This window comes from Pseudoalteromonas sp. SR41-1, assembly GCF_014164015.1.
Taxonomy (GTDB): Bacteria; Pseudomonadota; Gammaproteobacteria; order Enterobacterales; family Alteromonadaceae; genus Pseudoalteromonas; species Pseudoalteromonas distincta.
The window spans coordinates 1-57,671 of record NZ_JACJEK010000023.1 but is presented as its reverse complement, the minus strand read 5'-3'; the positions used below and the strand labels follow the sequence as shown (position 1 = coordinate 57,671).

General features: G+C 39.4%; 46 protein-coding genes and 1 pseudogene (1 of these 47 running past the window's edge). 18 read left to right on the top strand and 29 right to left on the bottom strand.

The window, feature by feature from the left end; genetic code table 11:
* Together H5118_RS17800 and H5118_RS17795 are read right to left on the bottom strand one after the other, a co-directional pair.
* Positions 1-585, bottom strand: partial view of an NADP-dependent oxidoreductase gene (locus H5118_RS17800; protein WP_182693830.1) — the 5' portion only. The gene continues 444 nt to the left of window position 1, outside the view; only the first 585 of its 1,029 coding nucleotides appear in the window; the start codon lies at positions 583-585; its stop codon lies off the left edge, out of view.
* 179 nt (positions 586-764) lie between these two features.
* Positions 765-1,259 (bottom strand): GNAT family N-acetyltransferase, encoded by a 495-nt coding sequence (locus H5118_RS17795; protein ID WP_182749613.1) that lies wholly within the window; start codon positions 1,257-1,259, stop codon positions 765-767.
* A gap of 149 nt (positions 1,260-1,408) precedes the next feature.
* Here H5118_RS17795 and H5118_RS17790 point away from each other — a divergent pair, with 149 nt between their 5' ends.
* Positions 1,409-2,614, top strand: coding sequence for an anhydro-N-acetylmuramic acid kinase (locus H5118_RS17790; protein ID WP_182695254.1), 1,206 nt, complete (start codon positions 1,409-1,411; stop codon positions 2,612-2,614).
* Positions 2,615-2,650: 36 nt separating this feature from the next.
* Here the strand turns inward: H5118_RS17790 and H5118_RS17785 are convergent, their stop codons facing one another.
* A complete protein-coding gene (locus tag H5118_RS17785) occupies positions 2,651-3,136 on the bottom strand; it encodes a hypothetical protein (protein WP_010554987.1) in 486 nt (161 codons plus the stop codon).
* Positions 3,137-3,832: 696 nt separating this feature from the next.
* Here H5118_RS17785 and H5118_RS17780 point away from each other — a divergent pair.
* From H5118_RS17780 to H5118_RS17770, 3 genes are all read left to right on the top strand, one after another.
* Complete coding sequence (locus tag H5118_RS17780; RefSeq protein WP_182749612.1) at positions 3,833-4,330, top strand: GNAT family N-acetyltransferase; 498 nt, start codon at positions 3,833-3,835, stop codon at positions 4,328-4,330.
* A 163-nt stretch (positions 4,331-4,493) separates the two neighbouring features.
* Positions 4,494-5,027: a hypothetical protein gene (locus tag H5118_RS17775; RefSeq protein WP_182749611.1), complete on the top strand. Its 534-nt coding sequence runs from the start codon at positions 4,494-4,496 to the stop codon at positions 5,025-5,027.
* Positions 5,028-5,197: 170 nt separating this feature from the next.
* On the top strand, positions 5,198-5,644 hold the full coding sequence (locus H5118_RS17770) for a hypothetical protein (RefSeq protein WP_138685222.1): 447 nt from the start codon (positions 5,198-5,200) through the stop codon (positions 5,642-5,644).
* Positions 5,645-6,082: 438 nt separating this feature from the next.
* On the opposite strand, the gene H5118_RS17765 is transcribed toward H5118_RS17770, so the two are convergent.
* The 8 genes from H5118_RS17765 to H5118_RS17730 form a co-directional block, all read right to left on the bottom strand.
* Complete coding sequence (locus H5118_RS17765; RefSeq protein WP_182711907.1) at positions 6,083-6,940, bottom strand: nucleotidyl transferase AbiEii/AbiGii toxin family protein; 858 nt, start codon at positions 6,938-6,940, stop codon at positions 6,083-6,085.
* The gene (locus H5118_RS17760; RefSeq protein ID WP_182749610.1) at positions 6,921-7,955 is read right to left on the bottom strand and encodes a type IV toxin-antitoxin system AbiEi family antitoxin; all 1,035 of its coding nucleotides are present in this window, start codon (positions 7,953-7,955) and stop codon (positions 6,921-6,923) included. The genes H5118_RS17765 and H5118_RS17760 overlap by 20 nt, the downstream gene beginning before the upstream one ends.
* A gap of 298 nt (positions 7,956-8,253) precedes the next feature.
* Positions 8,254-9,336 carry an OprO/OprP family phosphate-selective porin gene (locus tag H5118_RS17755; RefSeq protein ID WP_182749609.1) on the bottom strand — a complete coding sequence of 361 codons (1,083 nt, stop codon included), beginning with the start codon at positions 9,334-9,336 and terminating at the stop codon, positions 8,254-8,256.
* A gap of 1 nt (position 9,337) precedes the next feature.
* Entirely contained in the window at positions 9,338-9,925 is a 588-nt protein-coding gene (locus H5118_RS17750) for a DUF4956 domain-containing protein (RefSeq protein ID WP_182749608.1), read from the bottom strand.
* A gap of 1 nt (position 9,926) precedes the next feature.
* Positions 9,927-10,841, bottom strand: a complete 915-nt coding sequence (locus H5118_RS17745; protein ID WP_182749607.1) for a polyphosphate polymerase domain-containing protein — start codon at positions 10,839-10,841, stop codon at positions 9,927-9,929.
* Between the two features lie 77 nt (positions 10,842-10,918).
* A complete protein-coding gene (locus H5118_RS17740; protein ID WP_182749606.1) occupies positions 10,919-13,477 on the bottom strand; it encodes a CotH kinase family protein in 2,559 nt (852 codons plus the stop codon).
* A 206-nt stretch (positions 13,478-13,683) separates the two neighbouring features.
* Positions 13,684-14,811 carry a zinc-binding dehydrogenase gene (locus H5118_RS17735; protein ID WP_182720700.1) on the bottom strand — a complete coding sequence of 376 codons (1,128 nt, stop codon included), beginning with the start codon at positions 14,809-14,811 and terminating at the stop codon, positions 13,684-13,686.
* Positions 14,812-14,916: 105 nt separating this feature from the next.
* A complete protein-coding gene (locus H5118_RS17730) occupies positions 14,917-15,594 on the bottom strand; it encodes a glutathione S-transferase family protein (RefSeq protein ID WP_182749605.1) in 678 nt (225 codons plus the stop codon).
* Positions 15,595-15,768: 174 nt separating this feature from the next.
* On the opposite strand from H5118_RS17730, the gene H5118_RS17725 reads away from it, so the two are divergent.
* The 4 genes from H5118_RS17725 to H5118_RS17710 all read left to right on the top strand — a co-directional run bounded on the left by H5118_RS17725 (position 15,769) and on the right by H5118_RS17710 (position 20,213).
* Positions 15,769-16,695 (top strand): LysR family transcriptional regulator, encoded by a 927-nt coding sequence (locus tag H5118_RS17725; protein ID WP_182749604.1) that lies wholly within the window; start codon positions 15,769-15,771, stop codon positions 16,693-16,695.
* A 120-nt stretch (positions 16,696-16,815) separates the two neighbouring features.
* Positions 16,816-18,783 (top strand): hypothetical protein, encoded by a 1,968-nt coding sequence (locus H5118_RS17720; RefSeq protein WP_182749603.1) that lies wholly within the window; start codon positions 16,816-16,818, stop codon positions 18,781-18,783.
* A 71-nt stretch (positions 18,784-18,854) separates the two neighbouring features.
* Entirely contained in the window at positions 18,855-19,313 is a 459-nt protein-coding gene (locus H5118_RS17715; RefSeq protein WP_182695242.1) for a thioredoxin family protein, read from the top strand.
* 453 nt (positions 19,314-19,766) lie between these two features.
* The gene (locus H5118_RS17710) at positions 19,767-20,213 is read left to right on the top strand and encodes a hypothetical protein (RefSeq protein WP_182692302.1); all 447 of its coding nucleotides are present in this window, start codon (positions 19,767-19,769) and stop codon (positions 20,211-20,213) included.
* A 123-nt stretch (positions 20,214-20,336) separates the two neighbouring features.
* Here the strand turns inward: H5118_RS17710 and H5118_RS17705 are convergent, their stop codons facing one another.
* Positions 20,337-21,215 (bottom strand): LysR family transcriptional regulator, encoded by an 879-nt coding sequence (locus H5118_RS17705; RefSeq protein ID WP_182749602.1) that lies wholly within the window; start codon positions 21,213-21,215, stop codon positions 20,337-20,339.
* 121 nt (positions 21,216-21,336) lie between these two features.
* Between H5118_RS17705 and H5118_RS17700 the strand changes: the two genes are divergently transcribed.
* Positions 21,337-22,407: a YeiH family protein gene (locus H5118_RS17700; RefSeq protein ID WP_182749601.1), complete on the top strand. Its 1,071-nt coding sequence runs from the start codon at positions 21,337-21,339 to the stop codon at positions 22,405-22,407.
* Between the two features lie 29 nt (positions 22,408-22,436).
* Here the strand turns inward: H5118_RS17700 and H5118_RS17695 are convergent, their stop codons facing one another.
* Positions 22,437-23,744: a DASH family cryptochrome gene (locus H5118_RS17695; RefSeq protein WP_182749600.1), complete on the bottom strand. Its 1,308-nt coding sequence runs from the start codon at positions 23,742-23,744 to the stop codon at positions 22,437-22,439.
* Positions 23,745-23,863: 119 nt separating this feature from the next.
* Positions 23,864-25,591: a DUF885 family protein gene (locus tag H5118_RS17690; RefSeq protein WP_182749599.1), complete on the bottom strand. Its 1,728-nt coding sequence runs from the start codon at positions 25,589-25,591 to the stop codon at positions 23,864-23,866.
* A 227-nt stretch (positions 25,592-25,818) separates the two neighbouring features.
* Here H5118_RS17690 and H5118_RS17685 point away from each other — a divergent pair, with 227 nt between their 5' ends.
* The 3 genes and pseudogenes from H5118_RS17685 to H5118_RS17675 all read left to right on the top strand — a co-directional run.
* The gene (locus H5118_RS17685; protein WP_182749598.1) at positions 25,819-26,406 is read left to right on the top strand and encodes a DUF4202 domain-containing protein; all 588 of its coding nucleotides are present in this window, start codon (positions 25,819-25,821) and stop codon (positions 26,404-26,406) included.
* Positions 26,407-26,433: 27 nt separating this feature from the next.
* On the top strand, positions 26,434-26,724 hold the full coding sequence (locus H5118_RS17680) for a hypothetical protein (protein ID WP_409074716.1): 291 nt from the start codon (positions 26,434-26,436) through the stop codon (positions 26,722-26,724).
* Between the two features lie 197 nt (positions 26,725-26,921).
* Positions 26,922-27,203: pseudogene (locus H5118_RS17675) on the top strand (zf-TFIIB domain-containing protein); the annotation flags it as partial.
* A gap of 60 nt (positions 27,204-27,263) precedes the next feature.
* Here H5118_RS17675 and der read toward each other — a convergent pair.
* From der to ndk, 9 genes are all read right to left on the bottom strand, one after another.
* On the bottom strand, positions 27,264-28,730 hold the full coding sequence (der, locus tag H5118_RS17670; protein WP_024597862.1) for a ribosome biogenesis GTPase Der: 1,467 nt from the start codon (positions 28,728-28,730) through the stop codon (positions 27,264-27,266).
* A 93-nt stretch (positions 28,731-28,823) separates the two neighbouring features.
* Entirely contained in the window at positions 28,824-30,002 is a 1,179-nt protein-coding gene (gene bamB / locus H5118_RS17665; RefSeq protein WP_002961301.1) for an outer membrane protein assembly factor BamB, read from the bottom strand.
* Positions 30,003-30,012: 10 nt separating this feature from the next.
* Entirely contained in the window at positions 30,013-30,633 is a 621-nt protein-coding gene (locus H5118_RS17660; RefSeq protein ID WP_002961300.1) for a tetratricopeptide repeat protein, read from the bottom strand.
* 19 nt (positions 30,634-30,652) lie between these two features.
* Positions 30,653-31,933, bottom strand: coding sequence for a histidine--tRNA ligase (hisS, locus tag H5118_RS17655; protein ID WP_008168943.1), 1,281 nt, complete (start codon positions 31,931-31,933; stop codon positions 30,653-30,655).
* A gap of 136 nt (positions 31,934-32,069) precedes the next feature.
* Positions 32,070-33,188, bottom strand: coding sequence for a flavodoxin-dependent (E)-4-hydroxy-3-methylbut-2-enyl-diphosphate synthase (gene ispG / locus H5118_RS17650; RefSeq protein ID WP_002961295.1), 1,119 nt, complete (start codon positions 33,186-33,188; stop codon positions 32,070-32,072).
* A gap of 5 nt (positions 33,189-33,193) precedes the next feature.
* A complete protein-coding gene (locus H5118_RS17645; protein WP_182749597.1) occupies positions 33,194-34,060 on the bottom strand; it encodes a RodZ domain-containing protein in 867 nt (288 codons plus the stop codon).
* On the bottom strand, positions 34,057-35,895 hold the full coding sequence (gene pilW, locus H5118_RS17640; RefSeq protein ID WP_182711895.1) for a type IV pilus biogenesis/stability protein PilW: 1,839 nt from the start codon (positions 35,893-35,895) through the stop codon (positions 34,057-34,059). The genes H5118_RS17645 and pilW overlap by 4 nt, the downstream gene beginning before the upstream one ends.
* Before the next feature lie 126 nt (positions 35,896-36,021).
* The gene (locus H5118_RS17635) at positions 36,022-37,152 is read right to left on the bottom strand and encodes a bifunctional tRNA (adenosine(37)-C2)-methyltransferase TrmG/ribosomal RNA large subunit methyltransferase RlmN (protein WP_002961289.1); all 1,131 of its coding nucleotides are present in this window, start codon (positions 37,150-37,152) and stop codon (positions 36,022-36,024) included.
* A gap of 170 nt (positions 37,153-37,322) precedes the next feature.
* The gene (gene ndk, locus H5118_RS17630; RefSeq protein WP_002961288.1) at positions 37,323-37,754 is read right to left on the bottom strand and encodes a nucleoside-diphosphate kinase; all 432 of its coding nucleotides are present in this window, start codon (positions 37,752-37,754) and stop codon (positions 37,323-37,325) included.
* 275 nt (positions 37,755-38,029) lie between these two features.
* On the opposite strand from ndk, the gene yegQ reads away from it, so the two are divergent.
* Entirely contained in the window at positions 38,030-39,415 is a 1,386-nt protein-coding gene (gene yegQ, locus H5118_RS17625; RefSeq protein WP_182749596.1) for a tRNA 5-hydroxyuridine modification protein YegQ, read from the top strand.
* A 224-nt stretch (positions 39,416-39,639) separates the two neighbouring features.
* On the top strand, positions 39,640-40,512 hold the full coding sequence (locus H5118_RS17620; RefSeq protein WP_182749595.1) for an EamA family transporter: 873 nt from the start codon (positions 39,640-39,642) through the stop codon (positions 40,510-40,512).
* Positions 40,513-40,546: 34 nt separating this feature from the next.
* Here the strand turns inward: H5118_RS17620 and H5118_RS17615 are convergent, their stop codons facing one another.
* From H5118_RS17615 to H5118_RS17605, 3 genes are all read right to left on the bottom strand, one after another.
* Complete coding sequence (locus H5118_RS17615) at positions 40,547-41,440, bottom strand: LysR family transcriptional regulator (protein WP_182749594.1); 894 nt, start codon at positions 41,438-41,440, stop codon at positions 40,547-40,549.
* A gap of 335 nt (positions 41,441-41,775) precedes the next feature.
* A complete protein-coding gene (locus H5118_RS17610) occupies positions 41,776-44,499 on the bottom strand; it encodes a TonB-dependent receptor (protein WP_182749593.1) in 2,724 nt (907 codons plus the stop codon).
* Between the two features lie 21 nt (positions 44,500-44,520).
* Positions 44,521-45,426 (bottom strand): phosphatidylinositol-specific phospholipase C1-like protein, encoded by a 906-nt coding sequence (locus tag H5118_RS17605; RefSeq protein ID WP_259397999.1) that lies wholly within the window; start codon positions 45,424-45,426, stop codon positions 44,521-44,523.
* Positions 45,427-45,763: 337 nt separating this feature from the next.
* Between H5118_RS17605 and H5118_RS17600 the strand changes: the two genes are divergently transcribed.
* Positions 45,764-47,551 carry a metallophosphoesterase gene (locus H5118_RS17600; protein WP_182749592.1) on the top strand — a complete coding sequence of 596 codons (1,788 nt, stop codon included), beginning with the start codon at positions 45,764-45,766 and terminating at the stop codon, positions 47,549-47,551.
* On the opposite strand, the gene H5118_RS17595 is transcribed toward H5118_RS17600, so the two are convergent.
* The 3 genes from H5118_RS17595 to H5118_RS17585 form a co-directional block, all read right to left on the bottom strand.
* Positions 47,548-50,403 carry a TonB-dependent receptor gene (locus H5118_RS17595; protein WP_182749591.1) on the bottom strand — a complete coding sequence of 952 codons (2,856 nt, stop codon included), beginning with the start codon at positions 50,401-50,403 and terminating at the stop codon, positions 47,548-47,550. The genes H5118_RS17600 and H5118_RS17595 overlap by 4 nt on opposite strands.
* A 24-nt stretch (positions 50,404-50,427) precedes the next feature.
* Positions 50,428-51,405: a FecR family protein gene (locus tag H5118_RS17590; protein WP_182692786.1), complete on the bottom strand. Its 978-nt coding sequence runs from the start codon at positions 51,403-51,405 to the stop codon at positions 50,428-50,430.
* Positions 51,406-51,468: 63 nt separating this feature from the next.
* Entirely contained in the window at positions 51,469-51,996 is a 528-nt protein-coding gene (locus tag H5118_RS17585) for an RNA polymerase sigma factor (protein ID WP_259397998.1), read from the bottom strand.
* Between the two features lie 583 nt (positions 51,997-52,579).
* On the opposite strand from H5118_RS17585, the gene H5118_RS17580 reads away from it, so the two are divergent.
* The 3 genes from H5118_RS17580 to H5118_RS17570 all read left to right on the top strand — a co-directional run bounded on the left by H5118_RS17580 (position 52,580) and on the right by H5118_RS17570 (position 57,079).
* Positions 52,580-52,828: a YfhL family 4Fe-4S dicluster ferredoxin gene (locus tag H5118_RS17580; RefSeq protein WP_182749590.1), complete on the top strand. Its 249-nt coding sequence runs from the start codon at positions 52,580-52,582 to the stop codon at positions 52,826-52,828.
* Between the two features lie 214 nt (positions 52,829-53,042).
* A complete protein-coding gene (locus tag H5118_RS17575; RefSeq protein WP_182749589.1) occupies positions 53,043-53,741 on the top strand; it encodes a metallophosphoesterase in 699 nt (232 codons plus the stop codon).
* Positions 53,742-54,157: 416 nt separating this feature from the next.
* On the top strand, positions 54,158-57,079 hold the full coding sequence (locus tag H5118_RS17570) for a TonB-dependent receptor (protein ID WP_182749588.1): 2,922 nt from the start codon (positions 54,158-54,160) through the stop codon (positions 57,077-57,079).
* Positions 57,080-57,671: the final 592 nt, after the last annotated feature.

Genomic DNA, 57,671 nt, shown 5'->3' with positions numbered 1-57,671 from the left:
GGCATCAAACCCTAGTTTTTCAACGGCGTGTGCACATTTTTCGCTACCACCAGCAACACCCACTACTTTACAGCCTTTAATTTTAGCTATTTGACCAACCGTTGCGCCTACAGGGCCTGTTGCTGCTGCAACAACTACGGTTTCGCCTTCTTTAGGCTGGCCAATATCAAGTAAACCCATGTAAGCAGTAAAGCCAGGCATACCCATAATACCTAATGCGTATGAAGGGTTTGCAGGCTCTTTACCTAACTGCATTAAGCCTTCGCCGTCGGTAATGGCGTAGTCTTGCCAACCTGTGTAGGCAAGTACCCATTCGCCTTCGTTAAACTTATCGTTTTTAGACTCTTCTACTTGGCACACTGTTGCGCCAACCATTACATCGCCAATATTAACAGGGTCAGCATACGACTTAGCATCGCTCATACGACCACGCATGTACGGGTCTAGCGATAGGTAAATAGTACGTAGTAAAACTTCGCCGTCTTTTAATGCAGGAAGCTCTACCGTTTTTAATTTAAAGTTTTCATCTTTTGGAGCGCCATTAGGGCGTGATTCAAGAGTAAGTTGGCGACTAGTCGTAGACATATAAGATCTCCTATTAATATAAATAAACTACTTACCGAATGTTTACGTTTTAAAAATCGTGTTCAGCTAAACAATAATGCGCGGCTAAGCAGTATGAATATGTACAATGCGTACCTTAATAAAGGAGTTTTGGGCGGGTGGTTGATAATTCAACCTTTGCGCAAATTTAATTAGAGTAATTAGTCTGCTTTGAGCTTACTAAATATATGATTGTTGTAAAATACCCCGTTTTTATAAATGGCCTGTTTAAGCACAGCCTCTTGCTCAAAGCCGCTCTTAGTAAGTGCTTTCATAGAGCCGGTATTACCAGCAAACACGGCACCAAAAATTCTGTTTAAGTGTGAGCTTGCAAACGCTTCATTGCATATAAGTTCAATAGCGCGAGTAATAATACCTTGCCCCCAATAGGCTTTATTAAGCCAATAACCAATTTCGCCACTGCGTTTGTATTCAAATTCGCCGGGAGTTATACCAATACAGCCCGCAAATTGCCCATTTACAACAATGGCCTTAATAATGCCGTTTTTTGAGCCTTGGTTTATCCACCAATCAGCATCGGCTTGCGTATACGGAAACGGAATTTTTGACGATAAATAACGCGTTACCTGTTCATCATTTAAGGTGTTAATAATAAAAGGCGCGTCTTGGGCTTTAAACTCTCTGAGGGTGATCATATTTTTTCATAAATTTTTAGTATGCACACTAACTTAACAATCATTTAAGAGTTAAACAATCAGAACCTAAATTAAACGCTTTACGGCTATTACTTTGTTTTAAAGTCCTCTAATATAAGCAAAATATTACACCTATTTTAGATGCCATTATGCACCCTCACATTAAAGCGCTTTATAACAGCGCCCTAAAACCAAGCCGTTTAATTATTGGTTTAATGAGCGGCACCTCGTTGGATGGGCTTGATGTTGCACTGTGTAAAATAACGGGCGCGGGCTTAAATACTCACATTGAGGTTTTAAATTTTACCACCGTTGACTACAACGACGATTATAAAACTAAAATAAAGCAGGTATTTGCCAAAAGAGAATGCGATTTAGAACTTGTAACTTTACTGCACCCGTGGGTAGGTAAACTCCATGGCGATATGGTTAACCAGTGCTTACATACTTGGCAAATAGACCCGGCAAGTATTGATGTTATAGCCAGTCATGGGCAAACAATTTACCACTGCCCACAGTCGCAACATAATCATAAAAGCTTTACTAATGGCACGTTACAAATTGGCGATAGCGACCAAATAGCCGTTACTACGGGTATTACTACCATTGGTGATTTTAGGCAAAAACACATAGCCGCAGGAGGCGAGGGCGCACCACTTGCTGTGTATGGCGATTATTTGTATTTTTCGAGCGCTGTGGAGAGTCGGATTTTGCTAAATATGGGCGGCATAGCTAACTTAACGTTTTTACCCAAAAATGGTGATGCAAACCGTGTGTTTAGCTCCGACATTGGCCCCGGTAATACCATTATGGATGCCTACGTACAGCAACATTTTAAAGATATGCATTATGACGATGGCGCAAAAATAGCTAAAGCAGGCAAGGTAAATACACCATTATTAAATGCATTGTGTAATAACGCATTTTTTAAACTCCCAATGCCTAAAACCACAGGGCCTGAGGTATTTAACTTAGCGTATTTAAACACCGCACAGCAGCTTACAAATACACAGCACTTAAGCCATGAAGATGTAATGGCCACCTTAAATACCTTTACAGCAACCGCTATAGCAAATGCATTAAACGAGTGTGCAGAGCGCGCACAAAATTGTGTGGTGTATGCAAGTGGTGGGGGTATTCATAACCCATTACTAATGGCGCAACTTACAGCGCTTTGCCCACGTATTAAGGCTTTTAAAAATACCGACGATTTAGGTATAAACCCCGACGCAAAAGAGGCCGTGTTATTTGCTATTTTAGCAAACGAATGCCTAGCCGGAGAGCAGCAACACCTAAGTAACACCGCACAAGGTATTGCGGGAGTTACTATGGGTAAAGTAAGTTTTGCTGATTAATAACGTCTAAGTAGCGTAATTTAAGTGCTGTCAGCATTAAAACAGCGATAAAAACGTAGAGCCCATACTTGCAAAGTAGCTACGAACGCCCTGTGACTTGGTATGTTCAGTTTTTATTTGCTCAGGAATATAGCCTTGCTCAAATGCTTTAATGTACACATCGAGTTGCTGGCTTTCTTTTAAGGTCGTGTTTTTTCCGTGCAGCATCATTTGCACTACAAAACACTGGCTTTGTGTAATGTTACTTAAAGTAAGATTTACAGTACCAGATTCAAGGTCTGCATTGCTCAGCGTTTTTTCAGTAAAATACTGCGCCCCACGCGCACTGGGCTGCGTTGCACTTAGTGAAATAACATCGCTCTCATTTGCGCCATCAGGCAACACACACTGCAGCGTAATGTTATGCGCAGCATTGGCTTTTAGCGATAGCTTTTCATATTCCATAGCGTGGCTCATTGCCGCAGACATAGAATCATCAAATGATTGCAGTGCAAATGTTAGTTGCACTAAGGGTGTACTCATCTTACTTAATCTTCTTGAGTCTATTCATTTATCGGATAGAGATTATCACGGATCAAAGTTACAGATTTATGACTAATTGCATTATTTAGTACAATTATTGAGTAGTTTGATCAAAGAGGATCTTTTTGTTCTTTCTCATCCAACTTTGGAATGTTTTATCACACATCTGGAATGAAGAGCCATATGTGGCAGTGCTTGTAGCGATGGTGCTTCCGTTCCTTATTTGGGTTCTTTTCATAGGGGACAAAATTTCGTTTTTAGGCTTAAACTAATTAAACAGAGATTCCCAACTAAAATTCTATACTTTATCTTTTTTGGTTTATTACTGTATGGATAGCGGTTTATTGTTGTACCTCATATTAATAGAGCGGTGTTAGCGGCCAAGATAAATGTCGCAATGCAAATGTTCTAAGGCGGTTATGAGCGAAAACCAGTTATTGAGATTGGCTAAATATAGTAGTTAATTGATTGGTCAAACTGCTTTTTGCGCATATATTCATGAAAATGCGCGCTGCGCGCAAATTGGATTATTAACTTCACCTAAAAACTTTAGAAAACTTAGTTATAGTAATACCTTAGGTAATTTGCTAAAACTATATAAAGTAGATAGATGAGCGTTATGTCGGCAGAAATATGCTTGATGAGCGTACTATTAAATTGCTAGGTGTTCGGCAGATCTTACAGTAGGGATATAACTTGAAAATTAGACACTTAGAAGAATTTGATCATAAAGATCTTCATAATATTTATAGCTTTACGGAAGTAATGGCAAATACATCACAACTTCCTTTTTTGAGCTCTTCGCAAGTTTCAAATCTCTTTTCAGCATCAAATCAATACACGTTAGTCGCAGAAGTTGATGGTAAGGTGGTTGGACACGTGACGCTATTCCTAACGGATAAAGTTCGGGATAAGCATACTGCTTCTATTGCCATCGCTGTTCACCCTGAAAGTCACGGACAAGGTGTCGGAAAAGCCTTGATGCATGAAGCAATCAATCAAGCTGATAATTGGCTTAATTTAGTTCGTGTTGAATTAGAGGTTCATGCTGATAATCTTTCAGCCAAAGCTCTGTATGAAAAGGTAGGCTTTGAAACTGAGGGCATTAAGCGTTTGAGTACATTCAAAAGTGGACGGTATATAGATATGGTTATCATGTCCAGAATCAGCCCTGCACATGGAATGAACACATAACAAAGCGTTTAAGGCAGATTCGCAACGCATGGCATTCTTGGTTCAAATGAGTTTTGTGTTTACGGTGTAATGGTTTAGGTTAGACGTAGGCGTCACTCACTACTTAACGCGGCGTTATGTTGTTTTGCAAGTTAGTAGGAATTTTTAAAGGGATTTGAATTGAATGAAATTTTTCAAACTTACAGTGATAATATTATTTGCTTTAATTATTGGTGCAGCACTGTCATACCAGAAAATCATCTCAGACATATTGATACCGCAGTATGTTGACTGGGCTTATGAAACTGAAAAAAAAGGCTCGGAGTCAGGAGGTCCGCTAAATTCACGAGAATTAGCTTTGGCAGCTGATATAGGAATTCAAAAACCAGAGAAAGTTAGGATTGTATATGTTGAAGAAGTACTGTTTCCATACGAAAACTTCGCTCTAAAAGCACTAGGTGAAGCATTAGGTTTTATTGGTGAAGGTATTACCAATAATGCTCAGGCTTTCGGGTATTCCATTTATGTTCGTAATGGATATGAGCTCAATAGGCCAAAATTGGCTCATGAATTGGTTCATGTGCTACAAATCGAAAGATCTAGTCTTGATCAAGTGATAACTCAGCACTTCTCTGACATAGCTGAATTTGGTTATGACAAAGCACCTTTAGAAGTCGAGGCTTTTAAAGCAAATAAACAGTATGCAGCTGATTGGTAATTAAACGTTGAAAAATCACATTAAGTCGGTCGCAAGCTCCCTGGGACAGTAATACGTGGACTCAGTCGCTTCGCTCCAAATTTTAGCCCACGTGTTATTGCCCCTAAGCGGGATGTTAGTTGGCTTCAACCTAGTCAGCAGCACGGAACAAGTTTTCGGAGTATTTAAAAGTGGACTTTGTTATAGGCTTAATTCCATTTTTATTGTTCTATGTTTTAGTGAATTATATCCAAAGCACTATTGGGTATTACCCTAAACTAGCTAGAGAATATAAAACGGATTTAAGCATTTCGGATTCATCTATTTTTAAATCACGCAGTATGTACCTGACAAATATTGCAGATATTTCTCGTGAGAAAAATAGTGAATATAGGACTTGGCTAAATATCAAATCATTTGAGCAAGGGGTATTTATAAGCCAAAAACGGATGCTGATTCTACTATTTCCCAAGAGTTTTTTTATACCATGGGAGCAAATTAGCTTAATAAAAGAGAAAACTAATTTTCTTAAAAATCAATATCTTTATAAAGTCGAATATAAAAAAGAACCTATTTATATCATTACGAAATTCGATTTGTTAAAAAGCTCAACTAACAAGAAAATCAATAAGGACTAAAAACAGTGGGCTTTTGCTCCTGCGTCGCCTATTTTAGCCAACAATTTTTGGGTCAAAAGAGTCAAATTTTGACTTCATACATCAAGGTTTGCCAGTGCCTGCTGATGTCGCACTAGCGAAGTTTGCCAGAGTACGCCTATCAAATTAACTATATCCTTAAACCTTTAATGTACTTGAGTGGCTAGCAACGTACGGGTGATCCCTTCCAGCGTTAATTGAGAAATAAGCTCAATTCCAGCATTGAATGGGAAATATTCCAACTTCCTATTGGAAATTCACTTATCAAAGCCTCGCCTTATATAAAGCCCTGTTCCAAGCTTGAATGAGAAAGAAAATATAAGCAAAGCTGTTTTAGTAACTTATGGGAATAAGAAAATTGCATCCGGCGGTTTCAATAGCGATTACTTTATATATAAAACAAAGGAGCTATTGAAACAGTTAAGCAGTATTTAGCTGCTCAGAAATAATACTTAAAAGCTCTTCAGCATCACTATATTCAATTTGAACTGCTCTGCTTATATCTAGTACTAAATTGTCTACTTTGGACTCAATATTGAACAATTTTTCATTAATGAATGAAAGAACTTCTTCGTTAGCGATGCTGCAAGCATCAGTGGCTAGTTTCATTGTGCTCGCTTTATGTTCATCATAGTTTTGAGCGTCCATAAAGTCATCCTCATAAAGTGAATCTGCGATATCAGGTATTTTTGAGTAGTGCCTAGTGAGATAAAAAATATCCATTGCGTCTTTACGTCTAACGCTATGCTCCCTTTCTAGCCATGAAATTAACTTCAACAATAGCATCCCAGCAGGCGATGCAACTTTAATATTAAGATTGGGGTTATTGGCAATTTCTACGTCTAGGGCATGTTTAAATGCTTCGTTAAAGCCTGTTACTGACATTCCAATATCGTGCTGTGGCGGCCAAGTAATAGAGTTACCATCACCAGCAATATTTCCAAATGGAATAATATCAATCTCCCAGCGCTCACCGTTAGGAACGGTAGTTACTAGCTGGTGTACTTTTGTTTGATCAGGGGTAAAACCATTTTTTAGCAGATGCTCCTTTAACTGTTCAAACTGGTCCCAGTTTTGGACTTGTATACCAAAATCAATATCTCTTGTACCTCGCTCAATTGCAGCACCGTAGCCATGGTGGAGTATAATGTCTCTGGCGGTAGCACCTATGACTAGGTAAGGGATCCCTAATGCTTCAGTATGGGCGTTTATTTTTTGATAAAGGCCAACTAACCCTCGTGGTAATTTACCAACAACATTAAGCGATGTGCTTTTCATAAAACCTCGTTGCAGCATCTATGTTTCTTGTGTCTCTACTAGCTAATAAATTAGCATAAATTAAATACGGGTGTGCTAAATGAGTCTTTGACCCAACAAGTTTTTCTATAGCTAAAAATGGCTCCACTAAAACTACTTTTGTTACTGCATCGTTTATATTATCTTCTGCTTTTACTTTTCGTAATCGTGCAGTTTTTAAAATGACTTTTTTATGTTCAGGGCTTACGTAAATTAGATAATTTTTTGTATTTAAATAATCATCATATTGTTGAACAGCATATTCGCCTCCCCATATGGCATTTACATTATTTAGTTCAAGTTTTTGTAGTAGCTCCGTGTTATCAGTAGTGAAGATTTCTTGTTTTAATTTAGCTTCAACAGTTACAGGATAAGCGTTTAACCACTTCTCTAGTAAAGCTTTTGAATTGTTGATTGTTTTAGTGTGTTGGTCTTTTTGAACTATAAACTCTTGATATATTAAATCGTCAATTACTTGTTTAACCGTTCCCAGTGCAACCTCGGCCATCTTTGCAATTGTGCGCATGGGTTTATTTACCAGCTCCGGTTGCACTAAAAACATAAATACTACTTTCATACCCTTGGGTTGAAATGCCTTACCTAATTGTTTGGCTAAGGCTATTTCATTGTGGGCTTTTTCGGGCTTATTTCCCTGAATATCAATATAAATTGGGGAGCAATTAATATACGTGTTACCAACTCGGTCTATAAAGGATGTATTTTGCTCCTTTAATAGAGCTGCTTGATTAGGGTTGATGTACTCAGTAATTAATAGGGCATTGGTTATCTGATTTTTTATTTTTAATTCAGCAATATACTTTTGTAAGGTGGTTATATTTAGGTGCTTTTTACATTTAATAATTAAATTGCTTTTAACATAAGGCAAAGCGAGTTCGCCTTCAGTACACTCTTTTTTAAAAGCTTTATACTCTGCGCCTAAACTCGTCTGCAAGTTTAATTTCTCAATAGCTGCCTGTATTATCTCGTGGCCCATCATTTGTTCACTAAATTTAACTGTTCATTGTTTATGAACATAAATATAAATTGAACGCCAGTCAAGTTTTGTTCACTAATTTAAGTTGTTCATTTTTATTGAACGGTCACCATTAATGAACGAGGGGAGTGGCAAGCTCACAAGCTTAAATTGCCTTACTGTAATTAGTGGGATAAGTACCAGCCTGATAAGTTACCTTTAGAGAGTTTATAACAGCTCTATTAAAATAGCCCTGTGTTAAACGTAACGTTTAGCATAGGGCTTTATAGTTTTAGATTAACTGGCTTAACACGCAAGCGCATTAAAACGAATATTGCAGCCTTAATGAGATTGCATTGCCCGATGTGATAGTACCGCCCGCCTCAAAGTAGTCGGCTTTGATGTAGTCGGCCATAAACTTTATGTTTTTGTTTACGGTGTAGTTAACACCAAGTGCGTAGGTTTTTGCGTCTTGGTTTTCTTGCTTGAGCTTAAGTAAGCTATAGCGGCCAGTGAGCTCCCAGCCTGGCTCTGAGCTTGCGCCTAGTTTTGCGTTTTTATACTTGCGGTATCCGCCCGTTAGTTGATAACCAAATTGCAAATAGCCGCCTTCGTAATCATTGGTTGACTCTTCAATACTGGTTACTTGTGCTTGTTGCCACTCGGCCATCATGGTCAATCTGTCTTTAATCCATAACAGCTCTATACCTTGCTGCGAGAGGTTATCGGCATTAATTTTATCGCCTTCTATTAATGAGTCGGCGGTATAAACTTCAAGTGGCTCATTTACTCTAAATTCGTTACCGTCGTACTGCCTCTCACTAAATGCGACGCCTAAGTGTAATAGGTTGGTATCTTGCTGCCATGGCACCCAGGCTACCCGCCCTGTAATAGCTGATGTTGCTTCGTCTTCGTCGGGCTGATAATAACCAAGTTGCCAATTTACTGAGGCTATCTCTCCTGAAAGGCTAATACCTAAACTTCGCCCTGGCGAAAACGCTTCGCTTATCATGCTGCGTTCAAGCATTAATAAATTACGAGAGCTGGTTAGTTTTTCTAGGCCAAAACCTTCTTTTTGCTGGCCTATGGTTAAATCAGCATATTTACAGCCTGAGTATTCTAGGTAGGCGTCTTTTATTTCGGTTTCGCCATCGGCAAAGCCAAGCTGAAATTTACTTTTCCAGTCTTTGCTTATGTCTGATTTAAAACTTAGGCGAGCGCGGCGTATTTCTGAGCTGCTGCTGTCGTATTGCTCCTCTAATAATGAGGTATCAAACTTGTTGTAGTCGAGCATGATATAGCCGCTTAAATCTATATCGTCGTTAATTTTGGCAAAGCTTGCGTTACTAACAAAACAACAAAGTGTTGAAAGCGCCACGGTAGAAATAGTTAGTTTAGAGGTCATGTTAGGCTACCTTTGTTTGTTTTTCGGCTAAGTAGCTCACTTTTAGTTGGGCTACATCTTTTAAAAAGTCGATGTGCTCTATGTCTACAGCAACTACGTTTAGGCCTGTGCGCAGTTTTAAATCGTTGATGAGTGTGGCTTGGTTTTGCGGGGTTATGTTTTCTATGCGCTCGTAGCAAACGTTTTGTACTTCGTAGCGTTTTACAAATATGCTTGAGTCAATTACAAAGGCAATTAAGCAAATTATGCCGTTAAGAATACTTAGCTCAATTAAGCTCATTTGCCCTACAGAGGTAAGTAAAGCAATAGCAGTAACAAGGAATAAGTAAGTCATTTCTTTAATCGAAATAGACTCAGTGCGGTACCTTAGCATGGTAAATACGGCAAATAGACCAAATGCAAATTCCATTGACATATCAACGCCATGCAGCAAAAAGGTAATAATAAAAACGCCTACGCCAAATAAAATAAACGAGCCTGCCACCACTGCATTTTTACTTATGCGAAAGTAACAGCCATAGCAAAGTACAGCCAGCGATAGGATGTTTACTAAAAAACGGGAAAGAAAAATAAGATCTAATTTTGTCATTTTAATTATTCTCTAAAGGTAAAAGCGGGTTAGTGCGGTTAAGGTGTTTTAAACGGGCTAAAACGGGTTTAAAGCGGTTTACTTTTAAGCGCTCGGGGTAGAGCAAAGCACAGCCAATGCAGTATTTACTAAACGAGGCAGGGAATATGTGGTGTTTGCTCATCAGCTTATAAAATGGCGAGTGTTTTGTTTTTTTACGTTGCTTAAGTTCGGCAATAAAAAAGCCCGGTAGGGTTATTTTGTTATCGCCCTTTGGGGTGTTGTACCACAGGTTAAAATCAAGCGTTAAGCGTTCGGCTTTTTCTTCGTTGGCTAAAGCTATACGGTTATAGCCGCTTTGTTGGGTTACGTTTAAATGTGCAAAGCTGTTTTTCATTTGTTCTTTCATAAACGCAGTACAATGAGCTTGCTCGTTGTTTTTTTCGAGCTTGATACGTGTTTTAACCGTACGGCTTTGATTGTTTTTTAGTTTTACTTCTAGGTATTCGGTGGCGGTATCAACGTAGCGTCTTTGGCGCACTTTGTATCGATTAAGCTTACCGTTATGGTGGGCTTTGTATAAATCAAGCTCGGGCGTATCAAAGTACTGATTATAGTAAGAAAATAAACGCTTACCTTGTATATCAAGCACACGGTACTGGCCTTGTAAGTGAGTTAGTAGCTCAGGTAAAAAAGACAGTGGTAGCATAAACTTGCTGTCTACACGGTTCATTAAGTTGGCGTTATTAAGATCTTTTAATCCGTAGCCTTCAAACGGGGTGAGTAGCTCGTTAATTAATGTTGATAATGAGCCATCAGCGGTTGGCTTTTCAGGTTGGGCCTGCTTATTTTTAGTGTTTATTGCAGTAATTGCTACAGGTGCAATTGAAGCGTCCTTTTCAAAAAATTCATCCTTTAAACGTGCTTGAATTGTCATAATTTTCTCAGATTATTAAATTGCAAAGTTATACAGTGCAGTGCCAGCGTGCTGGCACTGCATGAAGGATGGGTTGTTTATCTAGAGCAAAAGCCGCTGCCGTCGCCGGCTGAAGGCAATGTGCCATCGAGCTGCGCGGCCATATTTGCTACGCGGTACTGCATAAACGACGTTAAACCGTAAAACTGCCCCGTAGTAGAGGTTAGGTTTTGCTCAAAGTAATCTGAGCCGTAAAAACTAGTGGGGTCGTTTTGTACGTGCTCACGGATTAAGTCGGCTATTTCATTTACGCGGGCACTAAATGTGTCGCTTGAAAGTGAACCATTAATAAGTTGCGTTAAGTAACTGTGGTACACATCAAGGTTGCTTTGCTCGGCAAATACATTAGCGATTAACGGGCGCTCATTTAATGCGCCGCTTACTGGCTCATCAATGTAGAGCTCTCTTACATCTACACCATTACAATTCATGTTAAAGGTGCCAAATGACTCGTTAAAATCCCATGGCAAAATGCTAAATACGCCATCGTCATCGTAAATATAATAGTTATGAGCAAGCGTACCGTGGTAGCTATCTAAATTAGAAAGCGAAGTGCTAACCGACATATAACGTAAAAGTGTATCTACCTCTATGGCGCTGGTTTCGCCGTCATCGAGCGATTCTACAAAGTTAATAAATGCGCCGTTATCGGTGGTGTCTTCGTTGGTTTGTAAGTTTATGTCGGTGTAGCTTTGTATGTCGTCACCTAGCCATAGTAAATCGCTGCCTGTGCCATCAGGCTTGTATAAATCGCCGTTACTGTTGGCAAAGTGTTTTTCTACAAACTCACCATCTATGGCTTCTACCATTAAGTACAAACCAAATAGTTCGCCGTTTACATAAAAGTTAACGTAAGCATGCTCAGGCGTTGGTACGCCCATTTCATCCATTAGGTCGTAGGCAATTACTTCACGCATGTACGACGGGTCGTTAAACGAGTTTTGCAGTGTGAATTTTTTTAGCCCAAAAAACTTTTGGCCCGACACGTATTCGTTAATGTCGACCTTAAAGCTGTATCGGTCACTGCTAGAGTTGGCAACACTGCTTAAGCTTGAGCCGCCTTTAGTGCGAATAGCCACGCTATCGAGTGTTACACCGTTAAAAGTAATAGCAGTTTCGTGATATTCCTCATCAAGTGGGTTATCTAGAATGTCTTGCCAGTTTTCGTCGGTAATTGTAATAGAAAGCGTATTAACAGCTGTGGGTGTAAATGCGGTTGCAACGGTATTCTCGCTACCTGGAGTAGGGGTTAAAAACGCATGAGTAAAGTCGGTGCTGTTACTTAGGCCGTAACTAAAGCCTGTGGCTACATCGCTTTCGTTCCAATCAATGTAGTCAATTACTTCATCGTTGAGTATTAAGCTTAACTCGTCTTCTTTACCTAGTTTAAAGGGTACGTAGTAAGTACCTGGATCTTCATCGGTGGCATAAATAGTAATGTATTGGCCTGCGTATAAATCTATGTCGGGCAGGGTTACTGGGTCTATGTCGTCGCTTTCATCAATAACTTGGTAGTTGGCTAAGTTAATAGTATTTTCGCTGTTATTGTATAGCTCAAACCAGTCGTTGCCATCGTCTGCAGCGCTTGCCACCACTTCGTTAATAACGAGTGGTCCGTGAGTTGCTTTGCTATTTTGACTAAGCTCTGTTGGAGTTAATACCGCTGTTGCATCGCTGCCATCTGGGTAGCGGCCATAGCTGTAACCGCTAAGCGCTTGGCCTTTTTTCCACGATAACTGCTCTATAATTACATTGTTACTGTAAAGGCTTACGGTATCGCTTGAGCCTAATTTAAACGCTACGCTTGGGAGGTCGCCTAAATCATCGGTGCTGGCGTAAATGCGATAAAACTCTCCGGGTGCTAAAGTAATATCGGGTAGGGAAAATTGCTCGTTATTGTCATCACTTAGTGTGTAGTCAGCTAAATAAACATCGCTACTGCTTGTTACATAAAGCTCTATCCAGTCCTCGGAGCCGCTGCTGTCTTTTGCTACTACTTCGTTTATACGCAGTGGGGCATCTTCAGCAATTAGCGTGGTAACAAGTGTTGAGGTGTCGGCTGTTTGGTTAGCTGCGCCCTGTGTTGGTGTTAATGTTTGCGCGGTGCCGGTGCCGTCGGTGTATAAGCCGTAGCTAAAACCTTCAGGGGCTTCGCCTTCTTCCCAATCAAGTACAGACACCGCAGTGCCATTTTCATAAAGCGTAACAGCGTCGTCGCTACCTAGTTTAAAGGTAACGTAATAACCGTTATCGGGCGGTGTGTCGGTTTCATCAATGGCTTGAATAACAATAAACTCACCTTGCGAAAGCGCTACTGCGGGTAATGCTTGAGGCTCTCTGTCGGCGTTATCATCAACAAGTGAAAATACCGACAAATCGGCTATATCTTCAGTGGCATATAGCTCAATCCAATCGTAGGAGGTATCACTTGGACTTGCGACAATTTCATTTATAACTAAGCCAGTTGACGTGATTGTTGATGATGAATCAGTACTTTGCTCTGTGCTAGTGTCGGTAGTTTGCTCAGCACCGCCGCAGCCATACAATAATGTAGTAGAGGCAATAACTGAATAAAATATAAAAGGTTTTATATTCATGTAGGCACGCTTATTATTTTATTAAAGTGGATAAACTATAAGAATAAAAGGTGCAAACAATGTGTAAAAATTCAGTAAATTACGTTTTTGTGATGGTTTTATGACAGGCTTTTAAGGACGCGTTAACTGCAAACCTAGCAATAGTAGAGTGCGTATATTTAAACGTAAAAAAGCAGATACCTAATTAGCATCTGCTTAATATTTAATTAAGCTTGAGGTTTAATTAAGTACTTTTCGCCGGTGGCTTGTTTAGAATAAGCCGCGATTGACTGTAAATGTAATACCTCAGCTAATGACACTTCGTGTGTGTAGTTGCTCGCAAATGTAGTGGTGATTTCATCAGCAACGCGTTTGCGCATTTTCATTACTGTATCTGTGCCTAATTTACCTAAAGCATTAAATAACAAGAACCCGTTTACAGCCCAAGCAAAGCCAAAGTTACGGTTTAGTGTAATAGGGCCGCGGTCTAGTGCGCCATAAATGTACACTTGTTTAAATGTATCAGAGCCATAAATTGTGTGCTCTTTCATATCGCGCGCAGCTGCAACTTCCATACAGTTAAGAATGTCACTTGTTAGTTGGCCGCCACCAATAGGGTCGAACGCTATAGTTGCACCGGTTTCGATTATTGCAGCTGTTAGGTCAGCAAGAAAAGTGTCGCTGCTTGAGTTAACAATATATTTTGCACCCATATCGCGCAGTAATTTTTCTTGTTCTGGTTTGCGAACAATATTAATTAAATCAACGCCATCGGCAATACAAATACGGTTTAGCATTTGGCCAAGGTTAGAGGCCGCTGCGGCGTGAATAATAGCTTTATGGCCTTCAGCGCGCATGGTTTCTACCATTGCTAGTGCGGTAAGTGGGTTAACAAAAGATGATGCACCTTCTTTAGCAGTAGTCCCTTCTTTTAGCTCTAGGCAACTTTGTACATTGGCACATATAAATTGACGATACGTACCGCCACCAATTACTGCAACGGTTTTACCCATTAATGCTTGTGCAGCAGGTGATGACCCCGCAGCTACTACGGTGCCTGCGCCTTCATTACCTACAGGGGTTGCTTTTCCAACACGAGTTTTAAGTGATGGCATAAATTGAGCTGGAACATCGGCAGTAATTACTGGATTTTCATCAGTACCCGATTGCTTTGCAGTAGACATATCAGCTGCGCTGAATAAAACGCCTAAGTCTGATGGGTTTAATGGTGCAGCTTCAATACGAATAACCACTTCATCGGCATTTGGCTTTGGCATCTCGATGTTTTTTAAGGCAAGTGTAAGTTTATTGTCTTCGCTGATAGTTGAAGTAAGTTGGATATTTTTATCTGTCATAGGTGTCTCCTGCAAAGAATTAAATTTGTTAAGCCAATAACATTATTGTATTGGCGATCTGTCTTAGTAATTAAAAATTAGAATAGATACTTTTATAGCTACGCGTTATTTAGCGTTTGCTGCTTGAATTTGCGCTTTCACTTTTTGCATAAATTCAGCCATATTTGATTGCCGATCGGCCTCTATGCTTTGGGTAATGGCTAATTGGCTCATTGATTCGTTCCACTCTTTCATGCCGGGTACTTGTGCAAGTACATCCCAATCAAGCTGGCTTGAGCCAAAGGCGCTAACAATGGTGTTTACGTAATAAACGTAAATGTCTGCCATTGTAAATTGCTCGCCTGCAATCCAAGGTGAAAACTTACACACGCTACTCAAAGCGGTTACGCCACGCGTTAATACTTGGCGTACTTCGGCTTTAGTTGTATCGGGTACTTCAGCGCCTGAAAATACATAAGGGATAAACCGTCTGCTTGGCAGTTCAAAATAAAGCTCTGCCATTTTCATAATTTGACGTACAACTGCGCGCTCACCTGCATCTTCAGGATATAGCGGGGTTTGTGGGTACGACTCTTCTATAAAGTCGCAAATAACACTCGACTCAGAAATATTAAGGCCGTTAGCTGTTGTGATTGCAGGCACTTTGCCTGCAGGGCTGATTGCTAATAACTCTTCGCTACCGCCGTAAACAAGGTGTTCTTTAAATGGCAGTTGTTTGTGTAAAAGTACATGTTTAACTAGGTTGTAATAGTTGCTAGCAGCAAAACCGTGCAAAGTAATCATAAGTCAGCTTTCCATCATTAACGTGAAGATACTCATTGCCAAAAAATGCAATTTAAGTCCCTGTCTTTAGGTTGAGTACATTATTACTTGTTTTAATTTGCTTATATATAGGGGAAAATGCGAATCACTTTTGTCTTTAAGACAATAAAGAATTTTATTTAATGGAGAGGCAACTTGGATCAACTAAAAGCCATACGGTATTTTATTAAGGTGGTTGAAACGGGCAGTTTTACCAAAGCCGCCAAAGCTTTTGATGTGCCGCCTTCGTCGTTGTCGAGGCGAGTTGCTGATTTAGAAAAAAGCCTAGGGGCGACGCTTTTAAAGCGTTCGACCCGCATAGTTAAATTGACCGAAGTTGGGCAAATTTACTATAACGATGTTCAGCAAATATTAAATCAGCTAGAGCAAAGCCATGAAACTGTGCGCAGTTATCAAACAACACCAATGGGGCGATTATGTATAAGCTCAATGGTGAGTTTTGGTGACAAAATACTACTGCCTCTGCTTGATGAATTTAGCGCGCTATACCCCGAAATTATATTAGATGTTAGCTTAAGTGATGAGCTGTCGACACTTGGGCGTGACGATGTTGATATTGCTATTCGCGGTGGCTATGCGCCAAATGAACGCGTGCTAGCAATAAAACTAATGGATAACGGCTTTATTCCTGTTGCGTCACCCTGCTATTTACAAAAATACGGTGTACCTACTAATGTTATGGAATTAAAGGGCCACAGTGGTCTTTATTTTAAAACGCCAGCGGGGCCAACGCCTTGGTTATGTAAAGTGGATGAGCAATGGCACGACGTTTCTGGGCCTGCGGTCGCTATTTCAAATAACGGATCGTGGCTGGCTAAAAAAGCGTGTAATGGCGAGGGCATTTTAATGTCAACTCGGTGGGCGCTCGACTCATACCTTGAGTCTGGCCAGTTGCAAGAGCTTAAGTTTGAGCATGAATTAGCGATAAGCCAAAATGCGACTATGGCGGTTTATTTGTTATATCAAAAACAGCGTTATTTAGTACCAAAGGTGAAAGCGGCGGTCGACTTTTTAGTAAAAAGAATAAAAGAAACAGATGAAGGTAGTAAGCGAATAAAATAGGCCTTAAGAGTTAGGCCTATTGTTTGTATAAATAATAGGTAAAAAATATCTCCTTAAGCTAAAGCTTTTAACTAAGCGCCCGATACGTTACTTAATAGGGTTTAGAGATTAAGGATAATCATGGTTAATAATGCACTTGGCAGCCAGTCTAATTTAAGCACTTTACTTGCCCAATCAGTTAATAGCACTAACCAGAGCTCTGTGAGTCCTTCGCTGCTAACCGGTAGCGACCTTCAAGCTATTAATGATTTACAAACTAACGCCCCCAAAATATCCGATGAGTTATTAAGCCAGCTAAATAATGAAACTCTTGATGAAGCACTAGCCAGTAATCAAAAGGTAGAGGACGTGTTAAAGCAGCAACTTATCTCGTTATTTACTATTTCAAGCACGCCGAGCACGCTTAACTATAAACTCTCCGATGAAGAACTCGTCTTGCGCACCGTAATAAGCTCTCAGCATGAGGGGTTATTAAAAAACGAAAACAGCACCCAATTAATTGAGCGATTAAATACGTCGGTTAAAAATATTCAGGGTGCTTATGCTAATACCAGCGATATTTTATCGAGTTTAGGTCAGCTTGGGCATGAGCAAAAAACGTTTTTAGCCTCAAGCCAGCAACGTGTTGAGCGCTCACTTAATCCATACATGGAAAGCCTTAATCGCGCAAAATACGAGGATGACGATAACTACCTGTTTGAGCTCTCGGTAAAAACTAAAGAGGGTGATGTTATAAACATTACCTTTAACTCATCGCAAGGTTATGACGAAGAAACCGGTGAAGCGATAGATGGCTTTGGCATAAGTTACGAAGTTAATGGTAATTTATCTGAGGCTGAACATGGCGCTTTAACGCAGGTTATGGCGGGTGTTGGCGAAATGGCCGATGAGTTTTTTAAAGTGAGTGAAAATTCATTCAACCCTCTTATAGTGCCAAATCAAGCAGACATGAGCTTAGATTTTTTAGCGGACTTTAATAGTGAACAGTTAGCCGGTTTTAATGTGTCGTTTTCAACAACTCAAAATGATGCGCTTGATACAGGAGAAAACACGCTTGATTTAAGTTACTCCATTGATGAAGCATCAAACCAGCAAGCACTTGTGTTTAAAGCCGCAGGTGGGCAAAACGACATTGATTTTGCACTTAATATGTCAACCATTGGCGCTAAAGACACGCAGCAAATGCAGCAGTATTTAGCGTCGCTCGATCAAAGCTTAGAAGATAGCCGAGTAAACAGTACCAAAGACGATAAAGAGTCGGCATTTGGGCGAAAAGGCGACGAAGCAATGCTGCAGGGCTTTGCATTATTTAAAGGCGCTTTTGCGAGTATGTCGTCGGCGGCTGAGCGTTATAGCAATTTGGAGTCGCTTGCAGATCAGCACTTTAATGACGGGCGCGCTATGGTAGCCGATTTAGTTGATAACATGGTCGCAAACGATAGCCGTTACCAAGGGCTAGGTAATAAAGCGCCGAATACATTAGGAGCGGGGATTTCTAAGCTCGCTGATTTTGATGCTACATTTTCTTATGCGCTTGATAACGGCGACTATCAACCTAAAAGTACAATTGAGCTAAGCCAAGCGACTGAACAAGCCCAATTAGGGGAGCTTAGCGGTGTAACGCAAAGTAAAAATGTAAGTAGCCACTTTGATTATCAATACAGTCGCCCTGATTATTACGACAAAGAAGAGAGTTATAACGTAAACACCGCCGTTAAAAATAAAGAGCTTGTGGGGCTTGATCAGTCTCACGAGGTTGATGTTGATACAAAAATGTTTGAGTTTAATCCGCAAACCAATCAATACGAGCTGCAAATGGCGATGCAAGAACAAACCATTAGTAAAAGCGACATTCGTTTAATTGACGATATTTGGCTTGAAGAAAACGAAAACAGCTACAACATGAATAAAAAAGAGCGTGTTGAGAGCGACGAAAAGCAAGACGAGTTTAAAAAAACAAGCAGCCATTCCCATAATAAACTAGTTACCCTAATTGGTGACTTAGATAAGCTAGCTGAGAATAAAAACGTAAGGCGAGAATATTTAACTAACTTATCGCAAGTTAACTTTTTTATGGATAAAAAGTAACGGTTTTGAGTTGTTCACTCCACACTCAATATTGGGTATAGTCGTTTAATACCTAAATTAAGAGCAACCTTATGTTTAAACAATTAATTTTACTGTGCGCTTTAAGCATGCCGCTTGTAAGCTGCGCTGCTACAGCGCCATTTTCGGGCGAGATAAGTACGCAAGCACTGCTAAGCGACTACGACAAGTTTAACGAGCAATACAAGGCGTATACACCAACAGCACAAGACATTTCATTAATGCAAAAGCTAGAAGGCAAGGAGCTAATTGTATTATTTGGAACGTGGTGCCACGACAGTGAGCGCGAAGTGCCAAAACTCATTAAGTTACTTGATGCATCGAAAGTACAACTTGCAAGCATTGACTATGTGGCCGTAGGTTACAACAAGCAAGACGATGCAGGCATTGCACAGGCTCACGACTTACAATACACGCCGACGTTTATTGTTAAACAAAATGGCAAAGAGTTGGTACGCGTAATTGAAAAGCCAACGGGTACGTTAGCGCAAGACTTAACTCAGGGTTTGTAAGGTCTATTCTTATGTTATGGCAATTCAATTAAAAGGATGTATAAAGGTTGGTTTTCTGTGATTTGTTGCTAATTATAGCCTGTCATTTAACGTCAATTAGGTAAGCGTTTTGTGAGCATCAACCCGCGATTTTATTTATAATTAATATGGATATTTATGAAGTGCAAAAAGTGTAAATCAGGAATTACCTCCCCAATAATTAAAACGACAAATATTAACGGGACTCCAATCGCGTCATCATCTTGCCCAGTCTGCGGTGAAAATTTAGATGGTTCAAAAAGATATTGGGTTTTATTAATTATTTTACTTATCGGCATTGGTGTAGCATCAAGGTATTTTTCTTAACTCTAGTTATATTACCTACACATGTGAATGAGCAAGACTTTGGTTTTGATTATTAGTCTTTTATTTTATCCGACTGATTTAGTCTTTTACATAAAAGTTATGTGACTTATGAAATTAATGCGAACTGAAAAAGTTCAATTGTGGTTTATGATAAATGCCAACAAATTGTATGTAGCTGCCGCTGTTTTTGGTGCTATTTTTGTCTTGATTTGGGGGGATGCTTCTCAATGGAAATACGAGGAAGATAAAAATCACTTCAGCACCTTTTTTTCATCCATTGATAGCCGAATTAGTTTTGTAAGGCATGGTTATTCAGGTACCAGTTTAAGAGTTGTTGTGAATTTTGATGCCGAAGGGCTCACTCTGGATGAAATCAAAAATATAACTCCAAAATATAAACATTTGATTCTTGAGCGCATTTGCAATGATTTAGAGAGTTTGAAAGTTTTAGAAGACGGCTACTATTTTGATGTGGATTTAAGGGATACCAGCTCTGAACACATGTTTAAAAATTATTTTAATTTAATAGTAAAGCATGAAAGGTGTATCACGTAACACAAGTGAGTTTTAACTTAGCTAATAGGCATTAGAAAGGCTAAAGGGCTCAAATTTTGACTTCAAAGATTAAACTTTATGTAAATTTGCTACTGGTGCCTTACTACTTACAGATTGCGAACATTATTCACTAAACAGGCTTTTTTCGAATGCTTGCGCAGCATGCGAAGACGGCCTGTCTTTATAATGCAGTTGATAAAGAGGCCGAGAGAGTTGCTCGTTATTTTTTTGGCTCAGGCGTGTTAATTTGCCTAACTGCACTAAATCTTCAGTGACTACATTTGGCAATAAAGCGACCCCCATACCTTGAGCGACGGCCCTTGCTATGGCTTCGTTGCTGCCTAATTGCATACTTTGCTCTGCTTGTACGTCATGTTGTGCTAATAACTTAACCGACATTTCTAAAGTACCCGAGCCCGGCTCGCGCAGTAGCCAAAACTGTTTGTTTAACCATGCATTTAAGTTTTTAGCGGGCTTAAAGTTACTGGGTATAACGATACTCATTAAATCGTTTTGCCAGTGCTTACTTATAATATGCGGCTCGGTTGGTGTGCCTTCAACCAGTGCTAAATCGATAGTGCATTCAAGTAGGGCGTGCTCAATTTGCGCTGTATTAGCCACTTGTACTTCTACTTTTATATGTGGGTATTGGGCGCAAAATTTGGCTAAATAAGGCGGTAGCCAATAACTGGCAATGGTGGTGCTGGTGCCTATAACTAATGTACCGCGCTTAAGCCCTGTGCGCGATTTAATATCTTCAATGGCGGCTTTTTCAATGGCAAAAATGCTACGTGCATGATCATACAAGGCTTGGCCGCCCTCGCTTAAGGTAAGTTTTTTGCCTTTAGATGCACGCTCTATAAGTTGAATATTTAATTGGTGCTCAAGCTCTTTTAGCGCTTTAGATACAGCGGGTTGGCTTATAAAAAGCGCCTCGGCTGCGCCTGAAAAACTACCAAGCTTTGCTACCGTATAAAACACCCTAAGTGCATGCAAGTTCATTGAGCCTCTCAAATTACATAACTTTAAGTTATCGAATCATGATTTTAATGTATTGGAGTTATATTTTGCGCTTTCTTAAAATGAAGTCAACAGTTTAACGTTGTTCAATTGAGAGAATATTATGCTTAGCGCTATTAAAAATTTGGGTATTAATACTAAGCAATACGGCGATGCGCGCTGGTGGTTAGGTATGCTGCTGGTGGTTGTTTTGGCGGGAGCATCTGTTGCATTAAGTAAGTTACCCATAATGCAAAGTGCGCAATTTAGCTCTTTAACGATTGGTATTGTGCTTGGCATTATTGTGGGTAACAGTGTGTTTTCGCGCATTGCTACGCAAACCGATATAGGTGTTGATTACGCTAAAAGTATATTACTTAAAGCGGGGGTTGTGTTGTTTGGGTTTAGAATTACCTTTGCGCAAGTAGCGGGCGTGGGCTGGGAAGGCTTATTAACCGATGTTGTAATGCTGTTAGGCACATTTATTTTGGCAGTGCAGCTAGGTAAGCGCGTATTTAAGCTTGATGAACAAACAACCATATTAATTGGCGCGGGTAGTTCTATTTGTGGTGCCGCTGCGGTTATGGCAACTGAGCCGGTTATAAAAGCGCAGGCGCATAAAGTATCGGTAGCGGTGGCAACGGTTGTGGTGTTTGGCACGTTAAGCATGTTTGCCTACCCAATTATGTTTGATTACATGGGCCTGAGTGAACACGCTTACGGTATTTTTGTAGGCTCAACCATTCATGAAGTAGCGCAAGTGGTTGCAGCGGGTACAGCTGTAAGCGCTAATGCTGCAGATACCGCCGTTATAGAAAAAATGCTAAGGGTGATGATGCTTGCGCCATTTTTAGTGGGCTTATCGTTTTGGCAAAGTAAAAAGCATGCTAAAACAAACAATAACGTGCATGGCGGCGAGCAAAAAGCGGGTATTACAATCCCTTGGTTTGCGGTGTTATTTATTGTGGCAAGTGGTGTACATTCGCTATCAGTTATTCCTCAAGTCGCTACAAGCGCAGTTGTTTGGTTTGATAATATATTACTCACCATTGCGATGGTGGCTTTAGGTTTACGCACACATGTTGGCGCTATTCGCCAAGCGGGTATAAAACCGCTGTTATTAGCAGGCTGTTTATTTTTGTTTTTAACCTTGGGTGGTTACGCTATTAATGTGGGTATTGCTGAGCTGTTTTAAACGTTACTTTGTAAAAGTTGATTGGCGGCTTAAATTGGCCAATCAACTTCGTTTAAGGTATCCAGCTGCGTGCTGGTATTTTCATTGCCTTGCCATTTATTAGTGTAAACAGTGTGCGGGTCAAACTGTAACGTTTGTTTTTCAATATTAAAGTGCCTACCACCACGCGGGTCGACCCCTACACCTGCTATATATTGCCAATTACCCCAATTAGCGGCTACATCGTAATCAATCAATTGTTGTTCAAAATATGCTGCGCCATAGCGCCAATCAAGGCCAAGCTCGTTCACTAAGCAACTGGCTGCAATTTGCCTTGCTCTATTTGATATATAACCCGTAGCGTTAAGCTCATTCATAATGGCATTGACTAATGGGTAGGATGTTGAGCCATTACACCACGTAGCAAAGCGGTTTGGCATAAATGTAGTAAGGGGTTTTGTTTGCTTTTGGCCTTTAAAGCTAAACAGGCTTTTACCTGCCTTAAGTGCATGCCATTTAAAATACTCTCGCCATAGCAATTCAAATTTAATCCAGTAGGTAGACTCGTTTGTTATTTGGTTATGTTCGTACGCCTCAACTGCTTTATAAACTTGCCGCGCACTTACACAACCAAAAGCAAGCCAGGTACTAAATTTTGTGGTGTTATTAAAGCCATCAAGCTCGTTTCGAGTTATTTTATAAGTACTTGGTAGTAAACCTGAAAAGTATTGTTTTAAATGTGTTTGCGCACTTTTAAACCCGCCATGCATTACGCCATTATTTGCTATACGCTCTAAAGGTTTTTTAGCGCACAAGGTTATTGGCTGAGGGAGCAAACCGTTTGGTAATGTTGAAAGTGAAATGGGGCTAGTGGCGGCCTCTACCTTTTTACGAAACGGGGTAAAGTGTTTAGGTAATTCGTTTAAATCAAAGGGGAGGTCACTTTGCTTAAAGAGCGTGTCTTGCTGCGACCCTGTAAATTTAGTATTAGGGCAATGTGCTTTGAGTAAGTTTATTTGGCGTTGCTCGTACAGGCCAAATTGCTCGCTGTATACAACTTTATCTATATTTTGCTCATTAATACGCGCTTTCAAAAGCGATACAGGTTCGCCTTCAAGCACATGCAGGGTTTGCCCGCGCTCAATAAGTGCTTGTTGTAGTTCGTACAAGCATTGCATTAAAAACTGCTGTTTGTGCACGCCATATGGCTTTTGTTGATAGTTATTATTTTTAAACCAGTGCGGGTTTATAACAAATACAATATCAAGCGCGCATTGCTCAGTAGCAAGTTCGCTTAAAATAGGGTTGTCGTCTATTCGTAAATCGTTTTGTAGCCAATATAAAATACGTTTGCTCATAGGTTTGCTCAGGTTTTTAAACTCTAGAGCTTTACGAAGCAAAAGCGGGTAGGGATTAGTTTTGAGGTGTTTAAGAGGGTTTTAAAAAGAGGCGGCAAATAATACCGCCTCCTTTAATGTTAAATAGCCGATTTTTGTTTTTCTATCCAATCGTTTATTACGTCTTCTAATACTTCCATAGGCAGCGAGCCTTGGCCTATAACGGTGTCGTGAAAGCTGCGAATATCAAACTTAGCACCTAGTTCTTTTTCAGCTTTTGCACGCAGTTCGCGTATTTTTATTTCGCCCATTTTGTACGAAAGCGCTTGGCCTGGCCATGATATGTAACGATCTATTTGATCCTCCACCGCGCTTTGTGGCAAAGCAGTGTGATCTGCCAAGTAGTCAATAGCCTTTTGGCGGCTCCAACCAAACGCATGAATACCGGTATCAACAACAAGCCTCACTGCACGCCACATTTCGTAGCCTAAACGACCAAAGTCGCTGTACGGGCTTTGATAAAAGCCGGCTTCTTTACCTAAGCGCTCTGTGTATAGTGCCCAACCTTCGCCAAATGCAGAGTGGCTAAGTGTGCGTCTAAATTCAGGTACATTTAACTCCATAGCAATAGCGTTTTGTAAATGATGCCCTGGTATTGCCTCATGTAAGCTAAGTGCTTCTAAATTATATAAAGGCTGTAGTTTAGGTGTTGAGGCTAAAAAATAAGTGCCGGGGGATCGGTTATCAGCAGGTGGCATATAAAACGCGCCACGACTCGCTGAGCCTTTAATTGTAAAGGTATTACGCGGTAAATGATTAAAGTAGGTTGGTAATTTGCCATACATTTTTTGCGTAATAAAAGCGGTTTTTTCTAGCAAGTCTTGCGCGTCTGTTGCGTAAAATTGCTCATCGGTCGCTAAAAATTCTAAAAAATCGCTGTATGTGCCATCAAAACCTACTTTATCAATAATGTTTTGCATCTGCGCTTTAATACGCGCGACTTCTTTAAGGCCTAGTTCGTGTATTTGCTTTGGTGTGGCGTTTGTTGTGGTGTAGTAATTAACTGCATATTTGTAATACTCAAGCCCGCCTTTAACGCTTGCAATACCCGGCTGCGCTCTACAGTTAGGCATGTAATCGTTTTCAAAAAAGTCGTAAAAGTGCTGATAAGCAGGGACTACTTTTGAGCTGATTAAGGCCTTTGCTTTATTTTGGTATGTGGCTTTTTGCTCTGCTGTAAACGTGTTTGGTATACGTGCAAAGGGCTCGTAAAGGGCACTGTTTTCAGGTTGCTTAACAATATGCGCGCTAATGCTTTGGCTGTAATTTTCAAAGGTTTTGCAGTAATGAGTAAAGCCTGTTTTTATACCTTCTTTCATTAAATCAATATTTTGCTGATTAAATCGAGGGTAGTCGGCAAGGCTGATTAAAAATGCGTTGTAATCGTCGGGTGTTAAAAATGCCATGTTAGCCGGTGCTTCGGCAAAATAAGTATGCCAGCCACTTAAAAAATTAACCGGAAAATACTTATCTTGATAAAGGTAGCTTTGCTGCTCGGTTTTTCGCTCATATTTAAATAAGCGGTAGTTCATTAGCTGCTCGTTGTTGAGCGTTTTTGGGTCAATGCTGGCTAAGCTTTTTAGCACGCTGTTGTTATAAGCTTGGCGCTTTGCAATGGCTTGCTCGCTCCAATTTGGCAATGTACCGTTTGGCTTCCAGCCGTCTGGGTCGGTACGAAAAAATATTTTTTCAGCTTTGGCGTTTTGCCAGTGGTTATCAATAATGGTTTTTAATTCAGTGTTACTGTCGGCTAAGCTTGGTAGGGATACAACCGCTAAGCATATAGCTAGAATACTTTTTTTAAACATAGTCATCCGTTATTGGCGAGTTTGTTATTATTTATCGCGCTTTTTTATTTTAATTTGTGCTCAATATAGTATCAAGTTAACTTAATCAATGCGCTTACTTTTATAACTAGTACCTTTTGGTTTTACTTTTTGATTGAACAAATTTCACTGCGTAACTGATTGGCGTACTAGTTTATTGTTTTATCAGCGTTTAGAATGACTAAAACTTATTATAAAAAATGACCGTCATGTTTAATAAAGTAATTACCTTAATTGATGAAGCAAACAACCAAGACCCAAATACTGAGCAGCACAATGGACAAAGCTTTCCAAAAGAAAGTTTATACGCCTTGCGCATGAGCGAAATGTTAACTCGTTTTAAACCAGATGCCGATGAACTCATGCAAATTGCAGTGCGTGCACAGCATATTCAGCGTTGGAAGTCGCCACGTAGTGATTTTGAAATGAACAAACAGGGCTATCATCAGTGGCGCAGTGCACTTTATATATTTCATGCTAGCAGCGTGGTTGCGCTCATGAAGCAAGCTGGTTACGGTGAAGCTGAGCAAAACCGAGTGTACGATGCGGTCGCTAAAAAAAATATTAAACGTAACCCAGACAGCCAATTAGTAGAAGATGTAGCAAGCCTTGTATTTATTGAACATTATATGCTTGGGTTTGCCAATGCAAAACCAGATTACAATGAAGAAAAATGGATTGGTATTATTCGCCGTACATGGCAAAAAATGTCAGATGAAGCCCATGAGTTTGTACTTACAGGTAATATTACATTGCCCGGGCCGCTTGTTGGGCTTATTCATAAAGCACTTGAGTAAAAGAAAATAAATAAAAAGGAATTTTAAATGTATTGTCCTCGTAGTAATACACCACTTGAACCTTTACTTGTTGGCGGGATTACTGTTTTTACGTCAGCGCAAGGCGGCGTATTTTTTGATAACAGCCAAATTTTTAAGTTTAGCTCGCCGGAGTTAAAGCATGGTCAGGTTTTACTTAAGTATTTGAGTAATTATACCGAAGGTGAGGCCGAAGTCTCATCGCGAGTAAATTGCGCTAAATGCTTAGGGTCTGTTGAACTTTTCGGATTAAAATTTGTTCAAACTAGGGGCTATTTAATCACGGCGCGAGGTTTGTAACCTAGTGGACTAAGTAAAAGCCGAGCAACAAAGAGTAAATAGTCCCTAGGAAGAACCCTTTGGGTAGCGCCTGTTTGGCATTAATGCTACGTTATCGCCTATTTATGGGGAATAACCACACTACATAGGCTCTGCCTTGCCTAAATACCAAACAGGCTGCTGCAAATTTAACCTTGAAAGATCAACAGACCCTAGATATTGTGATGATGCGCCGGTATTTTTCGCCGCTCAAAGTGGTTGAAATAGACGAATGCCCAGGTTGTGCAGGCATATGGCTTGATAGCGGCGAGCTGGCAAAAATACACGAAAACCATTTAACCCCCAAAGAGCGTAAGCTGTTAGCCCACGAAATGGCAACCAATCATGGGTTTATAACTATTAAGCCGCCAAAATCAAAGTATTACCCCAGAGCGCCTAAAAATGTTCAAGACACGACAGTTGAACGGCTGGTGCAATTAGCATTACTTAATTTTCAGTAATAAAAAACGGCGTACTAAATAGTACGCCGTTTTTTTGTAATAAATTAACGCTTATGCAGTTTATTTATTACGGTTTTCTTTTGCAAACGCACGTATTTTACGTTTTTGCGAAAGCGTTACTTTATTAGTACGCCCTGCAAATGGGTTATCACCTTCTCTAAATTCAATTTTGATTGGGGTGCCCATAATTTTAAGTGCTTTACGGTAGTAGTTCATCAGGTAGCGTTTGTAGCTATCTGGTAAATCGTGAACTTGGTTACCATGAATTACAATACGTGGCGGGTTATAACCACCGGCATGCGCATATTTAAGCTTAACACGACGACCACGAACAAGTGGCGGCTGGTGATCGGCCTGTGCCATATCCATAATACGGCGAAGCATTGCGGTGCTAATACGCTTAGTTGCTGACTCGTACGCTTCATCAACCGATTCAAATAAATGACCAACACCTGTACCGTGAAGTGCAGATATAAAGTGTAAGCGTGCAAAGTCAATAAAGCCTAAACGGCGATCAAGCTCTGTTTTAATACGATCTTTAACGTAGTCGTCAAGGCCATCCCATTTATTAACGGCAATAACCAGCGAACGACCTGAGTTAAGCGCAAAACCTAATAAGCTTAAGTCTTGATCAGAAATACCATCGCGCGCATCCACAACAAGTAAAACCACGTTACAATCTTCGATTGCTTGTAATGTTTTAATTACTGAGAACTTTTCAACTACGTCACTTACTTTTTTACGCTTACGAACACCGGCTGTGTCAATTAACACATACTCTTTGTCGTTACGCGTCATTGGAATATAAATAGAATCGCGCGTTGTACCTGGCATATCATATACAATTACACGATCTTCACCCAATATACGGTTTGTAAGTGTTGACTTACCAACATTAGGGCGACCAATAATAGCAAGCTTTACAGGTTTGTCAGCAAACGCTTGATGATCGGTATCATCACCTTCGCCTTCTTCGTAAAGATCGATTAATTCTTCGTCATCACCTGTTACTTCTTCATCTTGAGCAGCTAGTTCAGCAATAAGCGGCTGAAGTGTTTGTTCAAGTAATAGGGTAATACCACGGCCATGTGCAGCTGCAATGTGATGTATTTCACCTAATGATAATTGGTAAAATTCAGCACAGTTTGAATCTGCATCAATGCCATCGGTTTTATTGGCAACAACAAAGCACTTTTTCTCTTGTTTACGCAAGTGATTAGCAATGGCTTGGTCAGCTACGGTCATACCTACACGAGCATCTACTAAAAACAGAACAATGTCGGCTTCTTCAATGGCTAGCAGAGATTGATCTGCCATTTCGATTTCGATGCCTTCTTCTGAGCCATCAATACCGCCCGTGTCTACCACGATAAATTCATAGCCATCGTAACTAGCTTGGCCATATTTTCTATCTCGTGTTAAACCTGGAAAATCGGCTACGAGTGCATCACGAGTACGTGTTAAACGGTTAAATAATGTGGACTTGCCCACATTGGGTCGCCCAACTAGAGCGATCACGGGAAGCATAAACTACCTCTTTAAAAAACAACAAAAGGCTTCGCAGTGCGAAGCCTTACAAAAAACAATTAACTATTAGCAGGTTATACTAATAGCAGTCAGTTAGTTTGGTATTTTTACCATACTAACTTCACCATCACGGGTGTATAAAATTAGCTTATCGTCGGCAACAACTGGCTCAACAAAAAAGCCTGAGCTGTCAAAGTCTTCTCGAGATACTAGCTCGCCAGTTTCTTTATTTAGCCAATGTAGGTTACCTTCTTGGTCGCCTAAAGCTAAGTGGCTACCTGCAACTGCAGGGCCTGTTAGGTACCAACCACGTAGTGCGGGTTGGCTCCAACGTTCAATACCTGAATTTTTATCTAATGCGTAAATAACACCATCGCTATCTACTAAATAAATTGTTTGTGCATCCATCGCAATTTCGCGGTAGCTGCTGTACTCACGTTTCCACACTACGTTGCCAGAGCGAATATCTACAGCAGCTAAGTTGCCGTTGTAAGCTATAGCATAAGCGTATGGACCGCTAATAAGCGGTTGAGTGTCTACGTCAACTAGGCGTTCAAATTCTGATGCGCCTTTAGCAACCGCAATTTCTGCGCTCCATGCTGAGTAACCACTGTCTGAAATTAAAACGCTTAGCTTGCCTGTTTCAAGGCCTACTAATACACCACCGTTAGCAACAGTTGGCGAGCTTTGTCCGCGTAATGTTAGTGGTGGAACTTCTTGTTCAAAACTCCAACGCTCTTCGCCCGTATCTGGGTGAAGGGCTAACAATTTACCAGAGCCTAAATTTACAAATATTAAGCCATCGCCTGCTGTCGGTTTAGACAGTGATTCGCCTGGTACATTCTTACGCCAAACTTCTTCACCGGTTTCGCGATCAAGAGCAATAATAAAGCCGTGTTCAGAACCTATATAAATTTTACCATAGGCTTGCAAAATACCACCTGATAATTTTGCATTACCGTTGTCAGCCCATGGCCAAAACGATAAATCTTGGCGTACATCGGTTTCCCACTTGGTATCGCCGTTAGTAAGCGAAAGCGCTTCTACTTGGCCTTCGCGGCTAGCAACATATACAGTATCTTTGTAAACAGCTGGTGTTAAACGAGAAAAGTAATGCTCTACGCCATCACCTACAGATTCTTGCCAAACAACGTCAGTTTCAAATTGGTTTACAATTTCAGGAAGTACTAGTTCATCTTCATCATCACTTGATGAACAACCCATCAGTGTTGCCATACATAGGGCAAGGGCTGCTGTTGTAAATTTTTTCATGCCTAAAACCTTATGCCGCTGGGCTAGTTACTGCTAGGTCATCTAACTTAATTTGTAATAGTGGGTTACTTGTTAATCCACCCGCATCTATTGCTGCTTGGTATGCAGTACGTGCTTGATCTTTGTTACCTTGCTGTGTGTAAATGTCGCCTTTAAGCTCGGCAACGTTTGCATTGAATGCTTCAGGTAATGGTGCATTTAATGTAGTTAATGCGTCGTCATAGTTAGTTTGTGCAATTTGAATTCGCGCTAAACGTGTAATCGCAATTGCTTTTAATTCTGTATTTTCAGTATTAGACACTATCCAGCTTAGCTTTTCGCTTGCTACGTCTAATTTTTTTGCTTCTACAGCGTCTTTTGCAGCAACAAATGCAGCAAGTGTTGCGTAGTTTGTATCTTTATTTTCGCTAATAAACGCATCAGCTGAAGATAATACATCATCACTTTCAACAAGCGCTGTATATGAATCTGATGCTTTTTCAGCTGTAGTAATTTGGTTTTGGTTATATGCTTTCCAGCCATATAAGCCACCAAGGCCAACAAGTATGCCTAGTGCAAGTGAAATGCCGTTTTCACGGAAAAAGCGTTTAATGGCTTCTGCTTGTTGTTCTTCTGTTGAATAAATATCCATTCTTACCTCTAATGTTCGCTTAGCCGTTAATAAGCTCAGCTAATAGCGCTTTAGCTTGTTCTAATTCTAATGTGACTTGTTCTTTACGCTCGCGTAAATACTTGATGGTCACAACGCCTTTTTCTAATTCATCTTCACCAATAATCACTGCAACAAGTGCATCGCTTTTATCAGCACGTTTTAATTGTTTTTTAAAGTTGCCGCCGCCCGCATGCACCATAACGCGTAAACCCGGTACGTCTTTACGTAGTTGCGCTGCAATTGCAGGAGCTTGAATGCTTGCTTTGTCGCCCATTGCTGCTAAATATACATCAGCATTACGACGAATGTCACCTACACACTCAAGCGCTTGTAGTAATAACACTAAGCGCTCTAGACCCATTGCAAAACCAACTGCTGGCGTTGCTTTGCCGCCAAGCTGTTCAACTAAGCCGTCGTAACGACCGCCAGCACATACAGTGCCTTGTGCGCCTAAGCTGTCGGTTACCCATTCAAATACGGTGCGGTTGTAGTAGTCTAAACCACGTACTAACTTTTCATTAACCGTATATGAGACGCCAGCAGCGTCTAAACGTTCACATAAATTTTCAAAATGTTCTTTTGATTCAGCGTCTAAGTTTTCAGACAATTTAGGCGCATCAGTTAAAATTGCTTGTACGTCTGGGTTTTTGCTATCAAGTACGCGTAATGGGTTTGAATACATACGACGTTTTGAGTCTTCATCAAGCACATCAATGTGTTGCTCAAGGTAGGCTACTAACGCATCACGGTAATCTGCACGCGCTTCGTTAGAGCCTAAAGAATTTAGCTCTAAACGAACGTGGTCAGTAATACCAAAGGCTTCCCATAGTTGCGCTGTTAATAAAATAACTTCTGCGTCTATGTCGGCTGTGGCAATACCAAATGTTTCTAAACCAAATTGGTGAAACTGACGGTAACGACCTTTTTGCGGACGTTCGTGACGAAACATTGGACCCATGTACCAAAGGCGTTGTTCTTGGTTATATAGTAAGCCATTTTGGTTGCCAGCACGTACGCATACTGCGGTGCCTTCTGGGCGAAGTGTTAATAAGTCGCCATTGCGATCGGCAAAGGTGTACATTTCTTTTTCTACTATATCGGTAACTTCACCAATAGAGCGTTTAAATAAGTCGGTTGATTCTACAATAGGAAAACGAATTTCTTGATAACCGAACGATGCTACTGTCTCGCGTAAAATGCTTTCTACTTTCTGCCAAACTTGTGTATCGCCCGGCAGACAATCGTTCATACCGCGAACTGCCTGAATTTGTTTTGCCACTGATAAATCCTAAATGCTGTTTATGTGTAATAAAAAATGCTTACACAACAAGAATGCTAAAAATTGACCCGCTATTATAGCGTTCTGGTCATAAAGGTAAACGCCAAACACCGCTGTTTGGCGCTTTATACGGTATTTATTCGACTATTTTAATATCGATAGGTGTTTGCTGCTCTTTTTGAGCAATAAAGTCGCGCACGTAGCCTTCGAGCTGGTCAACAATGTTGTTGTTGTCAATACGCGCTTTTTGGCGCTCACCATTAATGTATAAACCTGAGCGACGGTTTGCACCGGCAAGACCTATATCACTAACAAGTGCTTCACCTGGGCCGTTTACAACACAGCCAATTACCGAAACCGATACAGGCTCAATAATATCTTCAAGGCGCTCTTCTAGCTGGTTCATGGTGCTTACTACATCAAACTCTTGACGAGAACAGCTTGGGCAGGCAATAAAGTTAATACCGCGCGAACGTATGCGCAGCGATTTTAAAATATCAAAACCTACTTTAATTTCTTGAACAGGGTCAGCTGCAAGCGACACTCGCAGTGTATCGCCAATACCTTCGGCAAGTAGCATACCTAAACCTACGGCTGATTTAACCGAGCCAGATCGCATGCCGCCCGCTTCGGTAATACCTAAATGCAGTGGTTGGTCTATTTCTTTAGCGAGTAAGCGATAGGCGCCTACCGCTAAAAATACGTCTGATGCTTTTACCGATATTTTAAATTGGTCAAAATCAAGGCGGCGTAATATATCTACATGGCGCATTGCTGATTCTAATAAGGCTTCAGGTGTAGGCTCGCCGTATTTTTCTTGTAAGTCGCGCTCAAGTGAGCCGCCATTTACACCAATACGAATAGGTATGTTATGCTCGCGAGCCGAATCGACCACAGCTCTTATACGCTCTTCGCTACCTATATTACCTGGGTTTATGCGCAGACAATCTACGCCGTACTTTGCCACTTTTAAGGCTATACGGTAATCAAAGTGAATATCGGCTACTAGCGGAATAGTCACTTGTTCTTTAATACTTTTAAACGCTTCAGCTGCGTCCATAGTCGGTACTGATACACGCACTATGTCAGCACCTGCATCTTGTATTGCCTGAATTTGTGCAACGGTTGCATCAACATCCATGGTGTCGGTGTTGGTCATTGATTGCACAGCAATAGGGGCGCCGTCACCAATAGGGACGTTACCTACATTGATACGGGTGGATTTTCTGCGTTTAATTGGGGATTCTGAAAACATAGCGACTACTCTGCTAGTGGTAATGTAAATTTGGCTAAACGGTTTTTAGGAAATGCAGAAACATCTACAGGTTCGCCGTTTAAAGTAATGTCTACAGCGTCATGCTTACCAAGCACAACTGAAAAAGGAGGCGTTCCGCTTACGGTCATAATGTAGCCTGCTTTTTTAACGCCGAATGCTATTTTTTCGCCTTCGCCATCGTAAATTTCAACCCAACTTTCGCCGTTAAAGTTCATAACAATTGTACTGCTAGCATTTTCTTGGCTTTCGTTGTTAGATGTAATAGGAGCCGTTTCTGTAACGGCTTCTGAGCTTGTTGATGTTTCAAGCGTATCTTTTGATTCTAATAGTGATTCGTCGTTAATTTCGGCTTGTTGCTGTTGCTGTAAAATACTGGGTTGAGCTGCTTGTCGTTCACTCATTATTGAGTTGGCAACGTTTATTTTACTGGTTTGCTCTTCAATGGGGGTGGCGTTTTGCCAAAACCATAAAGCAGATGAGCCAATAACAATCGCTAAAATTAAATAACTAAAAAACATTAAACGGCTGTCGCTTGCTTCTTTTTCTGTTCGGCGCGAAAAGCTTTGCATATTAGCGGGCTTGGTCGGCTCTGGTGGAGCCGGCATCATTGCTAATATAGGTGCGCTATCGACTTTTAATTCGCGGCAATAATTTTTTATATAGCCTTTAACAAAAGTGATAGGGCCTAGTAACGCAAATTCATCATTTTCAAGGCGTTTAATTTGAAGTTCAGACAGCTTTAACGGTGCAGCAATAGTTGCGATGCTAACGTTTGCTTGCTCTCTATGATTTTTTAGTATTTGGCCTACAGTTGGCTGTTCGCTCTGTGTTTGCGTATTTTCTTCATTCATAATGTGTATGAGTCTGGATCCACTAGTAAAAGTCTGTGCCCTGGTTTTAATGCTATATCAGGACTTAATTTATTCCATCGCATTAATTCATCAATTAATACATGCCGCTGGGTAGCTATATCGTAAAGGGAATCACCAGCTTTAATTTCGTAATAAATATTAGGATCGTTTAGGTATATTTTACTTCCATTCATTACCCGATCCGACTCTTTTAAACCATTCCATTGCAGGAGTTTTTGTAGTTTAACATTGTATCGCACCGAAATGCTAAATAGGTTTTCGCCAACAGCAATTACATGAAATGGCACGCGTAAAGGCGATACTTTAGGATTAAGCATTGGAAGCTCAGTTTTTTGCACTGCTTCGTAGCTTTTAAATTCAATATCAGCATTATTTTGATAGTTGCTGTTTTCAAAAACGGTTGTATTTTTAGTCGCTTCGTAGAATACCACGTCACTACTGTTTTTTTGATTCGTAACTGCAGGTGCAGAATTACTGTAGTTACTAGTTTGCTGCGAATTAAACTGGCCTGTTTTAGGTGCGCCAAACGAGATTATTGTTACCTCGTCATCGGCTTTAGCCGGTTGTTTTGTCGCTATAACTTCTTTTTGAGGTTCTAAAACGGGTTGCGCTTTTTCAGGCGCTGCTACTATAGAATCTGCAGAGTCGTGCTCAGTAGTAAGTGCAAGCATAACAGCCGATGTATCGGTAGGATTGCTTGGCGCGACGACTTTAGGAGCCTCTTCTTTTTGGGTCGTTACTTGTTTTGCTATTACGGTTGCTTCGTCGGCTTGCGTACTGAGCGTATTTGGCAATGCTTGAGCTTGCTCTTCTCTTGCTATAACTGGATTTACATCTTGGTTATTTGCTGTTGCGAGCTTTTTATCTGTTTTTTGCTCGTTGTTTGTTACCAAGCTTGTTGAACCGTCCTCTGGCGAACGTTTCTTTCTAATAACTTTTATTTTTGGTTTTGAACTAACGTGCGCGCCGCTTGCGTCATTTTTTAGTTCTTTTAACTGCGCTTTACGGTATTTTTCTCGCAGTATTTCAAACTCATTAAAACGTGTTCTTTTCTCTTTTAACGCATAGGCTTCGTTGCTGGTAGAGTAAGTTTGCAAAATAGTGTTGGAAATTTTTTCAGCTTCTTCAATTCTGCCCATTCGGTTTTTTACAAGGTAGCTAAGCATTAATGCGCGAGAAGATACTCGGCCCGTACTTTCATAGCGTTTTAAAAGTTCACTGGCTTTGTACAAGTCACTTTTAGCGTAATACAGTGCGGCTAAGCTAATTAATGTAGATGTTCGCTGAGAGCTGTGATTAAGTGCCTGTTGAAAGTAGCTTTCTGCATTTTCAAAATCATCAAATTCAATAGCACACAAGGCTAAATTTTCGTAGCTTTCGGCAACGCGAATATAGCTTGGTACTTCAATGGCTTTTAAAAATTGATCAGTTGCACGATCGTATTCATCAATACCACATAAAAACACACCGTAGTTATTGAGAGTGTTAGGATCGTCTGGTTTTATTTCAAGTGCTTTTTGGTAGGCTTTATCTGCTAGCGGGTTTTCGCCCACTTGTTGGTAGTAATAAGCAAGAGAGTAATGTACTTCAGGTAGGTCAGGAGCAAATGCTGCTGCACGTTCTAAATTGTATTTGGCTTGAGAATTATTACCCGTTTTTAAATACTGTAGGGCTAAAGCAATTCGTGTTCGTGCTGCGCCAGTATTATTAACTTTATTTTCGACGACGGGTTTATTACTGCCGTTATAACTACTTTCGCTCACACAGCCACTTAGGGCAAGTGTTGATAGTGTTATAGCAAGTATAGATCGCATTACCTTATCTCTTTATTTTTAGTCCATGTCGCCTATCTTACCTAAAAGCTTTACTCTTGCATCATTTATTTAAAAATAAACAACTTAACAGCCTTATATGGTTTATTCATATAAGGCTGTTACAGATTATGCTTGGTGGATATTAACGGCAATCGCGTTATCGTCACGGATTTTCTTTTTAGCTAAGCGTTTAGTACGGTCAACTACGTCACCGACTAACTGACCGCAAGCTGCGTCAATATCATCACCGCGAGTACGGCGCACAATACAGGTTACACCTGCAGCTTGTAGTACTTTTGAAAAGCGGTCGATACGGCTATTACTTGAGCGTGTGTACTCGTTACCCGGGAACGGGTTAAACGGAATAAGGTTTACCTTAGACGGTGTGCCTTTTAACGTTTGTACTAATGCATGCGCTTGGTCAGTGCTGTCGTTAATGCCATTAAGCATAACGTATTCAACTGTTACGTCTTTATTAGCTTTTGAACCGTCGATATAACGACGACACGCCGCTAAAAACTCTTCAATAGGGTACTTTTTATTAACAGGTACTAAAATATCACGCAGTGCGTTATCTGGTGCGTGAAGAGATATAGCCAGTGCTACGTCAATTTTTTCTTTTAGTAAATCAAGAGCAGGTACAACGCCTGAAGTACTTAATGTTACGCGGCGCTTAGATAAACCAAAGCCCCAATCGTCCATCATTAGTTCCATTGCTGGCACTACGTTTTTAAGATTAAGTAAAGGCTCGCCCATACCCATCATTACAACATTAGTCACTGGGCGCTTTTCGCTATGACCATCAAGGCCTATATCTTTAGCTACACGCCAAACTTGGCCAATAATTTCAGATACTTTTAAGTTACGGTTAAAGCCTTGTTGAGCAGTAGAACAAAAAGTACATTCAAGCGCACAACCCACTTGTGATGATACACATAACGTAGCGCGCTCTTTTTCAGGGATCCAAACGGCTTCTACTTCTTGGCCGCCTTCAAGAATAAGCGCGTACTTAATAGTACCGTCGCTTGCTTGTTGGCGAACTGTTATTTCTGGCGCTACAATTTCGCACTCAGCTTTAAGCTTTTCTTTAAGCTTTTTATTTACGTTAGTCATTTCGTCGAAGTTATCTACGCCAAAATGATAAATCCATTTCATCACCTGGTCACTACGAAACGGCTTTTCACCGAACGATGCAAATAGCTCGCGCATTGCATCTCGGTTTAAATCTAATAAGTTAATCTTTTTTTGCTCGGTCATGAAACAACCTCAATCGGTGACGGTGGAGATAAAAATTTACGAGGACGAATTGTACACAATTCACTCACTTTAATCATTAAGTAAAATATCAAAAAATGCACTTATGGATACTTTGCGTAATGACTAAAAAAGGGCCCGAAAGCCCTTTTCATTTTGTTAACGAATTCGAATTAACGAGTACGTGAACAAAGCTCTTCGTCAGCGAAGAAGTACGCGATTTCGCGAGCAGCAGATTCAACAGCATCAGAACCGTGAACAGCGTTTTCGTCGATGCTATCAGCGTAGTCTGCACGTAAAGTGCCAGCTAGTGCTTCAGCAGGGTTAGTAGCACCCATGATTTCACGGTTTTTAAGAACAGCGTTTTCGCCTTCAAGAACTGTAACCATTACTGGACCAGATGTCATGAAAGATACTAAAGCGCCAAAGAAAGGACGTTCGCTATGTTCTGCGTAGAAACCTTCAGCTTTCTCTTGTGAAAGGTGAACCATTTTAGCTGCAACGATTTTAAGGCCAGCAGTTTCGAAACGGTTGTAGATAGCGCCAATGTGGTTTTTAGCAACTGCATCAGGTTTTACGATTGAGAAAGTACGCTCTAAAGCCATCTTTATGCTCCAATAATTTTAAGTAAAAGTGTGAATATTAACGGGCGCGAATTATACGCGTTTTAAGTGAAAAATCCTAATTTTATTAAAAACCAGTTTGATTGCTGTTTTATGATCTCGATCAAATTTAAATTATTAGCCATATTTATACTGCTGCGCTTGTGTTTATGTATTTTTCAATAACACCAATTTCACTGGATTAATGCTTAATTTTTCAATCAAATTGGTAAAACTCATGCAACTGGTTTAAACCCAGTTCGATGTATGGAGCGCACATGTTACCCGTTATTTCTTCAATGCCTTTTATTCCTGAATTGTTATGCCCCGCAGGCAGTTTAAAAAACATGCGCTACGCGTTTGCTTATGGCGCAGATGCGGTTTATGCGGGGCAGCCTCGTTATAGTTTGCGTGTGCGTAATAATGAGTTTGACCTAGAGACCCTGCAAATAGGCATTAGTGAGGCGCATGCGCAAAATAAAAAGTTTTATGTGGTGTCTAATATTGCGCCGCATAACGCTAAAGTTAAATCGTATTTACGTGATATAGAGCCAGTTATTGCGATGCAGCCCGATGCGCTGATTATGTCAGACCCTGGTTTAATTATGCTTGTTCGTGAAAAATGGCCTGCGATGCCCATTCACTTATCAGTACAGGCGAATGCGGTAAATTACGCGAGTGTACAATTTTGGGCAAAGCAGGGAATTGAACGCGTTATTTTATCGCGGGAGCTGTCGCTCGAAGAAATAACCGAAATACGCACACTCTGCCCAGAAACCGAACTTGAAGTATTTGTACATGGCGCACTGTGTATGGCTTATTCGGGGCGTTGCTTGCTCTCTGGTTACATAAATAAGCGCGATCCAAATCAAGGCACGTGTACTAATGCATGTCGCTGGGATTACGATGTAAAACCTGGTGTTGAGAACGAAAATGGCGAAATGGTACATAAAATTGACCCCAAGCAGGTGATTCCTACACTGGGTGAAGGCGCGCCAAGCAACGATGTATTTATTCTAGAGGAACAAGGTCGCCCTGGTGAGTATATGCCTGCGTTTGAGGATGAACACGGCACGTATATTATGAATTCCAAAGATTTACGCGCAGTGCAATACGTAGAGCAGTTAACAAAAATGGGTGTACATAGTTTAAAAATAGAAGGGCGCACTAAGTCATTTTATTATGTGGCGCGCACTGCACAAGTTTATCGTAAAGCAATAGACGATGCGGCTTCGGGTAAACCATTTGATACTAGCTTATTTAAAACATTAGAAAACTTGGCGCATCGTGGTTATACCGAAGGCTTTTTAAAACGCCATGCTCACCAAGATTATCAAAACTATGAATACGGTCATTCTGTATCAACTAAGCAGCAATTTGTGGGTGAAGTACTTGGGCGCTGCGAAAATGGATTAGTTGAAATAGACGTTAAAAATAAATTTTGTACTGGTCACTCTTTAGAGCTTATGACACCACAAGGCAACAATACTTTTACGCTTGAATATATGGAAAACAAAAGAGGCGAAAGTATTAGCGATGCTAAAGGTTCTGGTCACATTATAAAAATCCCGCTAGCTGAGGGCATTAGCTTAGATCACGCTATTTTAATGCGTAATCTTGAGGATCACCAAGATACCCGTAATCCATTCAAAAAGGTCAGTTAGGATCCACTCTAATAACTGCTCAAAGCTATTTTATTAAATAGAGTGACGCTGAGCAGTTATATCTTCATCTGCTATTTTTTAGATACCATTTATGGAATTTATCTTATCATTAATGCTTATTTATAAAATTTTAAAAGCGAATATAATGGATATTCGTACTTAACACGTGTTGTTAAATCGCTCCTCACTTTTACCCCATTACTTTTTAAAGGAATCATTTTTGTATGTGGATAATTTTTGCATTACTCGCAACCGTTTTTTTTGGTGCTCGAGGAGTGTTGTATCAATGGACGTCGCAGAAAAAGATTAACCGTAACTTACTATTATTCGGTGTATTTTTTGTAGGATTTGTTATTAGTGCGCTAGGTACAGTGGTATTTGAACATACATGGTATGGCTGGGAAGACATTACGGTTGGGCTAGCGTTAGGTTTTGGCTCTTTTGCTGCTAATGGATTGTTGCATAAGGGGTTTTCGGTTGGTAAAGCGTCTTTAATTAGTATTTTATCGGGATTAACGCCTCTGTTTGTCCTTTTATTTGCTTTTTTATTGTGGCAGGAGACCTTAACAACAATTCAATTAATTGGCTTTTTCATTATTTTTGGTGGCCTTTATATTATTCGCTACTCCAGCGATATCTCATTGAGTAACCTACAAGGTGCGCAATGGGGATTACTCGCTGCACTTGCCTTTGCATTTAATGATTTAATGGGTAAGCAATCAACACTTCTTGAGGCCGATACGTTTGCAACGCTAACGTCTATGTTTGGTTTTGGTAGTTTTCTTTTTGCTGTTAGTTGGTTAGTAAAGCGTAAAAAAATGCTAGCAGAGCAAGGCACTTCTCAAGGGTATTGGTCTGCGAGTAAAACATTTTCATACGGGTTACTGATTGGATTAACAAACGTGGCAGGTATGGTGGCAATAATATCGGCTTTTGCAATTGGTAATACAGGGCTCGTTTCGGCAATTTCAGGGATGAACATTTTAATTATTTTATTGTACTCACGCATCATCCTAAAAGAGTCTTTTACACGCCAAGAAGTGATAGGATTAGCAACAGCATTTTTAGGTGTAATTGTACTTAGGCTTAGTTTTTAAACGTTTAAAGCTTTCTTTTTAAAAGCATACATTGCTACTTTTCGTTGAAGTGTTGCAATGTATGCTCTATTAATAGTCGTACCCGATAAGGTACTTGTTTTCTGTCGCGATAAAGCATAGAAAATGGCTGCCCTTCACTTTGCCAGTCAGGAAGAATACGTTTAAGCTTTGTGGCTTCAATAAGAGGCAATGCTATATAATCAGGAATGTAGCTAATGCCTACACCAGACTCAACGGCTTGTTTCATCATTTGAATTTCATCAACTTCTAATCGGACATGCGAGTTTGGATTAAAGCTGTATTCTTCACTCGTTTGCTGATTTTTTAACTGCCACGGGACTAGCCCAAGGCACGTAACTTTTGGGTGTTCTTCTAATTGCTCCGGATGAGTGATGGGATGATGAGCATAATTTTGGTGAGCACAAAGCAGGTTATGAGTAAGCTTAAGTTCTCTAATAACCCAATTATCGATGGCTGGGTTTCTTACTCTAAACGCGATATCAATCCCTTCTTTTTCAATATCAATAAGATTATTTGAAAAGCGTAAATCTAATTGAATATCGGGATATTGCAGTAAAAATTCACAAAAAATAGCACTTAAAAAGTGTTTACCCATGTAAATGGGTGCAGAAATCCTAATTTTCCCTTTAGGTTGGTCTTTCTCATCATAAAGTGCTTGCTCAATACACTCTACTTCTTCAAATAACTTGCGGTAGCGGTCGTAATATAATTCGCCAGTATGCGTAAGTGTAACTCTATGAGCATCTCGATTTAGTAGCGTTAATTGAAGAGCTTGCTCTAATAGACGTATTCTGCGGCTTAAGGTTGATAGTGACATACCAAGGTTTGCAGATGCTTTTTTAAAGCTACCAAGTTTTACTATGGTGCAAAAGTAACGTAAATCATCAAGAGAATAACTAGCTGCCATTAGAACTACTTTATTATTTAGGAGGTAGACAATATTAACAGCGGCACTTTAAAATTTCATTAGAGATTAAAGGGGGGAGAACTGAAATTAGGCAATCAAATTTTATATAACTTTGATTTCATGACCTTAAAATAAAAGCACTGGTAAATAACGTAACTTAATCTGTTCAGCAAATTAATTAAAAGTAGTTTTAAGTCATATTTGTTAAAGCCATTGTAAATAGATTTACATTGAGTGCTTTATTTAATTAAGTGAATTTATAAGTCGTCTTTTTAGGTGAGTACCTATAGAACAATTCGAGGCTCTACACAAAAATAGAGCCTCATTTTTATAATTTAGAAACGATAACTTGCACCTAAATAAACAGTACGGCCATTAACCGTCGTATTGTATAAACGATCATTGGAGTCTGAATATTGCTCTTCTCGTTCATTAGTCAAATTACTGGCTTCTATAGTGAGCTTTAGCTTTTCATTAACCTGATAAAAGGCGGATGCATCTATGTATGTGCTGGCATGAAAACCGTTTTCGTCTTCATCGCCGTTACCCGCTTGTACCGCTGCAATATAGTCACTTCTATAAGCGGCTGCAACACGTGCGCCCCATGAGTCAGAATCGTAATATACTGTAAAGTTACCAGAGTGTTCTGAAAGTCCTGGGAACGATTTATATTGATCAACACCTGAGTTGCCCACATTACGGTACAGCGCTTCACCATTAGCAAAGGTATAATTCGCAATAACACCTAAGTTATTAAAAGGAGCAGGTAAAAAGTCGAGATCTCGTTGAAAGGCCAGTTCCCAGCCACTAATATCACTTTCATCTAAATTTTGTGGTTGAATAACGGTAAAAACAGTACTTGCTGTTTGTGGGTTGCCGTTTTCGTCTACGTCGCCTAATAAACTAACTGGGTAGCCAGTCTGGCTGTATGGAATGTCATATGTTTCGGTGATAATGAAATTATCAATAGATTTATGGAAGTAACTTACGGCTGCATACCCTATATTTTCAAAGTAATATTCAACTGAAAAGTCGAAATTAACTGACTCGTATGGTTTAAGGTTTGGGTTTCCTGAACTGATACTTAGGCCATTGGTTGATGTGGCATCATTTTGTACTACACCTGTTGGCACTAATGCAGCGAGTGAAGGGCGGGTGAGGTTTTCGCCATAACTTGCACGTAGCACTAAACTGTTATTACTATCCCACACTAAATTTATAGCGGGTAGCAACCCTGAATAGGTATTTTCAACGTCAGCTACTTCTCCATTTATTAACCCTATAGCATTGGTAGTAGTATCGTAATGGCGCACACCCGCATTACCCATTAAGTAACCTGAGCCTAGTTCCCATTCAGCTTCGTACTGCAAATAAGCGCCAAAGGTTTTTTCTTGTACGTTATCGGTAAAATCAGGGTTATCTAAGTTAGGGTCGATATTCATACTCGCTAGAGTGCCTAGTACATCAACACTTACCCATTGTTGTTTATTATGTGCGGTATTGGTAAATGTAAGGCTTGAATCTACCGTGTCATCCAGTACGCCATCTTCCCAATCACTGCGATTAATATTATCAGATTTACTTTCACCGTTTTCACTTTCAAACTTTTTATTAGATACACCAAACTTTATATTTGAAGCATTGTTTAGTGTGTAATTAAAATCTAATTTCATAGAGTCGAATGTATTAGTTATTTCTTCTTCAGATATATCAATTTCGTGATAACGAAATAAACTACTGTCTGTAGGCTCAAACCCGTATGTGTTTTCACCATAATAAGCATCTTGGCGGTAATCAATTGTTTCATCGCCAAATGTTTCTAGATAAACTTTAACACTCCCTGTATTAAATTTGGTTTCTGAGCGCCCCACGAGAGCGGTCATATTTAAATCGTTTGTAATTTGCCAGTCACTTTTTAATACAAATTGACTTATTTTAGTGTCTGCATATTGGCTGCGGCTTTCTGAGTGTATTGCGGCATCTTCGTATACTGAGTAAATAGCGTCGTTATTTTCATTTATTTCAAGTGCTGTGAGCTTTGAACATAATTGCTCGTTGTTATAAGCAGGGCCTGTACAGCCAAGAGCTGTTGAGCTTGAGCCTCGGTTTTGCAAGTGGAATTCACTGCGATCATTATTCAGTTCACCATATAAAGCATCAAAACTAAATTCAAGGTTATTATTTGGGCGATATTGCAGAGCAAGGGTCGTCCCTAAACGTTCCTGTTCGTTTTCAAATAATGAATAGCGGCTACCACGTGAAAAGCTCACTTCTTCGTTGTTAATTTTATCTTGTAATTCATCTGATAGTTCAGATATATCTGAGCCTGATGCATTTTTTTTGCGCCAGCGATAAGTATTGTAACCTTGCTCATTTACATCACGTTTGCTGTATGCAATTGAAAATAATGCACCAAGTTTATCATCCCATGTATTTGAGATAAGCGCTGCAACTCGTGGGCTAACATCATCGGTTTGTGAGTTGTCGCCAAGTTGACCTGATAGAGCAGTATTAAAACCATCAAAATCAAATGGTTTAGCTGTATGAAGCCCAACAGTGCCGCCTATGCCGCCTTCATCCATTTCGGCTGAAAATGATTTTTTCACATCAACGCGTTGAAATAACTCAGAAGCAAATATATTAAAATCAAAAGCGCGAGAGCGACTTACGGAACCTCGGCTATCCATTGCTGAAGACGATGTACCTAAAGCTTCCATACCGTTGAGTTGTACTTGTGTAAAGTTTGGACCCAAGCCTCGTAACGAAATTTGTCGGCCTTCGCCGCCCTCTCGAGTTATGGCAATGCCAGGTACACGTTGTAGTGAGTCTGCTAGATTTAGATCGGGAAAATCTGCAATATCTTCAGCCACAATAGAATCTTGTGCGCCCACAGCATTTCGTTTTAAATCTTTTGCTTTTAACAAACTGTTGCGATAACCCTGTACAACAATTTCTTCCACTTCTGTTTGCGCAGATTGTTCTGCATACACATAATTAGACGCGCCTAATGAACTCATTATAGCCGTTGCTAAAAGCGTACGAGATGGTTTGTTCAACATGATGCTTCCTTGGTTTTTAATTTAAAGTTGATTATTAATAAAAGGGTTTGTGCGCACTAAATGACCTCCGTCAAATTGCACCACATAGTTAAAGCGCGCCTGCTGTGGCGAGCCGGGTATAAAATCGGTTGAAATTACTTGTGCGCCGCTATTTTTTGCAGCATTAAACTGCATTGTTCGTTGCGAATTAGTGGCACTTAAATTTGCATCTGCGCGGGTACGCACCATGAAGCCTTTTAATACAAGTTGCTGAATTTTATAAAAGTCGCGTATAGGGTTGTTCACAATCATAAAAGCAGCTTCGGGCTGGTTTTCATCATAATGGGCAAACATGCTAGCCCCTTTTAACGAAGGCCTATTTTGTTTATAAAGTGCGGATTGTTGTGTATTGCCATCAAATAAGAATATGAACTTACCTGCTAAGGCACGTGTACTTGGCCACCCAAACTTAACGACTGTTTGGTTTAAAGATAATGGCGTTTTGCGTAAATCATCTGGCGTGAATAATAAGTTAGGTAACGATTTTTGAATTACTTCATCGAGTAAATAATAATCTTTCGGTGTAAATTTAAATGGATTATTCCCCAGAACTAAATCAGATCGTGTTTCTTTTACATTGAGCATTACAACAATTGGAAAGTGCTGCGGATTTGCCTCTGACCATGCTTTCAATGTATTCAAACAGCCACTAAACAACACACAATGGCTTTGCACATCAATGTCGGGAATGTGCATTACTTTAAATCCAGGAGTAGCTAATTGCTTTTTTTCTAACTCATTAAACAAAGGCGTTGTTGCAAAAGTATTAGCCCAAGGTTTTATGTATAAACCCCCATTAGGGTCTTTTAAAACGTCAATTTCTAAATGGCGAACACCGCTATTTAACTGTTTAATAATAGATGAATGACCGTAATCAATACGGGCCATTAGCTTGGGGCTTAAATCATTTAATTTATGTTTAACGCTTACGTTTAATGTATTTTTTATAGCTGTTATGTGAGCCAATCATTTGCAGGGTGTTTAATGGCTTAGCGCTAACACTGCTTAGATAACCTGCAAAAATAATAAAAATAAAAAATGGCATAGCACGTCTCAATTGTTGAGTTTGCTATCTAAGAGCGAGCATTTATAAATTAGGGGACACAAAAATATGCATTTAATAAAAGTTTCATAATAGAAAAGCATGTTTATAAAATTTTATGTCCCCTTTTATCCATTACCTCGCTCTAAATAATGAGTGAAATAAAAACGGGATAAAGCCATCATGATTAGAGTCAAAGTACTATGGTTAGCACTATGGATTGGGTTATGTATTACATGCAAAGTAAGTGCTATTGAGTACTTTGAGGTTAAAAGTGCGTCGCAGATGGAGACGGTTAAAGTGGCATTTTTAGCTGATATTCATCTACATGATATTTTTGCTAATTTACATGACGTAGATAATATAGAACTACCAAAGGACGTTACCTCAAAGCAACCATTACTAGTGCGTAGTATGCTTGCCCAGCTTCATTCAACACGTCTTTTTAATGAAAATTATTTTGTTTTTTTACATGTATTAGATGAATTAGCCGAAAAAAAAATAAAACTAGTCGCCTTACCTGGCGATTTTACTGATGATGGTCAACCTATTAATGTGCGGGCACTGGCGCGTATTTTAGGCCATTATGAAAAAACATATGGGATGCGTTTTTTTGCGATTCCAGGCAATCACGATCCCGTAAAACCATATACAACACCGGCAGGTAAAGCGGACTTTTTAATGGCGCAAGGTAAAGAGTTTGGTGTTTATAGTTATCAACATGAAAAGTGTATGGCTAAGCAGTCTGTATGTGATGATGGTTTAAAAAACTGGGGATACGCTGAAATACTAAGCACACTCAATGACTTTGGGTTTAGTAAACATAAAGGTGATGTGCTATATGAAACGCCTTATAAAAACCGAGAGTTTATATGGTGTAACCCCAATAACAAAAAACACTGTATCACCATGCCCGATGCGAGTTATTTAGTTGAGCCTATAAAAGGGGTTTGGTTAATGGCAATTGATGCCAATGTTTATGCACCGCAATGGCAAAACTCACCGCTCACTTTTAAAGGGTCGTCTGGTGCTGGCTATAATGCTTTAATTGATGCAAAGCCTCTATTGTTAAAGTGGATAAAAACGGTTGTAAAAAGAGCCAAAACGCAAAATAAAACACTGGTTGCATTTAGTCACTTTCCAATGGGGGAGTTTTACGACAATGCAAATGACGAATTACATAAAGTGTTTAGCCGTGGTCATTTTTCTCTACCAAGAGTGCCCACACCACGTACAGCAAAAATACTGGCAGATACAGGGTTAACGCTCCATTTTGCAGGGCATATGCATTTAAATGATACGGCGCTGATAACCAGTAATCAGCACTCCCAGTTAGTTAATGTGCAAGTGCCAAGTTTAGCGGCTTACAAAGCGGCCTATAAAGTTGTAGAGCTAAATTTAGCTAAGCAAACCGCGCTTATTAGTACTCATACATTAGACGATGTGCCGGGTTTTAATAACTTATTTAGTTTATATGAAAAGGAATGGCAGTATCGTAACTTGCATAATCTTAGTAATTTTGACCGCACTATTTTGAACTCAAAGAGTTATGGTGATTTTACCAAGCAACATTTATTTGGGCTGATTAAACAGCGTTTTTTAAAACGCGATTGGCCTAAAAATTTAGTGGCATGGTTAAATGACAATCATCATTTAGCCGATTGGTTTACAAATATGCAATGTTTAAATGAAGCACCGCCTAATTTGCTCTCTCAGCTTGAAGCTGTATCGACAAAAGAATGGCTTCAAGATTTTTATTTATTAAGAAATGGTGATGTAACAGCAGATATAACACCTCAAAAGCGTCTTACTTATCAACAACTAAATACTTTTTTAGCACAATCGACATGTAAAACTGATACGCAAATACAGCAATACTTAGCCCTGTTAATAAAAGTAATGGCAAAATTTAGTCAACATACCCAGGGGGAGAATTTCCGCGTTGATTTAAAAACAGGAAAAATCATTTAATACTGATAACTCAACCCTAAGTAAAAGGTACGTCCACTTGTGGTTGAGTTGTAAGCTCTGAGGGTTGAATTACTGTATTGTTGCTCTTGTTCATTACTGAGATTAAATGCGCTAAATTTAAGTTTCCAATAATTAGAAAAATAATAATTTACACTTGCATCCCAATAGATGGTCGGCATAAATCCGGTTTCGTTTTCATCGAGTAAAAGGCTGCCAGCACGCACTAAATATTTATCTCTAAAAATAGCGCCGAGTTTAAAATTGAATTTAGGGTGGTCGTAAAAAATCATACTTGATGCGGTAATTTTAGATAAAAAAGGCAGGTTTTTTTTAAATAAAGCAGTGCCACTATTTGAGTCATAATAGGTGACTTTACCTTTATTATAAGCCGCTTGTATATTAATGCCCCAATCAGAATTATGTATTAAGTAGTTTAAACTTACCTCGGCTCCCCACTGATAGCCCGTTTCTGCATTACTTAACCAAAGTAATTGACTATCGGAGGTTGTAGGCGGCGAATCTTCAAATAAAGGCGCTTGTGTTGTGACTATGTAATCCTCTAGATCTTTATAAAAAAGTGATATGTTAAACGAACTGCGACTACTAAAATCAGCCTCTAAGGAAATATCGCTATTATAAGATAAGTAAGGTTTTAGATTTGAGTTAAATATGTATTTTGTACTATTGGGGGTATCGTTTGAGCCATCAAAATTGAGTGAATTTAGTAATGGTTTTGAATAGTTTTTAGAAAGTCCTGCACGAAATCGCCAATTATCGTTGATAAAATATGAGCCATTAAACGTTGGAAGCCATAGACTATACAAAATCGGAGAGTAAGGCGCTTGAGTGTAAGATGTTATAGATTCTGATTGGTAACGTACACCTATATGAGCCTCCCATTTTTCTTGCTCTGTACTTAATAGAGTATAAGCACCTCTGCTATATTCCTTTATGTGTTCAGCTTTAGTCGTGATTAAAAAATTATTGGCTTGTACATTAAATGGGTCAATGCCATAAAGCTTAAGTGCCTCATTAGTGTTTATTTTTAACCACTGCTGTTTTTTATGTGCATTTTGCGATGAAACATACGATGCAGGAAGGTCAATTAATTGTTGTGGTGTATCGGATATTTCATTAAAAAAAATATCGTTTTGCTGTGCGTTATTCATTTTATTTTCAAACAGAGTCCAGTCAGCCCCAAATTGAAGAGTTATTAAACTATTAACGTCATATTGAAAATCTAATTTTGCGAAGGTGTACTCACTATTTGAATTGTATTGCTCTATATCACCATGATGCATTTGCCACATCGTCGGATTTTTCAAGTTTTCGCTGTACTTAATATCTGCATAAAATGGCGTTTTACGATAATCAATTGTAACGTCACTTATACCTTGGGTATAAATTTTATTGCTGTAAGGAATGTCATACTTTGAGCGCTCGTTTCCTAATATGGCGTTTATTTTCCAATTTTTATCTAGTTGCTGGGAAAATGACAGCACGCCTTGCTGATATGCCGTATTTATTTTTTGAGTTCGGCTTTCGGTTGCCACGCGTGCATTTTCATAACGTGCATACTCAAGCTCATTATTTTCATTAGCTTGAATGTCTTTAATTGTTGTTAGCCCTTTAATTATAGGCGTTGACTGATCCCCTCTAGGGTATAAATGATATTCATGCCGCTCTCCTTTTAAAAAACCTGAGAGCATATCAAAATCAAAATGCGTGGTTTCGTTTTTATACTCTACAGATAGGTTTGCCCCAAATCGCTGCTGGGTTGCTTGCCATACCGAGTAGCGATTACCGCGAGGGATTATATAATCGCCTTGAGTTAAATGCTGAGCTTGTGATTGAGTTAACGCCGAGAGATCAGCGCCTTCTATGGCAATATTTCGCCAGCGAAATGTATTAGCGCCTTGCTCTAACGATTCTCTGTTTGTGTACGCAACGCTTGCAAGTACCCCCCAATTATTCCACGTGTTAGAAATTAAGCTTGAATAGCGTTTTGCGCCTGTACCCACATAGTCGTTGTAGCCGACTTCTGGTGTAATAATAAATTTAAATCCTTCATTATCTAAGGGGTTTATAGTTTGCAGTGCCATAGTGCCAGATATTCCACCTGCAATTTTGTCGGCAGAATAGGCTTTAATTACATGAATTTGTTTAAATAGTTCGGCAGGTAAAATATTGAAGTCGAAAGAACGATCGCGCTGTTTTTGCACTCGACTATCCATTGGTGAATCATTATTTGCCAATACAGGCATACCGTTGAGTGTTACCAAACTAAAATCAGGATAACTGCCACGTATTGATACTTGGCGACCTTCGCCTGCTTCGCGAGTAATGGCTACACCCGGAATATACTGTAAGGCTTCAGCCAAGTTAGTATTGGGAATGTCGGTAATATCTTGTGCAGAAATGGCTTCGCTAATCGTTTTATTATTGTGTTTTAAGTTTCGTGAGCGAGCCAACGAATAGCGGATACCCTTTACTGTTATTTCTTCAAGTATTTCGTTATTGGTCGTTATTTTTTGTCGAAAAATAACAAAACCCTTGTCTTGAATTTTATATGTTAACTCGCTGCCTATTAATAAAAAATCTAGTGCTTGAGCAAGTGTATGATCGCCAATTAAGGTGGATGTAGTTTTGTCGTCGATAAGGGAAGGGTTACTACTAAAAGAGACTGCATATGCATTTGCTACTTCTCTTAAGCTGTCACTGAGAGAACCGGCAGGTATATAAACAAACGTATGTATGTTTTTTGCGGCACTTGGCATTGCTGTTAAGCAACTAACAGCAATAAAAAAGTACACTAAAATACGTTTATCTAATGTACATACATGTTTTAGCATAAGAGTTTAATCAACATACTTCATTTAAGGTCGCGTTAAATGAAGTTCGTTGCTCTTTTTTTCTACATTCCAGTTGTAAGTAGATGCTATTAGCATAAGGCTTTGTTGCGGCGTTTCGAGATTAAATCGTCCGCTAATTAAAGTATTATTTAGTGCGTTATCTACTTTAATTACCATAGGGCTATAACGCTGCAATTGCTTAATAACAGTGGTTAGAGGTTCTTTTTTTGCATCAATCCAACCCATTCGCCAAGCAGGGAGTTGTGTCAACTGCTGGCTATAATCTACAGCTATATGTCCATTTTTTATAACAGCTTGTTGAGAGGGAGTTAATATCACTTTATCTAAGGCCGAGACTTCTACCCTGCCTTCGTACACTGTTACCACTACTTCATCCTTATTGCGCTCTACATCAAAAGAAGTACCTAGTACTTTAATGCTTGCTTGTCCGGAATTTATTATAAATGGCCGTGTTTTATCTTTGGCTACATCAAAAAAAACCTGTCCTTTTTTTAATTCGATTTGCCTAGAGTGTGGTAGTAAGTGCGCAGTCAACTCACTATCTGCATTTAAGTGTAAATATGAACCGTCATCTAATAACTTAGATACACGTTTGCCTAAACGTGCTTCTAAAAGCTGAGGTAGGTTAGTTTCAACTGCTGTTTTTGCAATAGGTGTTGGTGTAAACGCTTGTTGAGATATAGAAAGCCAGTACACTGCAAAAGCAATAGCGCTAAAACTAGCTGCTAAGGCGAGCATAGGGAAAGCCCTAGAACGTTTAGCATTAGGCGTAATTATTGGAGTCGGTAAACTATATTGTTTAGTGTAAATGTGTAGAGCCTGTTTAACAGCAGGATCGCCAAATACATTGGCTATTTTCTCAAATGCAGCCTTATTTTCTGTGCATTTTAACCAAAGCGATAGTTCTTTACGGTCATGATCATTTAAATCATTAATCCGATCTACCCAATCTGCTGCCTGTTCTAAGCGTTGTTCGTTCATTAAAAAACCTAACCTGCGTTGATTAAATATAAAGAGCGTAAAAGTGTAATAAAGGGGACATTTTTATTGATTTTTTTCAATGCTAAGCGTTATTTGTATCATTGCGCGCGTAATATGTTTTTTTACAGATTCTTGGCTCATATTTAACTGCAGACTAATTTCTTCGCGACTTAATCCGTTAATACGTCGAAGCTTAAATACTTTTCTTCTTAAAGGTGGCAACTCTTCCAACGCACTTTTAACAAGCTCGAGCTTTTGCTCTGTAATAGACTGCGCCTCAGGGTCGCTATTCTCATCTGTAAAAAGCTCAATATCTTCTGCTTTATTTGGTTGGCTTTTATTTTTTTGCCAATCACTATACATAACAGACTTTGCGACTTGATTTATGTACGCCTGAAAGTTTTCAATTTCTAATGTGTCATTTCTATTTAAAGTTCTCAGCAAAGCTTCTTGGACTAGGTCGTCTACGTCATCGGTATTATTTGTTCGACGACTAACAAACTTACGAATATGGCTGATAACGTTTTTTACATCGCTTTGTTCAGAAGAAATATTTAAATTCGATGGCAGGGGGCTTTTAAAAGTCTTCATTACTCAGTCTAGAATTTTATTTTAAATAAATACTAAGTGAATAATATGACCAATTGATTACAGGTACGGTTGGGCGATTAAGTAAATTGAAGTAATAATACGAAGAATAAATTATCATTTAGAGCATCTTAACGCTTTAAATAGGGTTTAATTTTAGGCATAGAGTATTTGAGCAAATAACGCTTTGAGAAAGACTAAATTTTTGGAGGTACTATATTCCCTTGTTATCACTTATTTGAATGTTCTTTTGGCGAGATTAGCGTATGACTAGAGGGCTTAAGCGCTTTTCGGCAGATCAGCTAGTTTTATATTAACTTAAAAAATGACATAGAAAAGTTAAAATAATATTATCAAACTTAGTAAAAGTGCAGCTATTTTTATTGATCAGGATCAACAAAGCAACAGAGAAAAATAGGCATAATTTATGGCTGAAATTTACACCTAAAAATAAAATGGTGAGTTACGATTAAATGAAAAATAACGGTTTTTTATTGAACTAGAACTGCACAAAAATTAGCCTTTACATACCTTTGTTTTTACTTATCTTTTTGTTTTATATAAACTTTAATTTTAAAGGTTAAAAATGGCTCTACTCATAAATAGCAAATGCATTAACTGCGATATGTGCGATCCGGAATGCCCTAATGGGGCTATTTATATGGGCGCTAAAATATACCAAGTAGATGCAAACAAATGTACAGAGTGTGTAGGGCATTATGATAAACCTACTTGCGTAAGTGTTTGCCCTATTGACTGTATAAAGCCCGATCCTAATAAGCGTGAAAGTTTAGATGAGCTGGCTGATAAATTCGTGCTGTTAACTAACTTGTAACTTGTTTAGGTATTTTGCTAACCCGCTTTTTACTATTGGCTAAAAACTATCTACATTACTTATTTAGCTTGTAGCTAAAGTCCGCTGTCATGCATTTTTAGTTTCAATCTGATCTTATTACCTTCATTAATTATCAACTATATTGTGTTACCTTAAGGCTTTATAAACTCAAGTATTAATCTAAGTTTTAGATTGCATTCTATAGGAGTCTATTTTGGATATAGGTATTAACGCTATTCAGGCTGTATCTTCAAAACAAGCCATATTTATTAATGATGAGTGCCGAGTATTTGTAATTGGCGATCTTGATGGTGATTTACCGGCCTTAAAAAACGCACTTAATAACGTAAATTTTAACCCTGAAAGAGATACTTTGTTTTGCCTAGGCGATTTTGTTGATCGCGGGGATAAAACATATGACTTATTTACATACTTACAAGCCATTAGGGCATGTATGATATTAGGTAATCATGAGCATTTAATGTTGGAATCATTATTAAGTAATGATAAAGCGGCTTTTAAATTATGGACTGACAATGGTGGCAATTGGCACAAGTCGGTATCGAGTGAAAAGCTCAGTGTCATGTGCGATGAGTTACTAACTAAACCGCTTTCAATAGTACTAGAGTATCGTGGTTGTAAAATTGGGTTGTCTCATACATTTGCACAATCGTGGGATTGGGAAAATTACCCTGATGATAAATCGCTAATCGTGCAATCTTTGTTGTGGGATCGCGAAGTAGTTAAACAAAATAAGGTAGTTAAAAGTCATGGAGTCGACTTTTCAATACATGGACATAACTCAACTAAAGCGCCTTTTTGGGTTGGTGATAGTTATCATATAGATACAAATTATTATGGTGGAAAGCCTACATTACTCGAGCTTTCAGAGGTTATTGCTACGCTTGATTAACCAAGCGCTATTTAGCAATTATTACTTCTTTCAAATATCATCCGGCAGTTTTGCTTTTTAAAGTATAAACTGCTGACTACCACATCAAATTATCCCCTTCGTATTTTTGTATACACTTTATGATGATTTATGCATTGTAATTATTCATTAAGCTATTAAATACCACAAAGCCGCTCTTAGTTTGTTAATTGAGAGTGGTTTTGAAGTGTGGGTTGGATTTTAAGTTTCATTCAATAGGTATTAATACAGTTATATGAGACGTTTATTTAGTTTTAATATTGATGATTAACAAACGGTTAAGTTTGGCTGTGTAGAATTGGGAACAATTTTTGCCATTTCGTAAATAATTTACGTAAAAGGACTAACTTCTCGCTTTATGTTTTATATAAGCAGATTTAAATGGAACAGCCTCTCACATGATAGTAGCAAGCATATACCCTTTCCCTTTTTCAACGTTTTGTAAGTCGTCACTTTATATATCAATTTTTTCTGCTTTGGGTTCTACGTGTGCTTTTGCAGCGCAAGAAAACCCGCAGCACGCAAAAGGTATGGAAGTAATAGAAGTACGTGGTATCCGTTCAAGTATGGCCGAAAACTTAGATGTAAAACGTATGTCGGGATCTGTAGTTGATGCCATTACCGCGGAAGACATTGGAAAGTTCCCTGATAAAAACGTTGCAGACTCACTTCAGCGTGTACCCGGTGTGGTAATTGAGCGTGACGGCGGGGAAGGTTCATCGGTTAGTATTCGTGGTTTATCGTCAGAACTTACCTTTACACAACTTAATGGTAATTTTATTGCGTCTTCCCCGGGGGAGCCTTCGCGTTCGTTTGATTATGCTTTGTTACCGTCTTCAATGATTGAAAGCGTAGAGGTTTATAAATCGCCAGAAGCACGCTTAGATGAAGGTGGGGTTGGTGGTACTGTATTAATGCATAGCCGAAAACCTCTGAGTATGGATGCAAACTCAGGTGTATTTAATGTAGAGAGTACTTACGCTGATGTTACAAAAGAGTACGAACCGCAGTTTACGGGTTTATATTCATGGAAAAATGACAACGAAAACTTTGGTGTATTAGTTGGCTATACCTATCAGGAACGGACAAACAGAACGCTTTCGGGCGGTACTGATGCTAATGTATGGCGCTATACTGGCACTGGGCAAGCAACAGATATACATGGTAATACAGTTGATAACAATAACGGTTGGGATACTATTAATGATGCAAACGGCAACAGTTACGATGGCGTTTGGTTTCCGCAAGTTGTTCGAGGTTCTGTTCTTAACGAAAAACGTGAGCGCGAAGGGATTCAATTTAGTTCCCAGTGGCGACCAACAAATCGTTTAGAGCTTGGCTTTAATTATTTTGGTTTTACACTTGGGCAAGACAGAACAGAATCTGTGATTGATATACCAGAGTGGTCTTTAAATCCTGATTTTTTAACTGATGTAAATCTTGATGAATCGGGAACTATTGTTACTGGTATGCAATACGATGCAATGGCAAGTGGTGTCGAAAATGATATGCAATTTCCGTGGATGCGTGGCAGCTACGTACGTGAGGAATCTACCTCCGATACCTTTGATTTTAATTTAACCTATGAAGGTGATAATTTTAAAGCGCGCTTTGTAATTGGTAATACACAATCAGAGGGCGGCCCAGAAGAAAGCTGGGAAGCGGCGTATAAAAGTTCTAACGCGGGCGAAAACGCAGCCACTATTCAAAACGCAGCTCAAACGGCAGGCTGGTCACTCAACCAAAACAATGTGTCACTTAATATTGACCCTAATACATTAACTAACTTACAAAATGGAATTGGAGGCGGTCGTGATGCGGGCTCTTCAAACTCAAGCTTTGTACGCAGTGAGCTAGAAGAAGATTACTACCAAGCTGATGTGGATTTTTATGTTGATTGGGGCTTTTTAAAAACAATTAGAACCGGTGTTAAGTACCGCAACTCAATTCTTCACCGTGAAACCGGCAACACCTTCTTTTTAGAACCAAATTTTGATATTGCTGCAGGGGAAGCAAGTGAGCAAGGTATTACCCGTTTTGATAGCTACCAATGGAATGGTGGAATGCCATTAGCTCAAAATGTATTTACTAGTGAGAATAATATTGCAGGTGGTTTTGATATAAACCAAATGCCAAGTATCGACTGGAATAAATACCGCGATATGGTCACTGCTAGTTATGTACCTTATACGCGCATTGAAGATAATTTTGTTTACGATATAGAAGAAAAAATATCGGCTTTTTATATACAAGGTGATTTTGAATTTAGTGAAGTCAGAGGTAATTTGGGTGTGCGTGTTGTGCAAACAAAAACACTTACTTCATCTACTGACTTGTATACCTACCAATTAGATCACACAAATGATGAAACAGGTGAGCCAGTAACAGGTGACGCTCGTTTTGTAGAAGACTATCAATTAGTCACTCAGCAAAACAAAGACACTCAAGTTTTGCCAAGCTTTAATATAGCGTGGGATGCAACCGACGATTTAGTTATTCGTGGGGCAATAGCTAAAGTAATATCTCGTTCTGACTATAGTGATTTAGGTGCGCAGCAGCGCATTACCTATGTATCAGGTGAATGGGTAGAAGATAGAGCCGCATTTAACGAGCTTCCTGGTTTTAGCGGTAGTGGCGGAAATAAAAACTTGAAACCATTTGAATCAGTTCAAGCTGATTTATCTATTGAGTATTATTATGGCGAAGGTTCTGCTGTTGGGTTGGCACTTTTTCATAAGAAAGTAGATAACTTTGTTGTGCCACTGGTGATCGACGTAGAGCAAAACTTTGCTGGTAAAAATAATATAGTGGATGCAGGGACTATTAATATAGCCCCTTACAGCACTGTAGGTAATGGCACCGATGCAGTATCAAAAGGCGCGGAAGTATTTATTCAGCATGCCTTTGATAATGGTTTTGGCTTTTACGCAAATTATACTTATAACAAAACCAATAAAGCAGATGTAACAATTAATGGTAAAGAATTTGGTCAGTCGGCCTTAATAGGTAGTGCAAAGTATCAGTACAACACCTCTGTTTATTATGAAGGAGATTATTTTAATGTACGTGCTTCTTATAATAAGCGCGGCGAAACAGTACTCGGTTTAAATAGCGGATTAAATGTATACCAAGACCCTTACGAGCAACTCGATGTAAATGCATCCGTAAATTTATACGACGGGCTTAGCTTTACCGCAGCGGTTATTAATTTAACTAAATCTGAATCAGTAACGCGTTTAGGAAATGACACCGATGCGCGATTACTCAATACTAGCTACTCAGGTCGTCGTTTTTACGCGGGCTTTAACTATAGCTTTTAGCTAAATGACTTAATAGCAGGTCTGTAGACAGTTTTTTTTGATAGCGCAGGCCATAACAAACACTTTAATAAGCGTTAAATGTTAATAAAATGCTGGTTATGTTGTGTTTTTAATGCGTTTAGCTTAAATTCTCAGCGAACAGTGCTTTATTTAAAGTTTTGTCAATAAAACGCTTGCGTAAAAATCTGTTCTCCCTATAATGCGACCCCACTGAGACGGGAAACGCCAACGCATAGCGAGGCACGAACTACTCAGAGAGTTAAATAAAACTTCGGTTTTAAATCTTCTAAAAAGAAAGTTTAAAACAAAGTGTTGACTCGAAAAATAAAGGGTGTATTATTCGCATCCCTTGAGACGCTAAAGCGACTCAAAACGTTCTTTAACAATATAAAGCAATCATCTGTGTGGGCACTCGTACAGATTGAGTTCTAACAGCCAAGCTACTTCGTTCTTTATTGAGCAAGTAACGAGGCAAACAAATTAGAGTCTCAATTGAAAACTGAGTGACCAACAGAATAGTTATTTCGGTAATTATTCGGCACAGTCAATTCAATATCGAAAGATATTAAAAAATTCAGAATTCATTGAGCTG

Coding starts and splice junctions, on each gene's coding strand:
- H5118_RS17795 (WP_182749613.1), bottom strand. CDS start 1,259: ATGATCACCCTCAGAGAGTTTAAAGCCCAAGACGCGCCTTTTATTATT.
- H5118_RS17790 (WP_182695254.1), top strand. CDS start 1,409: ATGCACCCTCACATTAAAGCGCTTTATAACAGCGCCCTAAAACCAAGC.
- H5118_RS17785 (WP_010554987.1), bottom strand. CDS start 3,136: ATGAGTACACCCTTAGTGCAACTAACATTTGCACTGCAATCATTTGAT.
- H5118_RS17775 (WP_182749611.1), top strand. CDS start 4,494: ATGAAATTTTTCAAACTTACAGTGATAATATTATTTGCTTTAATTATT.
- H5118_RS17765 (WP_182711907.1), bottom strand. CDS start 6,940: ATGAAAAGCACATCGCTTAATGTTGTTGGTAAATTACCACGAGGGTTA.
- H5118_RS17760 (WP_182749610.1), bottom strand. CDS start 7,955: ATGATGGGCCACGAGATAATACAGGCAGCTATTGAGAAATTAAACTTG.
- H5118_RS17755 (WP_182749609.1), bottom strand. CDS start 9,336: ATGACCTCTAAACTAACTATTTCTACCGTGGCGCTTTCAACACTTTGT.
- H5118_RS17750 (WP_182749608.1), bottom strand. CDS start 9,925: ATGACAAAATTAGATCTTATTTTTCTTTCCCGTTTTTTAGTAAACATC.
- H5118_RS17745 (WP_182749607.1), bottom strand. CDS start 10,841: ATGACAATTCAAGCACGTTTAAAGGATGAATTTTTTGAAAAGGACGCT.
- H5118_RS17740 (WP_182749606.1), bottom strand. CDS start 13,477: ATGAATATAAAACCTTTTATATTTTATTCAGTTATTGCCTCTACTACA.
- H5118_RS17735 (WP_182720700.1), bottom strand. CDS start 14,811: ATGACAGATAAAAATATCCAACTTACTTCAACTATCAGCGAAGACAAT.
- H5118_RS17730 (WP_182749605.1), bottom strand. CDS start 15,594: ATGATTACTTTGCACGGTTTTGCTGCTAGCAACTATTACAACCTAGTT.
- H5118_RS17720 (WP_182749603.1), top strand. CDS start 16,816: ATGGTTAATAATGCACTTGGCAGCCAGTCTAATTTAAGCACTTTACTT.
- H5118_RS17715 (WP_182695242.1), top strand. CDS start 18,855: ATGTTTAAACAATTAATTTTACTGTGCGCTTTAAGCATGCCGCTTGTA.
- H5118_RS17710 (WP_182692302.1), top strand. CDS start 19,767: ATGAAATTAATGCGAACTGAAAAAGTTCAATTGTGGTTTATGATAAAT.
- H5118_RS17705 (WP_182749602.1), bottom strand. CDS start 21,215: ATGAACTTGCATGCACTTAGGGTGTTTTATACGGTAGCAAAGCTTGGT.
- H5118_RS17700 (WP_182749601.1), top strand. CDS start 21,337: ATGCTTAGCGCTATTAAAAATTTGGGTATTAATACTAAGCAATACGGC.
- H5118_RS17695 (WP_182749600.1), bottom strand. CDS start 23,744: ATGAGCAAACGTATTTTATATTGGCTACAAAACGATTTACGAATAGAC.
- H5118_RS17690 (WP_182749599.1), bottom strand. CDS start 25,591: ATGTTTAAAAAAAGTATTCTAGCTATATGCTTAGCGGTTGTATCCCTA.
- H5118_RS17685 (WP_182749598.1), top strand. CDS start 25,819: ATGTTTAATAAAGTAATTACCTTAATTGATGAAGCAAACAACCAAGAC.
- H5118_RS17680 (WP_409074716.1), top strand. CDS start 26,434: ATGTATTGTCCTCGTAGTAATACACCACTTGAACCTTTACTTGTTGGC.
- der (WP_024597862.1), bottom strand. CDS start 28,730: ATGCTTCCCGTGATCGCTCTAGTTGGGCGACCCAATGTGGGCAAGTCC.
- bamB (WP_002961301.1), bottom strand. CDS start 30,002: ATGAAAAAATTTACAACAGCAGCCCTTGCCCTATGTATGGCAACACTG.
- H5118_RS17660 (WP_002961300.1), bottom strand. CDS start 30,633: ATGGATATTTATTCAACAGAAGAACAACAAGCAGAAGCCATTAAACGC.
- ispG (WP_002961295.1), bottom strand. CDS start 33,188: ATGTTTTCAGAATCCCCAATTAAACGCAGAAAATCCACCCGTATCAAT.
- H5118_RS17645 (WP_182749597.1), bottom strand. CDS start 34,060: ATGAATGAAGAAAATACGCAAACACAGAGCGAACAGCCAACTGTAGGC.
- pilW (WP_182711895.1), bottom strand. CDS start 35,895: ATGCGATCTATACTTGCTATAACACTATCAACACTTGCCCTAAGTGGC.
- H5118_RS17635 (WP_002961289.1), bottom strand. CDS start 37,152: ATGACCGAGCAAAAAAAGATTAACTTATTAGATTTAAACCGAGATGCA.
- ndk (WP_002961288.1), bottom strand. CDS start 37,754: ATGGCTTTAGAGCGTACTTTCTCAATCGTAAAACCTGATGCAGTTGCT.
- yegQ (WP_182749596.1), top strand. CDS start 38,030: ATGTTACCCGTTATTTCTTCAATGCCTTTTATTCCTGAATTGTTATGC.
- H5118_RS17620 (WP_182749595.1), top strand. CDS start 39,640: ATGTGGATAATTTTTGCATTACTCGCAACCGTTTTTTTTGGTGCTCGA.
- H5118_RS17615 (WP_182749594.1), bottom strand. CDS start 41,440: ATGGCAGCTAGTTATTCTCTTGATGATTTACGTTACTTTTGCACCATA.
- H5118_RS17610 (WP_182749593.1), bottom strand. CDS start 44,499: ATGTTGAACAAACCATCTCGTACGCTTTTAGCAACGGCTATAATGAGT.
- H5118_RS17605 (WP_259397999.1), bottom strand. CDS start 45,426: ATGGCCCGTATTGATTACGGTCATTCATCTATTATTAAACAGTTAAAT.
- H5118_RS17600 (WP_182749592.1), top strand. CDS start 45,764: ATGATTAGAGTCAAAGTACTATGGTTAGCACTATGGATTGGGTTATGT.
- H5118_RS17595 (WP_182749591.1), bottom strand. CDS start 50,403: ATGCTAAAACATGTATGTACATTAGATAAACGTATTTTAGTGTACTTT.
- H5118_RS17590 (WP_182692786.1), bottom strand. CDS start 51,405: ATGAACGAACAACGCTTAGAACAGGCAGCAGATTGGGTAGATCGGATT.
- H5118_RS17585 (WP_259397998.1), bottom strand. CDS start 51,996: ATGAAGACTTTTAAAAGCCCCCTGCCATCGAATTTAAATATTTCTTCT.
- H5118_RS17580 (WP_182749590.1), top strand. CDS start 52,580: ATGGCTCTACTCATAAATAGCAAATGCATTAACTGCGATATGTGCGAT.
- H5118_RS17570 (WP_182749588.1), top strand. CDS start 54,158: ATGATAGTAGCAAGCATATACCCTTTCCCTTTTTCAACGTTTTGTAAG.